This window comes from Streptomyces sp. NPDC016677, from assembly GCF_055562815.1.
Genome location: NZ_JBVHEO010000006.1, coordinates 114,631 through 171,016, shown reverse-complemented (window position 1 = coordinate 171,016; position 56,386 = coordinate 114,631). Strand labels below are relative to the sequence as shown.

50 protein-coding genes and 1 tRNA gene (2 of these 51 running past the window's edge) are annotated in these 56,386 nt (G+C 71.7%); 24 read left to right on the top strand and 27 right to left on the bottom strand.

The features are described from left to right. Positions 1-230, top strand: partial view of an SsgA family sporulation/cell division regulator gene (locus ACZ3IG_RS19100; RefSeq protein ID WP_467433381.1) — the 3' portion only. It extends 142 nt beyond the left edge of the window; the window shows 230 of its 372 coding nt (coding positions 143-372); the start codon falls outside the window, past its left edge; it ends in the stop codon at positions 228-230. Between the two features lie 4 nt (positions 231-234). Here the strand turns inward: ACZ3IG_RS19100 and ACZ3IG_RS19095 are convergent, their stop codons facing one another. The 3 genes from ACZ3IG_RS19095 to ACZ3IG_RS19085 form a co-directional block, all read right to left on the bottom strand. Further along, entirely contained in the window at positions 235-1,899 is a 1,665-nt protein-coding gene (locus ACZ3IG_RS19095; protein ID WP_467433380.1) for a penicillin-binding transpeptidase domain-containing protein, read from the bottom strand. Between the two features lie 77 nt (positions 1,900-1,976). Then, the gene (locus ACZ3IG_RS19090) at positions 1,977-3,590 is read right to left on the bottom strand and encodes a penicillin-binding transpeptidase domain-containing protein (RefSeq protein WP_467433378.1); all 1,614 of its coding nucleotides are present in this window, start codon (positions 3,588-3,590) and stop codon (positions 1,977-1,979) included. Positions 3,591-3,732: 142 nt separating this feature from the next. Further along, entirely contained in the window at positions 3,733-5,484 is a 1,752-nt protein-coding gene (locus tag ACZ3IG_RS19085; protein ID WP_467433376.1) for a dolichyl-phosphate-mannose--protein mannosyltransferase, read from the bottom strand. A gap of 61 nt (positions 5,485-5,545) precedes the next feature. Here ACZ3IG_RS19085 and rsmI point away from each other — a divergent pair, with 61 nt between their 5' ends. The 5 genes from rsmI to ACZ3IG_RS19060 all read left to right on the top strand — a co-directional run bounded on the left by rsmI (position 5,546) and on the right by ACZ3IG_RS19060 (position 9,776). Beyond that, the gene (rsmI, locus tag ACZ3IG_RS19080; RefSeq protein WP_467433375.1) at positions 5,546-6,415 is read left to right on the top strand and encodes a 16S rRNA (cytidine(1402)-2'-O)-methyltransferase; all 870 of its coding nucleotides are present in this window, start codon (positions 5,546-5,548) and stop codon (positions 6,413-6,415) included. Between the two features lie 236 nt (positions 6,416-6,651). After that, positions 6,652-7,038, top strand: coding sequence for a hypothetical protein (locus ACZ3IG_RS19075; protein WP_467433374.1), 387 nt, complete (start codon positions 6,652-6,654; stop codon positions 7,036-7,038). Positions 7,039-7,060: 22 nt separating this feature from the next. After that, the gene (locus ACZ3IG_RS19070) at positions 7,061-7,981 is read left to right on the top strand and encodes a TatD family hydrolase (RefSeq protein ID WP_467433372.1); all 921 of its coding nucleotides are present in this window, start codon (positions 7,061-7,063) and stop codon (positions 7,979-7,981) included. Between the two features lie 20 nt (positions 7,982-8,001). Continuing rightward, positions 8,002-8,865: a 16S rRNA (adenine(1518)-N(6)/adenine(1519)-N(6))-dimethyltransferase RsmA gene (rsmA, locus tag ACZ3IG_RS19065; RefSeq protein ID WP_467433371.1), complete on the top strand. Its 864-nt coding sequence runs from the start codon at positions 8,002-8,004 to the stop codon at positions 8,863-8,865. Positions 8,866-8,882: 17 nt separating this feature from the next. After that, entirely contained in the window at positions 8,883-9,776 is an 894-nt protein-coding gene (locus ACZ3IG_RS19060; protein WP_467433370.1) for a 4-(cytidine 5'-diphospho)-2-C-methyl-D-erythritol kinase, read from the top strand. A gap of 1 nt (position 9,777) precedes the next feature. Here the strand turns inward: ACZ3IG_RS19060 and ACZ3IG_RS19055 are convergent, their stop codons facing one another. Then, complete coding sequence (locus tag ACZ3IG_RS19055; protein ID WP_467433368.1) at positions 9,778-10,389, bottom strand: Uma2 family endonuclease; 612 nt, start codon at positions 10,387-10,389, stop codon at positions 9,778-9,780. Between the two features lie 143 nt (positions 10,390-10,532). On the opposite strand from ACZ3IG_RS19055, the gene ACZ3IG_RS19050 reads away from it, so the two are divergent. After that, on the top strand, positions 10,533-12,344 hold the full coding sequence (locus ACZ3IG_RS19050) for an ABC-F family ATP-binding cassette domain-containing protein (RefSeq protein WP_467433367.1): 1,812 nt from the start codon (positions 10,533-10,535) through the stop codon (positions 12,342-12,344). Positions 12,345-12,498: 154 nt separating this feature from the next. Then, complete coding sequence (locus tag ACZ3IG_RS19045; RefSeq protein WP_467433365.1) at positions 12,499-13,173, top strand: helix-turn-helix transcriptional regulator; 675 nt, start codon at positions 12,499-12,501, stop codon at positions 13,171-13,173. Positions 13,174-13,489: 316 nt separating this feature from the next. Here the strand turns inward: ACZ3IG_RS19045 and ACZ3IG_RS19040 are convergent, their stop codons facing one another. Beyond that, the gene (locus ACZ3IG_RS19040) at positions 13,490-13,792 is read right to left on the bottom strand and encodes a hypothetical protein (protein ID WP_467433364.1); all 303 of its coding nucleotides are present in this window, start codon (positions 13,790-13,792) and stop codon (positions 13,490-13,492) included. 21 nt (positions 13,793-13,813) lie between these two features. Continuing rightward, on the bottom strand, positions 13,814-15,493 hold the full coding sequence (locus tag ACZ3IG_RS19035; RefSeq protein ID WP_467433362.1) for a sodium:solute symporter family protein: 1,680 nt from the start codon (positions 15,491-15,493) through the stop codon (positions 13,814-13,816). A 181-nt stretch (positions 15,494-15,674) separates the two neighbouring features. On the opposite strand from ACZ3IG_RS19035, the gene galT reads away from it, so the two are divergent. From galT to galK, 3 genes are read left to right on the top strand one after another with little or no spacing between them, the layout of a single operon-like run. Continuing rightward, entirely contained in the window at positions 15,675-16,736 is a 1,062-nt protein-coding gene (gene galT, locus ACZ3IG_RS19030; protein ID WP_467433360.1) for a galactose-1-phosphate uridylyltransferase, read from the top strand. Next, positions 16,733-17,695 carry a UDP-glucose 4-epimerase GalE gene (gene galE / locus ACZ3IG_RS19025; protein ID WP_467433359.1) on the top strand — a complete coding sequence of 321 codons (963 nt, stop codon included), beginning with the start codon at positions 16,733-16,735 and terminating at the stop codon, positions 17,693-17,695. Before galT ends, galE begins: the two co-directional genes overlap by 4 nt. Positions 17,696-17,723: 28 nt before the next feature. After that, entirely contained in the window at positions 17,724-18,887 is a 1,164-nt protein-coding gene (gene galK, locus ACZ3IG_RS19020; RefSeq protein ID WP_467433358.1) for a galactokinase, read from the top strand. Between the two features lie 15 nt (positions 18,888-18,902). Here galK and ACZ3IG_RS19015 read toward each other — a convergent pair whose 3' ends face one another. Beyond that, entirely contained in the window at positions 18,903-19,358 is a 456-nt protein-coding gene (locus tag ACZ3IG_RS19015) for a GNAT family N-acetyltransferase (protein ID WP_467433356.1), read from the bottom strand. 354 nt (positions 19,359-19,712) lie between these two features. On the opposite strand from ACZ3IG_RS19015, the gene ACZ3IG_RS19010 reads away from it, so the two are divergent. Then, positions 19,713-20,486 carry a LuxR C-terminal-related transcriptional regulator gene (locus ACZ3IG_RS19010; RefSeq protein WP_467433355.1) on the top strand — a complete coding sequence of 258 codons (774 nt, stop codon included), beginning with the start codon at positions 19,713-19,715 and terminating at the stop codon, positions 20,484-20,486. Between the two features lie 15 nt (positions 20,487-20,501). On the opposite strand, the gene tamR is transcribed toward ACZ3IG_RS19010, so the two are convergent. Next, positions 20,502-20,999 (bottom strand): MarR family transcriptional regulator TamR, encoded by a 498-nt coding sequence (tamR, locus tag ACZ3IG_RS19005; RefSeq protein WP_467433353.1) that lies wholly within the window; start codon positions 20,997-20,999, stop codon positions 20,502-20,504. 163 nt (positions 21,000-21,162) lie between these two features. Between tamR and ACZ3IG_RS19000 the strand changes: the two genes are divergently transcribed. Further along, entirely contained in the window at positions 21,163-21,978 is an 816-nt protein-coding gene (locus ACZ3IG_RS19000) for a trans-aconitate 2-methyltransferase (protein WP_467433351.1), read from the top strand. 12 nt (positions 21,979-21,990) lie between these two features. On the opposite strand, the gene ACZ3IG_RS18995 is transcribed toward ACZ3IG_RS19000, so the two are convergent. From ACZ3IG_RS18995 to ACZ3IG_RS18985, 3 genes are all read right to left on the bottom strand, one after another. After that, on the bottom strand, positions 21,991-23,166 hold the full coding sequence (locus tag ACZ3IG_RS18995; protein WP_467433350.1) for a CaiB/BaiF CoA transferase family protein: 1,176 nt from the start codon (positions 23,164-23,166) through the stop codon (positions 21,991-21,993). 118 nt (positions 23,167-23,284) lie between these two features. Further along, a complete protein-coding gene (locus tag ACZ3IG_RS18990) occupies positions 23,285-23,962 on the bottom strand; it encodes a TetR family transcriptional regulator (protein ID WP_467433347.1) in 678 nt (225 codons plus the stop codon). After that, complete coding sequence (locus ACZ3IG_RS18985) at positions 23,959-24,993, bottom strand: acyl-CoA desaturase (RefSeq protein ID WP_467433346.1); 1,035 nt, start codon at positions 24,991-24,993, stop codon at positions 23,959-23,961. Before ACZ3IG_RS18985 ends, ACZ3IG_RS18990 begins: the two co-directional genes overlap by 4 nt. 292 nt (positions 24,994-25,285) lie before the next feature. On the opposite strand from ACZ3IG_RS18985, the gene ppc reads away from it, so the two are divergent. Then, positions 25,286-28,024: a phosphoenolpyruvate carboxylase gene (gene ppc, locus ACZ3IG_RS18980; protein ID WP_467433344.1), complete on the top strand. Its 2,739-nt coding sequence runs from the start codon at positions 25,286-25,288 to the stop codon at positions 28,022-28,024. 67 nt (positions 28,025-28,091) lie between these two features. Here ppc and ACZ3IG_RS18975 read toward each other — a convergent pair whose 3' ends face one another. The 7 genes from ACZ3IG_RS18975 to ACZ3IG_RS18945 all read right to left on the bottom strand — a co-directional run bounded on the left by ACZ3IG_RS18975 (position 28,092) and on the right by ACZ3IG_RS18945 (position 33,671). Beyond that, entirely contained in the window at positions 28,092-28,553 is a 462-nt protein-coding gene (locus tag ACZ3IG_RS18975; protein WP_467433342.1) for a hypothetical protein, read from the bottom strand. Positions 28,554-28,594: 41 nt separating this feature from the next. Then, the gene (pth, locus tag ACZ3IG_RS18970) at positions 28,595-29,197 is read right to left on the bottom strand and encodes an aminoacyl-tRNA hydrolase (RefSeq protein WP_467433340.1); all 603 of its coding nucleotides are present in this window, start codon (positions 29,195-29,197) and stop codon (positions 28,595-28,597) included. Positions 29,198-29,271: 74 nt separating this feature from the next. Next, complete coding sequence (locus ACZ3IG_RS18965; RefSeq protein WP_215171578.1) at positions 29,272-29,862, bottom strand: 50S ribosomal protein L25/general stress protein Ctc; 591 nt, start codon at positions 29,860-29,862, stop codon at positions 29,272-29,274. A 201-nt stretch (positions 29,863-30,063) separates the two neighbouring features. Beyond that, a complete protein-coding gene (locus tag ACZ3IG_RS18960) occupies positions 30,064-31,038 on the bottom strand; it encodes a ribose-phosphate diphosphokinase (protein ID WP_467433339.1) in 975 nt (324 codons plus the stop codon). A 111-nt stretch (positions 31,039-31,149) separates the two neighbouring features. Next, positions 31,150-32,598, bottom strand: coding sequence for a bifunctional UDP-N-acetylglucosamine diphosphorylase/glucosamine-1-phosphate N-acetyltransferase GlmU (gene glmU / locus ACZ3IG_RS18955; RefSeq protein WP_467433336.1), 1,449 nt, complete (start codon positions 32,596-32,598; stop codon positions 31,150-31,152). Positions 32,599-32,718: 120 nt separating this feature from the next. Beyond that, positions 32,719-32,789: transfer RNA gene (locus tag ACZ3IG_RS18950), tRNA-Gln, on the bottom strand. A 6-nt stretch (positions 32,790-32,795) separates the two neighbouring features. After that, positions 32,796-33,671, bottom strand: coding sequence for a hypothetical protein (locus ACZ3IG_RS18945; RefSeq protein ID WP_467433335.1), 876 nt, complete (start codon positions 33,669-33,671; stop codon positions 32,796-32,798). A 168-nt stretch (positions 33,672-33,839) separates the two neighbouring features. Between ACZ3IG_RS18945 and ACZ3IG_RS18940 the strand changes: the two genes are divergently transcribed. After that, positions 33,840-35,156, top strand: coding sequence for a sensor histidine kinase (locus tag ACZ3IG_RS18940; protein ID WP_467433333.1), 1,317 nt, complete (start codon positions 33,840-33,842; stop codon positions 35,154-35,156). A 69-nt stretch (positions 35,157-35,225) separates the two neighbouring features. Here ACZ3IG_RS18940 and ACZ3IG_RS18935 read toward each other — a convergent pair whose 3' ends face one another. Continuing rightward, the gene (locus tag ACZ3IG_RS18935; protein ID WP_467433331.1) at positions 35,226-35,726 is read right to left on the bottom strand and encodes an SUKH-3 domain-containing protein; all 501 of its coding nucleotides are present in this window, start codon (positions 35,724-35,726) and stop codon (positions 35,226-35,228) included. A 50-nt stretch (positions 35,727-35,776) separates the two neighbouring features. Then, the gene (locus ACZ3IG_RS18930) at positions 35,777-36,307 is read right to left on the bottom strand and encodes a YwqJ-related putative deaminase (RefSeq protein WP_467433329.1); all 531 of its coding nucleotides are present in this window, start codon (positions 36,305-36,307) and stop codon (positions 35,777-35,779) included. A 426-nt stretch (positions 36,308-36,733) separates the two neighbouring features. Here ACZ3IG_RS18930 and ACZ3IG_RS18925 point away from each other — a divergent pair, with 426 nt between their 5' ends. The 3 genes from ACZ3IG_RS18925 (at position 36,734) to ACZ3IG_RS18915 (ending at position 41,275) form a co-directional block, all read left to right on the top strand. Further along, positions 36,734-37,762 (top strand): SMI1/KNR4 family protein, encoded by a 1,029-nt coding sequence (locus tag ACZ3IG_RS18925; protein ID WP_467433327.1) that lies wholly within the window; start codon positions 36,734-36,736, stop codon positions 37,760-37,762. 7 nt (positions 37,763-37,769) lie between these two features. Then, the gene (locus ACZ3IG_RS18920) at positions 37,770-40,217 is read left to right on the top strand and encodes an SUKH-4 family immunity protein (protein ID WP_467433326.1); all 2,448 of its coding nucleotides are present in this window, start codon (positions 37,770-37,772) and stop codon (positions 40,215-40,217) included. Positions 40,218-40,384: 167 nt separating this feature from the next. Next, complete coding sequence (locus ACZ3IG_RS18915) at positions 40,385-41,275, top strand: cellulose-binding protein (RefSeq protein ID WP_467433324.1); 891 nt, start codon at positions 40,385-40,387, stop codon at positions 41,273-41,275. A 166-nt stretch (positions 41,276-41,441) separates the two neighbouring features. Here ACZ3IG_RS18915 and ACZ3IG_RS18910 read toward each other — a convergent pair whose 3' ends face one another. Next, positions 41,442-43,034, bottom strand: a complete 1,593-nt coding sequence (locus tag ACZ3IG_RS18910) for an MFS transporter (protein WP_467433322.1) — start codon at positions 43,032-43,034, stop codon at positions 41,442-41,444. A 482-nt stretch (positions 43,035-43,516) separates the two neighbouring features. On the opposite strand from ACZ3IG_RS18910, the gene ACZ3IG_RS18905 reads away from it, so the two are divergent. Next, entirely contained in the window at positions 43,517-44,305 is a 789-nt protein-coding gene (locus ACZ3IG_RS18905; RefSeq protein WP_467433321.1) for an ABC transporter ATP-binding protein, read from the top strand. Then, a complete protein-coding gene (locus tag ACZ3IG_RS18900; protein ID WP_467433319.1) occupies positions 44,302-46,872 on the top strand; it encodes an ABC transporter permease in 2,571 nt (856 codons plus the stop codon). Before ACZ3IG_RS18905 ends, ACZ3IG_RS18900 begins: the two co-directional genes overlap by 4 nt. 101 nt (positions 46,873-46,973) lie before the next feature. On the opposite strand, the gene ACZ3IG_RS18895 is transcribed toward ACZ3IG_RS18900, so the two are convergent. From ACZ3IG_RS18895 to ACZ3IG_RS18885, 3 genes are read right to left on the bottom strand one after another with little or no spacing between them, the layout of a single operon-like run. Continuing rightward, a complete protein-coding gene (locus tag ACZ3IG_RS18895) occupies positions 46,974-47,111 on the bottom strand; it encodes a hypothetical protein (RefSeq protein WP_467433316.1) in 138 nt (45 codons plus the stop codon). Further along, positions 47,108-47,281, bottom strand: coding sequence for a hypothetical protein (locus ACZ3IG_RS18890; protein WP_467433314.1), 174 nt, complete (start codon positions 47,279-47,281; stop codon positions 47,108-47,110). The genes ACZ3IG_RS18895 and ACZ3IG_RS18890 overlap by 4 nt, the downstream gene beginning before the upstream one ends. Continuing rightward, entirely contained in the window at positions 47,278-47,469 is a 192-nt protein-coding gene (locus ACZ3IG_RS18885; protein ID WP_467433312.1) for a hypothetical protein, read from the bottom strand. Before ACZ3IG_RS18885 ends, ACZ3IG_RS18890 begins: the two co-directional genes overlap by 4 nt. Positions 47,470-47,639: 170 nt before the next feature. Between ACZ3IG_RS18885 and ACZ3IG_RS18880 the strand changes: the two genes are divergently transcribed. Continuing rightward, positions 47,640-48,107: a hypothetical protein gene (locus tag ACZ3IG_RS18880; protein ID WP_467433310.1), complete on the top strand. Its 468-nt coding sequence runs from the start codon at positions 47,640-47,642 to the stop codon at positions 48,105-48,107. Between the two features lie 26 nt (positions 48,108-48,133). Beyond that, entirely contained in the window at positions 48,134-49,465 is a 1,332-nt protein-coding gene (locus ACZ3IG_RS18875; protein ID WP_467433309.1) for a hypothetical protein, read from the top strand. A gap of 71 nt (positions 49,466-49,536) precedes the next feature. Here ACZ3IG_RS18875 and ACZ3IG_RS18870 read toward each other — a convergent pair whose 3' ends face one another. Further along, positions 49,537-49,755, bottom strand: a complete 219-nt coding sequence (locus tag ACZ3IG_RS18870) for a hypothetical protein (protein WP_467433306.1) — start codon at positions 49,753-49,755, stop codon at positions 49,537-49,539. Positions 49,756-50,004: 249 nt separating this feature from the next. On the opposite strand from ACZ3IG_RS18870, the gene mfd reads away from it, so the two are divergent. Then, positions 50,005-53,562: a transcription-repair coupling factor gene (gene mfd / locus ACZ3IG_RS18865; protein ID WP_467433305.1), complete on the top strand. Its 3,558-nt coding sequence runs from the start codon at positions 50,005-50,007 to the stop codon at positions 53,560-53,562. A gap of 81 nt (positions 53,563-53,643) precedes the next feature. On the opposite strand, the gene ACZ3IG_RS18860 is transcribed toward mfd, so the two are convergent. Continuing rightward, the gene (locus ACZ3IG_RS18860; protein WP_467433304.1) at positions 53,644-53,841 is read right to left on the bottom strand and encodes an antitoxin; all 198 of its coding nucleotides are present in this window, start codon (positions 53,839-53,841) and stop codon (positions 53,644-53,646) included. Positions 53,842-53,995: 154 nt separating this feature from the next. Here ACZ3IG_RS18860 and ACZ3IG_RS18855 point away from each other — a divergent pair, with 154 nt between their 5' ends. Further along, positions 53,996-54,760, top strand: a complete 765-nt coding sequence (locus ACZ3IG_RS18855) for an HNH endonuclease family protein (RefSeq protein ID WP_467433302.1) — start codon at positions 53,996-53,998, stop codon at positions 54,758-54,760. Positions 54,761-54,863: 103 nt separating this feature from the next. Here the strand turns inward: ACZ3IG_RS18855 and ACZ3IG_RS18850 are convergent, their stop codons facing one another. Then, positions 54,864-56,386 carry the 3' portion of a tachylectin-related carbohydrate-binding protein gene (locus tag ACZ3IG_RS18850; RefSeq protein WP_467433299.1) on the bottom strand. Its footprint extends 481 nt past the window's final position, so the window shows 1,523 of its 2,004 coding nt (coding positions 482-2,004); its start codon lies off the right edge, out of view — the gene reads right to left on this strand; it ends in the stop codon at positions 54,864-54,866.

The window sequence follows — 56,386 nt, the reverse complement described above, 5'->3', positions numbered from 1 at the left end:
GCCCGCGCTGGTTCCGCTTCGCGCGCGAGCTGCTCGAACGGGGGCTGCGGGCGCCGGCCGGGACCGGAGAGGTGCGGGTGTGGCCGTGCGGGCGGGTGCGGGCCGTGGTCGAGTTCCACCCGGAGCGGGGCGGCTGCTCGGTGGTCCAGTTCGACACGGACGACCTGCTGCGCTTCCTCGCCAGGACGTACGCGGCGATCCCGGCGGTGGCGCAGCCCGTCCCGCGCTGAGCCGTCAGCCGCCCGCCTTGAGCAGCGCCGCCACGATCGGACCGGCCGTCTCGCCGCCGTGGCCGCCGGCCTGCACCACGCCCGCCGCGGCGAGGTCGTCCCGGTAGGCGGTGAACCAGCCGTTCGGCTTCTTCTGGCCGTCGACCTCCGCCGACCCGGTCTTCGCGCCGGCGTCCCCGCCGACCCCGGCCATCGCCTCCGCCGCCGTGCCGTAGTCGGCCGTGTAGGCCATCAGCTCGCGCAGCTGGGAGAGGGTGCCGGCGGACATCGTGCGGGAGGCCGTGGCCAGCTCGCGGTCGTCCACCGACGGGGCGACCAGGTACGGCTGGTGGAAGGTGCCGGACTTCACGGTCGCCGCCACGGACGCCATGTTCAGCGGGTTCATCCGCACCCCGCCCTGTCCGATGAGGGACGCCGCCTTCTGGGCGTCGCTCTGCACCGGGACCGAGCCGTCGAAGGTGGGCACCCCGATCGCCCAGTTGTTCATCCCCAGGCCGAAGACCTCCTGGGCCTGCTGGGTCAGGGCGTCGTCGGACAGCTTGCCGGCCTGGCTGATGAAGGCGGTGTTGCAGGAGCGGGCGAAGCTCGCCTTGAAGGTGCCGCCCTTGATGGAGAACTTGTCGTCGTTCTGGAACTTCCAGCCGCCGTACGTGAAGTACTTCGGGCAGGGGTGCGCCTTGTCGGCGGAGGCCAGGCCCTTCTCGATCAGCAGCGAGGAGGTGACGACCTTCATCGTGGAGCCGGGGGCCAGCGAGCCCTGGAAGGCGGTGTTGAAGCCGTGGCCGCTGTCGGCGACGGCGAGGATCTCGCCCGTCGAGACACGGGTGAGGACCACCGACGCCTTCTGCTCCGCGGCCACCTGCTCCTCGGCGAGGGCCTGCAACTCGGGGTCGAGGGTCGTCTCGACCGTGCCCGGCGTGCCCTCGCTCAGCTCCAGGAGGGTCTTGTCGGAGAGCTTCTTCGCCTTCGACTCCTTGCCGCGCACCACGCGCAGCTCGATCCCGGCACGGCCGCCGGCCTTCTCGCCGTACTTCTCGCGCAGCCCGTCCAGGACCGTGCCCAGCGACGGGTACTTCGCGGTGGTGATCTCGCCGCCGTCCCGGTCCACCGCCTTCACGGGCGGCGTCCCGGCCTCCCCGGTGACCAGCTTGTCGCCCTCGCCGAGGTCGGGGTGGACAACGGCGGGAGTGAAGCCGACCCGGGGTTCGCCGTCGCCGTCGCGGCGCACGACGGTCAGGGAGCTGTCGTACGCCAGTGCCTTGCGGACGTCCCCGTGCACCACCGTCGCCTTGACGGAGAACGGGACCTTGTCGCCGCTGCGGGTGCCCGGGGTGAGGGTGACGTCCTCGACGCGGGCGTCCTCGGCGTAGGAGGTGAGCAGCGCCTTCGCCGCGGCGGTGGCGTCGGTGGCGGCGGCCGCCTCGGCGACCTCGCCCCGCTGCCAGGCGGTGAGGAACCGCTCGGCCGCCGTGGTGACCTCGGTGGCCGACAGGGGGCCGCTCTTCACGTTCTTCCCGGCCGCCGTGGTGCGCGCGTCGTCCCCGGCGCCCGTGCCGGCGGACAGCGCCCAGGCGCCCACCCCGGCCCCGGCGACGACCGCGATCACCCCGCCGATCACGACGGGCCGCCTGCTGTTGCGTCGCTCGGCGACACGCCTTCTGTTGCCCACTGCTTTCCGTTTCCCTCGATGCCGTCACGCTTCCAACGACGGCACACGGTGTTCGGTCCCGCCCCGCGCGGGTGAGGTCAGCCGCCGGCCCGCAGGACGTCCGCGACGATCGGCCCGGCCGCGTCGCCGCCGTGGCCGCCCTCCTCCGTCATGGCCGCAGCGGCGATGTCGCCCCGGAAGCCGGTGAACCAGCTGTTGGACACGGTCTGCCCGTCGACCTCCGCCGACCCGGTCTTCGCGCCGATGTCGCCGTCGAGCCCGGACATCGCCTCCATCGCGGTGCCCTGCGTGGCGGTGAGCCGCATCATCTGCTTGAGCTGGGACGACGTCTCGGACGACAGGCCCTCGGCGGTGGCCGTCTCGCGGTCGTCCAGGTCGGGCGAGACCAGATAGGGCTGGCGGAACGTGCCGGTGATCGCGGTGGCCGTCACCGAGGCCATGTTGAGCGGGTTCATCTGGACCTGGCCCTGGCCGATGGCGTTGGCCGCCCGGTCCGGGCCGGTGGAGGCGGGCACGCTGCCGTCGAAGGAGACGATGCCGGTCTTCCAGTTGTCCTTGCCGAGGCCGAACCGCTCCTGGGCCTCCTCCATCAGCGAGGAGTCGGTGAGCGGCTTCTCGTCGATGAGCTTGATGAAGGCGGTGTTGCAGGAGCGCTGGAAGCTGTGGGCCAGCGTGGCCGACTCGTTGGGCTCCATGCCGGTGAGGTTCTTGAAGACCTGCCCCTGCCAGATCGCCTTGTCGGGGCAGGGCGCGGGGCCGTTCATCGAGGTCACGCCGTTGTCTATGAGCATCGCCGCGGTGATGATCTTCATCGTGGAGCCGGGCGCGACCCGGCCCTGGAAGGCCGCGTTGAAGCCGTCCGCGCGGTGGTTGGCGACCGCCAGCACCTCACCGGTGCTGGGCTTGACGGCCACCACCGACGACTCGTCGAACTCCTCCACCGCCTTCTCCGCCGCCGCCTGCACGCCCGCGCTCAGCGTCGTCTCCAGCTTGCCGGGCTCGCCCTCGGTGAGGGTCACCAGCGGCGTGTCGGCCACCTCCTGGGAGGCGTGCCGGACCATCAGCTCGATGCCGGGCTCGCCGCCCGCCTGGTCGCCGTACTTCTCCCGCAGCGTGTCCAGGACCGGGCCCAGCGAGGGGTACTTCTCCTTGGTCAGCACCTTGCCGTCCCGGTCGACGGCCTCGATCGGCGGGTTCGACGCCTCGGCGGTGACCAGCGTGTCGCCGTCGGCCGACAGCTCCGGATGGACGACGGACGGCTCCCAGTCGACCAGCGCCCGCCCGGTGGTCTTCCCGCGCACCACGCTCAACTGGCTCTTGTACGTCAGCGGCTCGGTCGCGCCCTCGTAGGACACCTCCGCCTTCACGGTGAACGGCACCTTGGTGCCGGTCGCCGTGCCCGGGGTGATCGTGACGCCGCCGATGTGGGCGTCCTCGGCGTACGCCGTCAGCAGCTTCAGGGCCGAGGCGTCGTCGTTGGTGTACGACGCCGCCTCCTGCGCCTTGCCGTCCTCCCAGGCCGCGAAGAACTTCTCCGTCGTCTCCGCGACCTCGTCACCGCTCGGCGGCCCGGTCTTCACCTCGTCCCCGCCGCCCAGCGCGGAGACCACGTTGTACGCGCCGTATCCGGCCCCTCCGACCATCACGGCGAACACTCCGCCGATGACGGCGGCCTTCATCCCCCTGCCCATCGGCAGTTCCCTCCCCATCGAGCTCCCGGACGCGTCGTTGAACGCGTTCAGAAAGTGGTCACACTGGAACTCTATGTGCCGCACGTGACTTGCGGTACGCCTGTTTCCGTTTGGTGGCCGAACGGAGACACGGCGGTCCCGGTCACACCCAGGTGTCCAGCCACATCCGCGCCCGCCAGTCCTCCATCGGGATCGCCGTACCGGTGTAGATGGGCCAGAAGTAGATGAAGTTCCACGCTACGAGGAGGAACAGGACACCGGCGGCCACCACGCCGCCCACCCGCCGGGCCTCGCCCGCCCCCGGCCGGCCGATCACCGCCCCCAGCAGCATCGCCACCGCCAGGCACAGGAACGGCAGGAAGACGACGGCGTAGAAGAGGAAGATCGTGCGCTCCTGGTACAGGAACCAGGGCAGGTACCCGGCCGCGACGCCGCAGGCGATGGCGCCCGCGCGCCAGTCCCGGCGGAAGGCCCAGCGCCACAGCACGTACAGGAGCGCGAAGCAGCCCAGCCACCACAGCACCGGCGTGCCCAGCGCCAGCACCTCGCGGGCGCACTTCTCGCCGGCGTCCGCCGGACAGCCGTCCGTGCCGGGCGAGGGCGACTCGTAGAAGTAGGAGACCGGGCGGCCCAGGACGATCCAGCTCCACGGGTTCGACTGGTACGTGTGCGGCGAGGTCAGGTGGGTGTGGAACTCGTAGACCTGCGACTCGTAGTGCCACAGGCTGCGCCACCAGTCCGGGAACAGCCACGACCAGTCACTGTTCTTCCCGTCGGTCGCCGCCCAGTCGCGGTAGTAGCCGCCCGTGCCGTCGCTCGGGGAGAGGATCCAGGCCGTCCAGGAGACCAGGTAGGTGGCGAGCGCGACCGGCACGGTGGCGAGGAACGCCAGGCCCAGGTCGTGCTTGAGCACCGCCGTGCGGGGGCGCACCGCGCCGGCCACCCGGCGGGCGCCCACGTCCCACAGGACCGCCATCACGCAGAACGCGACCAGGATGTACAGGCCGTTCCACTTGGTGGCGATGGCCAGGCCCAGCATCAGCCCCGCCGCCCAGCGCCACGGCCGCCACCCGATCCGGGTGGTCTCGGCGACGCGCGCGTCCGGGCGGACCCGGCCGTCGTCGTCCACCGGCAGCGCGGCGGCCAGTCTCGCCCGCGCCCGGTCCCGGTCGACCAGCAGGCAGCCGAAGGCGGCCAGCACGAAGAAGACCAGCACACTGTCGAGCAGCGCGGTCCGGCTCATCACGAAGGCCAGCCCGTCCAGCGCCAGCAGCGCGCCCGCCAGACAGCCGAGGAACGTGGAGCGGAACAGGCGGCGGCCGATCCGGCACAGCAGCAGGACCGAGAGCGTGCCGAGCAGCGCCGTCATGAACCGCCAGCCGAACGGATCGAACCCGAACAGCCACTCGCCGGCCCCGATGACGAACTTGCCGACCGGCGGATGGACGACGTACGACGCGTCCGTGGGGACCGTGACGTCCCCGCCCGAGTTCAGGACCAGGTCGTTGGCGTTCTTGTCCCAGTTGACCTCGAAGCCGCGGTTGATCAGCGCCCACGCGTCCTTGGCGTAGTACGTCTCGTCGAATATCACCGCCTTCGGGCTGCCCAGGTTCCAGAACCGCAGCACCCCCGCCACCAGCGTGACCAGCAGCGGACCGCCCCAGCCCGACCAGCGCACCAGCCGGTCGGCGGCCCTCTCGGACACGCCGAGGACGGCCCACAGCCGGGGGCCGGGCCGCGTGTACGGCGGCACCAGCCGCTCGCGGACGTCACCGCGGTCGGGGGCCGTGTAGCCGAAGCGGCGCAGCCGCCGCTGCCACGGCGGGCGCCTCTCGTGCGGCGCCTGGTCCTGGCCGGTGTCCGTGGAATCCATGGACGACGCTGTACTGGTCACCGCGCCATCGTAGGGAACCGGTCTGTGCGAGTCCCGTGCTTGCCCCTGCGAGGATGGAAACGTGACAGTCGCAACCGGAACCCTGGTCCTCGCCGGCACCCCCATCGGCGACCTCGCCGACGCCCCGCCCCGGCTCGCCGAGGAGCTGACGGCCGCCGATGTCGTCGCCGCGGAGGACACCCGGCGGCTGCGCCGGCTCACCCAGGGGCTCGGCGTGACGCCCAAGGGGCGCGTGGTGTCGTACTTCGAGGGCAACGAGGCGGCGCGCACGCCGGAGCTGGTCGAGGAGCTGATCGGCGGCGCGCGGGTGGTGCTGGTGACCGACGCCGGGATGCCGTCCGTCTCCGACCCCGGCTACCGGCTGGTCGCGGCGGCCGTCGAGCGGGACATCAAGGTCACCGCCGTGCCCGGGCCGTCCGCCGTGCTGACCGCGCTGGCGCTGTCCGGGCTGCCGGTGGACCGGTTCTGCTTCGAGGGGTTCCCGCCGCGCAGGACGGGCGAGCGGCTGACCCGGCTGCGGGAGGTCGCGGGCGAGCGCCGCACCCTCGTGTACTTCGAGTCCCCGCACCGCGTCGCCGACACCCTCGCCGCGATGGCCGAGGTCTTCGGCGGCGAGCGGCGCGCCGCCGTCTGCCGGGAGCTGACCAAGACGTACGAGGAGATCAAGCGCGGCCCGCTGGGCGAGCTGGCGGCGTGGGCGGCCGAGGGCGTGCGCGGCGAGATCACCGTCGTCGTCGAGGGCGCGCCGGAGACCGGGCCCGGGGAGATCGGCGCCGAGGAGCTGGTGCGCCGGGTGCGGGTGCGCGAGGAGGCGGGGGAGCGGCGCAAGGAGGCCATCGCGGCGGTGGCCGTCGAGGCGGGCGTACCGAAGCGGGACGTCTTCGACGCCGTGGTCGCGGCGAAGAACGCCGGGGCGGCCTCCGGGGCGTGAGGCGCCGGGGCGGCTTCGGGGGCGTGCGGTGGAGGCGCGCGGGGCGCGTGTCCCATGGGCCGGTAAACGGGTGGTCGGCAAGGCAAAGCCCCGTGCCGCCGCGGAGGGCCGTTCGGCAAAGGTCCGCCAAATCGCCGCCAACACTTGACATCCCTGGGGATTCCGGGCCGTTCCGGGCATCCACTGGAGGAGCGGGACGCGCCCACGCCCCACCTTCGCGGACCCAGGGAGCCGGTATGAGCGAGACCACGGTGCACGAGTCGTACTCCTTCGCCTGCATGCGCTGCGGCAGCGGCTGGGAGCAGTCCTACGAGATAGAGCACCACACGGACGCCCAGGGCCGGACGTCCGTGGTGTACCTGGCCGACGGGCGGATCGTGCCCTCCCCGCTCTCCCGGCCCACCTGCCACAACTGCGACGGGCACGTCGTACGGATCATGCGGCCGGGGCGGGTCGCCTCGGCGCGGAAGGCGGCGGCGCACGGGCCGTACGCCGCCGTGCCCCGGCAGGCCGGGCCGGCCGAGGCGCCGGTGGCGGGGGGCGTGGCCGAGCGGCGGCACTGGCACGTCGCCGACCTGCTGCACGCCCTGCACCTGCACCGCACGCATCGCGAGGCGGGCTGACCCGCGTTTGTAGGATCGGGGCATGCCTTCGCACGCCCCGGCCTCCGCCGACAAGAACGCGGCGCCCCCGCCGCCCGAGCCCCTGCGGGTGCCGGTCGCCGACTCGCACACCCACCTCGACATGCAGTCCGGCACGGTCGAGGAGGGCCTCGCCAAGGCCGCGTCCGTGGGCGTGACCACGGTCGTCCAGGTCGGCTGCGACCTCGCCGGCTCCCGCTGGGCGGCCGAGACGGCGGCGGCGTACGAGAACGTCCACGCCGCCGTCGCCCTGCACCCCAACGAAGCCCCGCGCATCGTCCACGGCGACCCTGGGGGCACCTCCCGGCCCCCTGGGGCCGGGGGAGGGTGGTCGCGGCAGGGGGCGCGGGTGCCCGGCGGGGACGCCGCCCTCGACGACGCGCTCGCGGAGATCGACCGGCTGGCCGCGCTGGCGCAGGTCAAGGCCGTCGGGGAGACGGGACTCGACTACTTCCGCACCGGCGAGGAGGGCAAGGAGGCGCAGGAGCGCTCCTTCCGCGCCCACATCGAGATCGCCAAGCGGCACGGCAAGGCGCTGGTCATCCACGACCGCGACGCCCACGCCGACGTCCTGCGCGTGCTCAAGGAGGAGGGCGCCCCGGAGCGGACCGTCTTCCACTGCTACTCCGGCGACGCCGAGATGGCCGAGGTCTGCGCCGCGGCCGGCTACTTCATGTCCTTCGCCGGCAACGTCACCTTCAAGAACGCCCAGAACCTGCGCGACGCCCTCGCGGTGGCCCCGCTGGACCTGGTCCTGGTGGAGACCGACGCGCCGTTCCTGACCCCGGCGCCCTACCGGGGCCGACCCAACGCGCCCTACCTGATCCCGGTCACCGTGCGCGCGATGGCCGCCGTACGCGGCATCGACGAGGACGCGCTGGCGACCGCGCTCGCGGCGAACACGGCACGGGCCTTCGGCTACTGATCCCCGGCTACTCTTGCGGGGTGAGCAGCCCCACCCCGCAAGACGCCCTCCTCGGCCCCGCCGACGTCCGTGAACTGGCGTCCGCCCTCGGCGTCCGCCCCACCAAGCAGCGCGGCCAGAACTTCGTCATCGACGCCAACACGGTCCGCCGTATCGTGCGCACCGCCGAGGTCCGCCCCGACGACGTGGTGGTCGAGGTGGGCCCGGGTCTCGGCTCGCTCACCCTGGCTCTGCTGGAGGTGGCCGACCGGGTCACCGCCGTGGAGATCGACGACGTACTGGCCGGGGCCCTGCCCGCCACGGTCGCGGCCCGGATGCCGGAGCGCGCCGACCGGTTCGCGCTGGTCCACTCCGACGCGATGCGGGTCACCGGACTGCCGGGCCCCGCCCCGACCGCGCTCGTCGCCAACCTGCCGTACAACGTGGCCGTGCCCGTCCTCCTGCACATGCTGGAGACCTTCCCGAGCGTGGAGCGCACCCTCGTCATGGTCCAGGCGGAGGTCGCCGACCGGCTGGCCGCCGGGCCGGGCTCCAAGGTGTACGGCGTGCCGTCCGTGAAGGCCAACTGGTACGCCGAGGTCAAGCGGGCCGGGTCCATCGGGCGGAACGTCTTCTGGCCGGCGCCCAACGTCGACAGCGGACTGGTGTCCCTGGTGCGGCGCGCGGAGCCGCCGGTCACCACCGCGTCGCGGGCCGAGGTGTTCGCCGTCGTCGACGCCGCCTTCGCCCAGCGCCGCAAGACCCTGCGGGCCGCCCTGTCCGGGTGGGCAGGCTCGGCGGCGGCGGCCGAGGCGGCACTGGTCGCCGCGGGTGTGTCGCCGCAGGCGCGTGGGGAGTCCCTGACCGTGGAAGAGTTCGCGCGGATCGCCGAACACAAGCAGTGACGGAAGGCAGCGAGCACGTGAGCGTAACCGTACGGGTCCCCGCCAAGGTCAACGTCCAGCTCGCGGTGGGCCCGGCCCGCCCCGACGGCTTCCACGACCTGGCCAACGTCTTCCTCGCCGTCGGCCTGTACGACGAGGTCACGGCGGCCCCCGCCGACACGCTGCGCGTCACGTGCGAGGGGCCGGGCGCGGACCAGGTGCCCCTGGACCGCACCAACCTCGCCGCCCGCGCGGCCCTCGCCCTCGCCGAGCGCCACGGCCGCGCCCCCGACGTGCACCTCCACATCGACAAGGACATCCCCGTCGCCGGCGGCATGGCGGGCGGCAGCGCGGACGGCGCGGCGGCACTGGTCGCCTGCGACGCGCTGTGGGGCACGGGCGCGTCCCGTGACGAGCTGCTGGACATCTGCGCCGAGCTGGGCAGCGACGTGCCGTTCAGCCTGGTCGGCGGGGCGGCGCTGGGCACCGGGCGGGGCGAGAAGCTGACCGAGCTGAAGGTGGGGGGCACCTTCCACTGGGTGTTCGCGATGGCGGAGCGGGGGCTGTCGACGCCGGCGGTGTTCCGGGAGTTCGACCGGCTGAGCGAGGGCGCGGACGTCCCCGACCCGGTGGCCTCGCAGGCGGTGCTCGACGCCCTCGCGAGCGGTGACCCCGGTGCGCTGGCGGTGGCCGTCTCCAACGACCTCCAGCCGGCCGCGCTGTCGCTGTTCCCGGAGCTGGCGGACACGCTGGCCGCGGGGCGCGCGGCGGGGGCGCTGGCGGCGATCGTCTCGGGCTCGGGCCCGACCACGGCGTTCCTCGCGGGGGACGCGGACGCGGCGACGGTCGTCGCCGGGGTGCTGCGGGCCTCCGGCACGTGTGGGGCGGTGCGGGTGGCGGAGGGGGCCGCAGCGGGGGCGACGGTGGTGTGACTCAGAGCTGGTCGACGGCGGTCAGATCGATGTCGATGGAGTAGGGCTTGTCGACCTTGACACGGTCGCGGTGCATGCCCATGTGGACGTACGCGTTGGTCATCGGGTCGAGTTCGTAGACGTGGATGACGGGCTTGCCCTCCGTGCCGCCCTGCTCCACCCGCCAGAAGTTCGGGATGCCTGCGGCCGCGTACTTGTGGGGCTTGGTCGTGCGGTCGCGGGACTCGGAGTCGGGGGAGACGACTTCGACGGCGAGCAGGACGTCCTCGGCCTGGTAGCTGGTCCGGGCCGGACCGGTGACCGCCTCTGCGCGGATGACGCTCACATCGGGTTCGGGGCCGTTGCGCTGGTCGAGGACGATGGTCATCTCCCGTCGGATCCTCAGTTCGGCCGGCGCTGTGCTGCGCAGTCCGGTCACCAGCAGGTCGATGACGATGCTGTGGAAATCCCGCTGCGGACTCACGAAAATCAGACTCCCGTCGATCAGCTCGGTGTGCGGCGGGAGATCCGGCAGCGTGGACAGGTCGTCCACGGTGTATCCGTCCTGCGGCGGCACCGGCCAGCGCTGGGTGCTGCGGTGCTCTACGGACTCGGCGGTCATGGTTCCTCCCATGGACGGGATCCTGCTGCCTGCCCTCCACGGTAGCCGGACGATCTGACATACGTCACTACGAAGAGTGACGACCCTTGTCCGTGTCACCCCGGCCTCCGGAGGGCCTACGCTTGAAAGCTGATCGTCCCCCAGGCAGGAGAGAAATGGCCGTCAACCTGGTCAATGTCGAGAACGTCAGCAAGGTGTACGGCACCCGTGCGCTGCTGGACGGGGTGTCCCTCGGTGTCTCCGAGGGGGACCGCATCGGCGTCGTGGGCCGCAACGGTGACGGCAAGACCACGCTGATCCGGATGCTCGCCAAGCTGGAGGAGGCCGACACCGGCCGGGTCACCCACTCCGGCGGGCTGCGGCTCGGGGTGCTGACCCAGCACGACTCCCTCGACCCCGCCGCCACGGTGCGGCACGAGGTCATCGGCGACCTCGCCGACCACGAGTGGGCGGGCAACGCCAAGATCCGGGACGTGCTGACGGGACTGTTCGGAGGGCTGGACCTGCCGGGGTTCCCGCAGGGACTGGACACCGTCATCGGGCCGCTGTCGGGCGGGGAGCGGCGGCGGATCGCGCTGGCCAAGCTGCTCATCGACGAGCAGGACCTGATCGTGCTGGACGAGCCCACCAACCACCTCGACGTCGAGGGCATCTCCTGGCTCGCCCGGCACCTGAGCGCGCGGCGCTCCGCGCTGGTCTGCGTCACCCACGACCGCTGGTTCCTCGACCAGGTCTGCACCCGCATGTGGGACGTGCAGCGCGGTGACGTCTACGAGTACGAGGGCGGCTACTCGGACTACGTCTTCGCCCGCGCGGAACGGGAGCGGATCGCCGCGACCGAGGAGGCCAAGCGGCAGAACCTGGTCCGCAAGGAGCTGGCGTGGCTGCGGCGCGGGGCGCCCGCGCGGACCTCGAAGCCGCGGTTCCGGGTGGAGGCGGCGAACGAGCTGATCGCGGACGTACCGCCGCCGCGGGACAGCAGCGAGCTGATGAAGTTCGCGTCGTCGCGGCTGGGGAAGACGGTCTTCGACCTGGAGGACGTGACGGTCCAGGCCGGGCCGAAGGTGCTGCTGAAGCACCTGACCTGGCAGCTCGGGCCGGGGGACCGGATCGGTCTGGTCGGCGTCAACGGCGCGGGCAAGACGTCGCTGCTGCGGGCGCTCGCGGAGGCCGCCACCAGTGAGGGCGAGCGGCAGCCGGCGGGCGGGCAGATCAAGGTCGGCCGGACGGTCAAGCTGGCCTACCTGTCGCAGGAGGTCGCCGAGCTGGACCCGGCCTGGCGGGTGCTGGAGGCCGTGCAGCAGGTGCGGGAGCGCGTCGACCTGGGCAAGGGGCGCGAGATGACCGCCGGGCAGCTGTGCGAGACGTTCGGTTTCGGCAAGGAGAAGCAGTGGACGCCGGTCGGGGACCTGTCGGGCGGTGAGCGGCGCCGGCTGCAGATCCTGCGGCTGCTGATGGACGAGCCGAACGTCCTGTTCCTGGACGAGCCCACGAACGACCTCGACATCGAGACGCTGACCCAGCTGGAGGATCTGCTCGACGGCTGGCCCGGGTCGATGATCGTCATCTCCCACGACCGGTTCTTCGTGGAGCGGACCACGGACCGGGTGTTCGCCCTGCTCGGCGACGGCGCGCTGCGGATGCTGCCGCGCGGCATCGACGAGTACCTGGAGCGGCGGCAGCGGATGGAGGAGGCCGCGGCGTCGGCGTCGGCGCCCGCGCCCGTGGTGGAGAAGGCCGCCGCCGAGCGGAGCGCGGCCGACCAGCGGGCCGCGAAGAAGGAACTGCAGAAGATCGAACGGCAGCTGGACAAGATCTCCGAGAAGGAGAGCAAGCTGCACGCGCGGATCGCCGAGAACGCCACGGACTTCGCGAAGGTCGCCGAGCTGGACGCCGAACTGCGGGAACTGTCCGGTCAGCGGGACGAGCTGGAGCTGCGCTGGCTGGAACTGGCGGAGGACGCCTGACTCGGTCGTATTGCGAGGGATTTCGGTGATCCGGGGCAGTTCTCGCCGGTAGGGGAGCGCGACGTCGAACAAGCGTGTAGCTTCCGGGGGCAGGTCGGGGGAGTGTGCCGCGGGACTGTGCCGCGGGACCGTGGGGCGGGACTGGGGGGTTGCAGTGGGAGTGCGGCTGATGGTGGTCGACGACCACCGATTGCTCGCCGAGGCGTTGGCCTCGGCGTTGAAGCTGCGGGGGCACCGGGTGCTGGCCGCGGCAGCTCCGGCCGCGGGGGCGGCGGAGCTGGTGATCAGCCGGGCGCCGGAGGTGTGCCTGATGGGGACGGCGACGCCGGCCGAACCGGGCATCTTCGATCCGGTGGTACGGATCAAGCGGGACCGGCCGCAGGTGGCGGTGCTGGTGCTGGGCCCGGTGCCGAGCCCGCGCGGGATCGCGGCGGCGTTCGCGTCGGGGGCGTCGGGGTACGTCCGGCACGACGAGCGGATAGAGGGCGTCGAGCGGGCGATCATGAAGGCCCGCGCGGGGGAGGCCGCGGTGGCGCCCGCGCTGTTGCAGGGCGCGTTCGCCGAGCTGCTCAATCCCGCCGCGCAGCCCGACGACGAGGGCCAGCGGCTGCTGCAGATGCTGACGCCCCGGGAGCTGGAGGTGCTGGTGCGGGTCGCCGACGGCGAGGACACGCGACTGATCGCGGCGGGGATGGGGATCGCGCCGTCCACCGCGCGGACCCATGTCCAGCGGGTGCTGATGAAGCTGGGGGTCGGGTCACGGCTGGAGGCGGCCGCGCTGGCGGCCCGGACGGGGCTGCTGGACCGGGCGGGGGCCTCCGGCGGTTGACCGGGTGCGGGTGCCTGCGGCGCCTGTGCGGGTTCGGTGGGGGTGCGCGCAGCGCCTTCGGTGCGGTGTGCGGGTCGGGGCCGGGGTGGGGGGTGTCCGTCCTCGGAACGGCGCGGAATCGGTCACTTACGGGGGTGCGGCGGGTTGACGCGCTGACCGCTGCGGGCGGACACCCCCACCCCGTCCCCTTCCCGCCGTGGGCGAGTGCGGGCGCGTACCCGCGTGACCGCGGGCAGTCGCGCACACGCCCCCACCTCAGCCGCGACGCCGGTCAGCCACGCGGGCACCGGCCCGCGTCAGCCACAGCACGGGGCACCTACTCCACGTCGTCGGCCGAAGGCACCGGCGGCGGAACCGTCGGCCGCAGCTTCAGCCACGCCAGGAAGAACAGGCCCAGGACCAGCATCCCGAGCCCGGTCCACAGGTTGATGTTCACGCCCTCCGCCTTGTCGATGTCGGCGTCGGACGCGGTGAGGCCGGCGATCGTGACGATGACGCCGTAGAGGGCGAAGAGGCCGCCGATGATGCGGCGGATGTCGAACAGCCGGGCGGCCGTCGCCGACTTGGTCTCCAGCTCGGAGACCTCCTCCTGGACGTTCTTCTCGTGGTACTCGGACATGCTCTCTCAATCCTTCCGCGATCAGAACGAGAACGGGATGTAGCAGGCGGCCGCCAGCACGACCGCGCCCCAGCCCAGCAGCGCCGGCTTGCGGTACCACGCGTCGTCGCCCTCGCCGGGCGCCTCGGACATGCCGGGGGAGCGCGTGCCGTAGACCAGGCCCTGGAGTTCGGCGGCCGGCTTCGGGGCCGTGAAGAGGGACACGGCGACCATGACCACCGCGCCGGCGACGAAGCCGACGATCGCGGAGACGAAGTTGGCCCCCTGGTCGGAGGGGATGTCGACGACGCCCTGCTTGTAGATCCAGAAGTAGTTGACCATCGCCGCGACCGTGCCCGCCAGCAGGCCCCAGAAGCCGGACTTGACCGACGCCCGCTTCCAGAACATGCCGATGATGAAGACGACGAACATCGGCACGTTGAAGAAGGAGAACAGCGTCTGGAGGTACGCCATGATGTTGGAGAAGGACTGGGCGAGGAAGGCCGTGCCGATCGAGGCCAGCACGCCGATGACCGTGATGACGCGGCCGAACTTCAGGTAGTACTCGTCCGATTCCCCCTTCTTCACGTACTTGGCCCAGATGTCGGTCGTGAACACCGTGTTGAAGGACGAGACGTTGGCCGCCATGCCGGCCATGAACGCCGCCAGCAGACCGGTGACCGCGATGCCGAGCACGCCGTTGGGCAGGAACTGCTCCATCAGGTACGGGATCGCGTCGTTGTACTGGAGGTCGGAGCCGGGCGTCCCGATCTTGGGGACCAGGGCGGCGGCGACCAGGCCGGGGATCATCACCAGGAAGACGATGAAGATCTTCGGGAACGCGGCGATGAGCGGGGTGCGCTTGGCGGCGGAGAGGTTCTTCGCGGACAGGGCGCGCTGCACCTCGGCGAAGTTGGTGGTCCAGTAGCCGAAGCCGAGGACGAAGCCGAGGCCGAGGACGATGGTCAGCCAGTTGGCGCCGAGCGGGTTGTCGCTGCCGATGCCCGTGCCGCCCCAGGACGTCATGAAGTCGCCGCCGTGCTGCGCGGAGAGGTTGTCGGTCAGGCCGTCCCAGCCGCCGACCTTCTTCAGGCCGAGGATGGTGATCGGGATCAGGGCCGCCAGGATCACGAAGAACTGGAGGACCTCGTTGTAGATCGCGGAGGAGAGGCCGCCCAGGGTGATGTAGGCGAGCACGAAGACGCCGGCCACGACGATGGAGACCCACAGGGGCCAGCCGAGGAGGGCCTCCACGACGATCGCGAGCGCGTAGAGGTTGACGCCCGCGATCAGGATCGCGGCGATCGCGAACAGGACCGAGCTGAGCAGGTGGGCCGACCGGTCGAAGCGCAGGAGCAGGAACTCCGGGACCGAGCGGACCTTGCTGCCGTAGTAGAACGGCATCATCACCAGGCCCAGGAAGACCATCGCCGGGATCGCGCCGATCCAGTACCAGTGGGTCGTGTAGACGCCGTACTGGGCGCTGTTGGCAGCCATGCCGAGGATCTCGGTGGCGCCCAGGTTGGCCGCGACGAAGGCGAGTCCGGTGACCCAGGCGGGCAGGGAACGACCGGACAGGAAGAAGTCGAGGCTGGTTTTGACCGAGCGGCGGGCGGCGAGGCCGATGCCCAGGACGACCACGAAGTAGAGGGCGAGGATCGTGTAGTCGAGCCAGTTGGTGGGGAGCCGTAGCTCCGCCGCCAGGTATGTGGGGGTTTGCATGCGTACTCGCTTCGTTGCGTGAACTGATCCGAGCGGAACCTAACCCTCCGCCTTCAGAAAATGAACACTTTCGATGGCGTTCTTTGATTGATTGTGATGATCGGCGGGGGTGGTGGGTTGTGAAGTGTTATGTTTGATTGTGTTGAGTGTGGGTGCGGGTAGTGGCGTGAGGAGTCCGGCAGTGAAGAAGACCTCGACCCGGCTGGCCGACGGTCGCGAGCTCATCTACTACGACTCGCGCGACGACGTCGTACGCGACGCGGTGGACCGCCGCCCGCTGGATCCGACCGTGACCTCGTCCGGGATCCGCCGCGACGTGCTGCTCGGCGACGCGGTCGCGATCGCGTCGCACCGCCAGGGGCGGACCTACCACCCCCCGGCCGACCAGTGCCCGCTGTGCCCGACGCGGGGCGAGCGGCTCAGCGAGATCCCCGACTCGTCGTACGACGTCGTGGTCTTCGAGAACCGTTTCCCCTCGCTGGCCGGTGACTCCGGGCGGTGCGAGGTGGTCTGCTTCACCTCCGACCACGACTCGTCCTTCGCCGACCTGGACGAGGAGCAGGCGCGGCTCGTGCTGGACGCCTGGACGGACCGCACCTCCGAGCTGTCCCATCTGCCCTCCGTCGAACAGGTCTTCTGCTTCGAGAACCGCGGCGCCGAGATCGGCGTGACGCTGGGTCACCCCCACGGGCAGATCTACGCCTACCCCTTCACCACCCCCCGCACCGCCCTGATGCTCCGCTCCCTCGCGGCCCACAAGGAGGCGACCGGCGGGGAGAACCTCTTCGACACCGTGGTGGAGGAGGAGCTGAGCGGGGAGAGGGTGGTGCTGGAGGGTGAGCACTGGGTCGCCTTCGTGCCCTACGCCGCGCACTGGCCCTACGAGGTGCACCTGTATCCGAAGCGGCGGGTGCCCGATCTGCTGGGGCTCGACGAGGCGGCGCGCACAGAGTTCCCCCAGGTGTATCTGGAACTGTTGCGGCGGTTCGACCGGATCTTCGGAGAGGGTGAGCCTCCGACGCCCTACATCGCGGCCTGGCACCAGGCGCCGTTCGGGCAGCTGGAGGAGTTCGAGGGTGTCAGCCGTGACGACTTCGCGCTGCACCTCGAGCTTTTCACCATTCGCCGTACGTCCGGCAAGCTGAAGTTCCTCGCGGGCTCCGAGTCCGGCATGAACGTCTTCATCAACGACGTGCCGCCGGAGCGCGCGGCCGAGCGACTGCGAGAGGTAGCGAGTTCATGAGCGGGAAGTACCTGGTCACAGGCGGCGCGGGGTATGTCGGCAGCGTCGTCGCCCAGCATCTGGTGGAGGCCGGGCACGAGGTCGTCGTCCTCGACAACCTCTCGACCGGCTTCCGGGAGGGCGTCCCGGCCGGGGCCGCGTTCGTGGAAGGGGACATCCGCGACGCCGGGAAGTGGCTGGACGGATCGTTCGACGGGGTGCTGCACTTCGCCGCCTTCTCACAGGTCGGCGAGTCGGTCGTCAAGCCCGAGAAGTACTGGGACAACAACGTCGGCGGGACCATGGCCCTGCTCGGCGCCATGCGCGAGGCGGGCGTACGGCGGCTCGTCTTCTCCTCCACGGCCGCCACCTACGGCGAGCCGGAGCGGGTGCCGATCGTCGAGACCGCGCCGACCGCACCCACCAACCCCTACGGCGCCTCCAAGCTCGCCGTCGACCACATGATCAGCGGGGAGGCCGCCGCCCACGGGCTGGGGGCCGTCTCGCTGCGGTACTTCAACGTCGCGGGGGCCTACGGGCGGTACGGCGAGCGGCACGACCCCGAGTCGCACCTGATCCCGCTGGTGCTCCAGGTCGCGCAGGGGCGGCGGGACGCCATCTCGGTGTTCGGGGACGACTACCCGACGCCGGACGGCACCTGCGTACGGGACTACATCCACGTCGCCGACCTGGCTCAGGCGCACCTGCTGGCGCTGGACGCGGCCACCGCCGGCGAGCACCTGATCTGCAACCTCGGCAACGGGAACGGCTTCTCGGTCCGCGAGGTCATCGAGACCGTGCGCCGGGTGACGGGGCATCCGATCCCCGAGGTCGTCGCACCGCGCCGCGGCGGCGACCCGGCGGTCCTGGTCGCCTCGGCCGCCGCCGCGCACGAGAAGCTGGGCTGGCGGCCGTCGCGCGCCGACCTCGCGGGGATCGTCGCGGACGCCTGGGAGTTCGCGCAGCAGCGCGCCAACTGAAACGCAGGAAAGGTCAGGGATTCAGGGGATGAGCGTCGACACGGCGGCCGAGGTCGCCGAGCGGTTCACGCGGCTGTACGGGAGCGAGCCGGAGGGGGTGTGGGCGGCCCCCGGGCGCGTCAACCTCATCGGTGAGCACACCGACTACAACGACGGCTTCGTGATGCCGTTCGCGCTGCCGCACACGGCGGTGGCGGCCGTCTCGTCGCGCACCGACGGCGTACTGCGGCTGCACTCGGCGGACGTCGAGGGCGGCGTCGTCGAGCTGAGGGTGGCCGACCTGGCGCCGGAGAGCGACCGGAACTGGACGGCGTACCCGTCGGGTGTGGTGTGGGCGCTGCGCGAGGCCGGGCACGAGATTACCGGCGCCGACGTCCATCTGGCGTCGACGGTCCCGGCGGGCGCGGGGCTGTCGTCCTCGGCGGCGCTGGAGGTCGTGGTCGCGCTGGCGCTGAACGACCTGTTCGGGCTCGGGCTGCGCGGCTGGCAGCTGGCCCGGCTGTGCCAGCGGGCGGAGAACGTGTACGTCGGGGCGCCGGTCGGCATCATGGACCAGACGGCGTCGGCCTGCTGCGAGGCCGGGCACGCGCTGTTCCTGGACACCCGGGACCTGTCCCAGCGGCAGATCCCGTTCGACCTGGCGGCCCGGGGGCTGCGGCTCCTCGTCGTCGACACGCAGGTCAAGCACTCCCACAGCGAGGGCGAGTACGGCAAGCGCCGGGCCGGCTGCGAGAAGGGCGCCGCGCTGCTGGGCGTCGACGCCCTGCGGGACGTCCCCTACGACGAGCTGGACGCGGCTCTGGAGCGGCTCGGGGACGAGGAGGAGGTGCGGCGGCTGGTGCGGCACGTGGTCACCGAGGACCAGCGGGTCGAGCGGGTCGTGGCCCTGCTGGAGGCGGGCGACCCGCGGGCCATCGGGCCGGTGCTGGTCGAGGGGCACGCCTCGCTGCGGGACGACTTCCGGATCTCCTGCCCGGAGCTGGACCTCGTCGTCGACACCGCCCTGGAGGCCGGTGCCCTCGGGGCGCGGATGACGGGCGGCGGGTTCGGCGGCTCGGCGATCGTGCTGGTGGAGGCCGCCGACGTGGAGGCCGTCGGCAAGGCGGTCCAGGCCGCGTTCGCGGCGGCCGGGTTCACCGCGCCGCGGACGTTCGAGGCGGTGCCGTCGGCGGGGGCGCGGCGGCTGGTGTAGCCCGCGCGGCCCGTTTCAGGCCAGCTGCTTGACCAAGGTGTACTCCGTGATCCCCGGCGGGTAGTCGGGGATCACGCACATCACGTCGTAGCCCCGGCGGCGGTAGAACTCCGGGGCCTGGAAGTCCCAGGTCTCCACCCGGGCCGCCCGGCAGGCCCGGTCGCGCGCCGCGGTCCGCTCCGCCTCGGCGAGCAGCCGGGAGCCCAGTCCGGCGCCCCGGTGGCGGCCGTCCACCCACAGGTACGTCACGTGCAGCCAGGTCGCCCAGGTGTGGCCGACCAGACCGCCGGCCACCCGATCGTGCCCGTCCATGATCCAGACATGCAGCGGGACTTCGCGATCGTGAGGGGTTCCGCGCAGCGCGCGCAGGACGGGCGAGGCCGCCGTGTTCGTCTCCTTCAGACGAGTGTGCAGGATGTCGCGTCGTGCTCTGTCGACTTCTGTCTCAAGACGAAACATGCGGCTCACCATAAACGTGCCGGACCGCCAGTTCTGCAAATAACCTTCCGCTCCCGCCCCTCGCCCGTACCCTGATGAACAGCACCGGTGGGGGCCGGTGCCGATCAGGGGGCGAGACAGTCGGGTACGGCGCCCGGGGCGGGGTAGCGATCTCAGTGCGGCGGCGGCCGCGCGGCGATGGCGGCCGCTCCCGGGCCGTGGTGCCGGACGCCGCGCCGACCGGCACAGCCGCGTCGGCGGCACAGCGGCGTCAACGGCACAGGCGGATACGGGCGCGGACGAGTTCCGGGCGCCGTACCCGCGCTGATGTCGTCCTTTGAGACTGGGAATCCCCCGCTCCGTGAGGAGCGCGGGGAAGGGGGTCACGTGGTTCGCATCCGAGTCCTGGTCGTCGACGACCATCGCATCTTCGCCGAGTCGCTCGCCGCGGCCCTGGCCGCCGAGCCGGACGTCGACGTGTCCGCGGCGGGCAGCGGCCCGGCCGCGATGCGCTGCCTGGAGCGGGCGGCGTCCGAGGGGCGCCGGTTCGACGTGCTGCTCGTCGACGCCGACCTCGGCGGCGGCAGGCCCGGGGCGCGCCCCGCCGTGCCCGTGCCCGACACCGACGAGGACCGTCTCGTCGACGGGATCTCCCTGGTCACGGGGGTGCGGTCGGCGCAGCCCGGCGTACGGACCGTCGTGCTCGCCGAGAAGGACGACCCGCGGCGCGCGGCGCTCGCCCTCCAGGCCGGGGCGTCCGGCTGGGTCGCGAAGGACTGTTCGCTGTCGCGGCTGCTCACCGTCATCCGGGGCGTGCTGCGCGACGAGACGCACCTGCCGCCCGCCCTGCTCACCGGCGTACTGCGCGAACTGACCGCCGCCCGCAAGCACCGCACCGAGAGCGAGCGGCTGGTGGAGTCGCTGACGCCGAGGGAACGGGAAGTACTGCGGTGCATGGTCGCCGGACTGGGCCGCAAGGCCGTCGCCGAACGGCTGTTCCTGTCCCCGCACACCGTGCGCACGCACATGCAGAACGTCCTCGGCAAACTCGGCGTGCACTCCACCCTGGCCGCCGTCGCGCTGGCCCGGCGGGCCGGCGTCGGCCCGGTCGACCTGGGGCCCGCCGGGCGGGTGGGGGCGGAGGAGACGCACAGCGCCTGAACCGCCGCCTCCGGTTCAGCCCGGGATGTTGTCGAACGGCGCGGTGAGCCGGCGCAGCAGCCCCGCCAGTTCCGCGCGCTGGGCGCCGGTCAGCTCCGCGAGGATGGCCCGCTCCTGGGCCAGCAGCCCGGCCAGGGCCTGGTCGGCGCGGTCCTGGCCCTCGTCCGTGAGCCGGACCAGCACACCACGCCGGTCGCTCGGGTCGGGCAGCCGCTCCACCAGGCCCTTCTTGGCCAGCCGGTCGATACGGTTGGTCATCGTGCCCGACGTGACCAGGGTCTGGGTCAGGAGCTGGCCGGGGGAGAGCTGGTAGGGGGTGCCCGCGCGGCGCAGCGCCGTGAGCACGTCGAACTCCCAGGGCTCCAGCTGGTGCTCGGAGAAGGCCAGACGGCGCGCGCGGTCCAGGTGCCGGGCCAGCCTGCTCACCCGGCTGAGCACCTCAAGCGGTTCCACGTCGAGGTCCGGGCGCTCCCGGCGCCACGCTGCGACCAGTCGATCGACCTCGTCCTCCATGACGATCAGTGTAGTGGTTGTGTCGATGTGAAGTCTCTTGATGTCGACTATCTTGACGTGGAGACAGATGCCGGTCGAGGCTGGGGACCCGTTCACCAAGACCGGTTCACCAAGACCGGTTCACCACGACCCGTCCACCGGCAGTCCTGTTCAGGGAGGCCCCATGCCCGCCACCGCCCCCACCTGGGACCCCGCCCAGTACCTGCGCCACGCCGGCCACCGCACCCGCCCCTTCACCGACCTCCTCGCCCGCGTCCCCGAGCCGCCCCGCACCCCCGCCCGCATCGCCGACCTCGGCTGCGGTCCCGGCAACGCCACCGTGCTGCTCACCGAGCGCTGGCCCACCGCCCGCGTCACCGGCTACGACAGCTCGCCCGACATGCTGGACCGGGCCCGCGAGCACGCCGGCCCCACCCCCGGCGGCGGACACCTCGGCTTCGCCCCCGCCGACGCCCGCACCTGGACCCCCACCGCACCGCACGACCTGATCATCAGCAACGCCACCCTCCAGTGGGTCCCCGGCCACCGCGAACGCTTCCCCGACTGGATCGCCGCCCTCGCCCCCGGCGGCACCCTCGCCTTCCAGGTCCCCGGCAACTTCGACGCCCCGAGCCACCGCCTGCTGCGCGAACTCGCCGCCTCCCCGCGCTGGCGCACCCGCCTCGACGGCATCCTGCGCCACGGCGACGCCGTCCACACCCCCGAGGAGTACCTCACCGCCCTCACCGCCCTCGGCTGCGCCGCCGACGTGTGGGAGACGACCTACGTCCACCTGCTGACCGGCGAGGACCCGGTGCTGGACTGGGTCCGCGGCACCGGGCTGCGCCCGGTGCTCGACGCCCTCGGCGACGACCCCGAGGCCCGGGACGCGTTCGTCGCCGAGTACCGCGCCGCCCTGCGCGCCGCCTATCCGCAGGGGGCGCGGGGCACGCCGTTCCCGTTCCGGCGGGTGTTCGCGGTGGCCCGGAAGCCGGCCTGACGCCAGCCCCGCTCACACCACCCCGTCCGCCACCAGCCCCTCGACCTCCCCCGCCGTCAGGCCCAGCTCCCCGAGGACGGCCCGGGTGTGCTCGCCCAGCGCCGGTACCGCCTCCATCCGGGGCGCACCGGCGGCCGGGCCGGGCGGTGCCAGGGCCGGGACCGGGCCGGCCGGGGTCGGCAGCGGGTGCCAGCGGCCCCGGGCCGCCAGCTGAGGGTGGTCCCACACCTCGGCCAGGGTGTTCACCCGCGCGCTGGCCACCGGCACGGCCGCCAGCAGCTCGACCGCCTCCGCGCCCGTCAGCTCGCCGAACCGGGCCGCGATCAGCCCGCCCAGCTCCTCCCGGCGCGCGTCCCGGTCCGCGTTGGTGGCGTAGCGCGGGTCGTCGGCCAGGTCCGGGCGGCCCAGGAAGCCCGTACAGAAACCGCGCCACTCGCGGTCGTTCTGGACCGCCATCAGCACGACCTTGCCGTCCCCCGCCGCGAACGGGCCGTACGGACAGATCGTCGGGTGCGCGGCCCCCGCCCGGGGCGGCGGCGGGGCGCCGTCGAAGGCGTAGTAGAGGGGGAAGCCCATCCAGTCGACGGTCGCCTCCAGCATCGACACGTCCAGGTGCGTGCCCTCCCCGGTCCGTACGCGCTCCAGCAGCGCCGCCAGGACCGAGCTGTAGGCGTGCATCCCGGCCGCGATGTCCGACACCGCGATCCCCGCCTTGGCCATGGCGTCCGGCGTACCGGTCACCGACAGCAGCCCCGACTCGCACTGCACCAGCAGGTCGTACGCCTTGCGGTCCGCGTAGGGCCCCGAGGAGCCGTACCCGGAGATGTCGCAGACGATCAGGCGGGGGTGGCGGGCCCGCAGCTTGGCCGCGCCGAGCCCGGCCCGCGCCGCGGCCCCCGGCGCCAGGTTCTGCAGGAAGACGTCCGCACCGGCGATCAAGCGCCGCAGCACGTCCAGGCCGCGCGGGTCCTTGAAGTCGAGGGTCACCGACTCCTTGTTGCGGTTGGCCCACACGAAGTGCGAACTGAGCCCGCGCACCCGGCCGTCGTAGGCACGGGCGAAGTCGCCCGACCCCGGCCGCTCCACCTTGATCACCCGCGCGCCGAGATCGGCGAGCTGACGGCTGGCGTAGGGAGCGGCGACCGCCTGTTCGAGGGCGACGACGGTGACTCCGCGCAGCGGCTGCATGGCTGTTCTCCCTCCGGTGCGTACGGCAGTGCCCCAGGGACGCGGGGAACCGCGCGACCGGCCGCGACGGACCCGCGACGGACCCGGCCGGCCGAGCCCTCAGAATCCCGCGGTGCCCTCAGCTCTTGCGGTGCCCGATCAGCCGCGGCTTCTGCTCCAGCCCGTCCAGCCCGTGCCACGCCAGATTCACCAGGTGCGCGGCGACCTCCGCCTTCTTCGGCTTGCGCACGTCCAGCCACCACTGCCCGGTCAGCGCGACCATCCCGACCAGCGCCTGCGCGTACAGCGGGGCCAGCTTCGAGTCAAAACCTCGGTTCTTGAACTCGCGGCCCAGGATGTCCTCCACCTGGGTGGCGATGTCCGAGATGAGGGAGGCGAAGGAACCCGTGGACTGGGGGATGGGGGAGTCACGGACCAGGATGCGGAAACCGTCCGTGTACTCCTCGATGTAGTCGAGGAGGGCGAACGCCGCCTGCTCGCACAGTTCCCGGGGATGCCCGGCGGTCAGGGACGACGTCACCATGTCGAGCAGCCGCCGCATCTCCCGGTCCACCACCACCGCGTAGAGCCCCTCCTTGCCACCGAAGTGCTCGTACACCACCGGCTTGGACACCCCCGCCTTCGCGGCGATCTCCTCCACCGACGTGGCCTCGAAGCCCTTGGCGGCGAAGAGGGTGCGGCCGATCTCCAGCAGCTGTTGGCGGCGCTCGGCGCCGGTCATCCGGGTGCGGCGCACGCGCCGCGGCTTCTCATTGCCTGGGGTGCTGCTGGAGTCGGTCGCCACGGCTTCCATCATGCCGCCTCGACCGTCTCCTTCCGGCGGCGGGAGCCGTCTTCGTCCGTGGTACGGCGCGAATCGATACGCGAGCGTGACGGCCAGCGCACGTCATAGGCCCAGCCGAGCAGCTCGAAGAGGCGGATGAACCGCGCCGAGGAGTCGATCTGCCCGCGCTCCACACCGTGCCGCGCGGAGGTCGGGTCGGCGTGGTGCAGGTTGTGCCAGGACTCGCCGCACGACAGGATCGCCAGCCACCACACGTTGCCCGAGCGGTCCCGCGACTTGAACGGGCGCTTGCCGACCGCGTGGCAGATCGAGTTGATCGACCAGGTGACGTGGTGCAGCAGCGCCACCCGGACGAGTGAACCCCAGAAGAACGCGGTGAACGCGCCCCACCAGGACATCGTCACCAGACCGCCGATCAGCGCCGGAAGCAGCAGCGAGGCCGCGGTCCACAGCACGAACTGGCGGGAGATCGCGCGCAGCGTGCCGTCCTTGATCAGATCCGGCGCGTACTTGTCCTGCGGGGTCTGCTCCTCGTCGAACATCCAGGCGATATGGGCCCACCACAGGCCCTTCATCAGGGCCGGCACCGTCTCCCCGTACCGCCACGGCGAATGCGGATCGCCCTCGGCGTCGGAGAACTTGTGGTGCTTGCGGTGATCGGCGACCCAGCGGACCAGCGGCCCCTCCACCGCCATCGACCCCGCGATCGCCAGCGCGATCTTCAACGGCCGCTTCGCCTTGAAGGACCCGTGGGTGAAGTGACGGTGGAAACCGATGGTGATGCCGTGGCACCCGAGGAAGTAGAAGAAGACGAGGAGACCGAGGTCCAGCCAGCTCACCCCCCACCCCCAGGCCAGCGGCACCGCCGCCACCAGCGCGAGGAACGGGACCGTGATGAAGAGCAGCAGGGTGATCTGCTCGATCGAACGCTTCTGCTCCCCGCCCAGCGTCGCGGAAGCGGCGGCGGAAGCGGCGGCGGAAGCGGCGGAAGAGTCGTCGGGCACCTTCGGAGAGTCCGGGATCGCATCGGAACTCATGGTCATGCGCGTCCCCTGGGGGGTCGAGGGTAGAGGTCAGGATGCCGGGCCGCGGAGACCGGCGGTCGTCCCTACGGTTCCGTAACCTACGGCAACGTAAGTATGGCAGCGCGTAACCGCTCAGCAAGAGCCCCAGAGCCTGCGCGTCCCGGTGGACACCTATCCTGGGAGTCGGTCGGACAGCGCGGTCCGCTCTGACTCTTTCCCGGACGTCCGGCCCCGTAAGCGGCACCCGCCGCGCGGGTCGCCGTCCGGGTTCCCTCCCAGACGAGCTTCAACACTGCAAGGAGCCGCACCTGTGAGCAGTGCCGACGACCAGACCACCACGGCGACCACCAGCAGCGAACTGCGCGCCGACATCCGCCGGCTGGGCGATCTCCTGGGCGAGACCCTCGTCCGCCAGGAGGGCCCCGAGCTGCTGGAGCTCGTCGAGAAGGTCCGCCGACTCACCCGAGAGGACGGCGAGGCCGCCGCGGAGCTGCTGCGCGGCACCGAACTGCAGACCGCGGCCAAGCTGGTCCGCGCCTTCTCCACCTACTTCCACCTCGCCAACGTCACCGAGCAGGTCCACCGCGGCCGCGAACTGCGCGCCAAGCGCGCCGCCGAGGGCGGCCTCCTCGCCCGTACGGCCGACCGGCTGAAGGACGCCGACCCCGACCACCTGCGGGAAACCGTCGCCAACCTCAACGTGCGCCCCGTCTTCACCGCGCACCCCACCGAGGCCGCCCGCCGGTCCGTCCTGAACAAGCTCCGCCGCATCGCCGCCCTCCTCGACACCCCCGTCATCGAGTCCGACCGGCGCCGCCTGGACACCCGCCTCGCCGAGAACATCGACCTGGTCTGGCAGACCGACGAGCTGCGCGTGGTCCGCCCCGAACCGGCCGACGAGGCCCGCAACGCCATCTACTACCTGGACGAGCTGCACGCCGGCGCCGTCGGCGACGTCCTGGAGGACCTGACGGCGGAGCTGGAGCGGGTCGGCGTGAAGCTCCCCGACGACACCCGCCCCCTCACCTTCGGCACCTGGATCGGCGGCGACCGCGACGGCAACCCCAACGTCACCCCCCAGGTCACCTGGGACGTCCTCATCCTCCAGCACGAACACGGCATCAACGACGCCCTGGAGATGATCGACGAGCTGCGCGGCTTCCTCTCCAACTCCATCCGCTACACGGGTGCGACGCAGGAGCTGCTGGACTCCCTCACCGCCGACCTCGACCGGCTCCCCGAGATCAGCCCCCGCTACAAGCGCCTCAACGCCGAGGAGCCCTACCGGCTCAAGGCCACCGCCATCCGGCAGAAGCTGGAGAACACCAAGACCCGGCTGGCCACCAACACCCCCCACAAGCCGGGCCACGACTACCTCGGCACCGCCGAACTCCTCGACGACCTGCGCCTGCTCCAGACCTCCCTGCGCGAACACCGCGGCGGCCTCTTCGCCGACGGCCGCCTCGCCCGCACCATCCGCACCCTGGCCGCCTTCGGCCTCCAGCTCGCCACCATGGACGTCCGCGAACACGCCGACGCCCACCACCACGCCCTCGGCCAGCTCTTCGACCGGCTCGGCGAGGAGTCCTGGCGCTACGCCGACATGCCCCGCGAGTACCGCACCAAGCTGCTCGCCAAGGAGCTGCGCAGCCGCAGGCCGCTCGCCCCCACCCCGGCCCCCGTCGACGCCGCCGGCGAGAAGACCCTCGGTGTCTTCCAGACCGTCAAGCGCGCCCTGGAGGTCTTCGGCCCCGAAGTCATCGAGTCCTACATCATCTCCATGTGCCAGGGCGCCGACGACGTCTTCGCCGCCGCCGTCCTCGCCCGCGAAGCCGGCCTCATCGACCTGCACGCCGGCTGGGCCAGGATCGGCATCGTCCCGCTCCTGGAGACCACGGACGAGCTGAAGGCCGCCGACACCATCCTGGAAGACCTGCTCTCCGACCCGTCCTACCGGCGCCTGGTCGCCCTGCGCGGCGACGTCCAGGAAGTCATGCTCGGCTACTCCGACTCGTCGAAGTTCGGCGGCATCACCACCTCGCAGTGGGAGATCCACCGCGCCCAGCGCCGCCTGCGCGACGTCGCCCACCGCTACGGCGTACGCCTGCGCCTCTTCCACGGCCGCGGCGGCACCGTCGGCCGCGGCGGCGGCCCCTCCCACGACGCCATCCTCGCCCAGCCCTGGGGCACCCTGGAGGGCGAGATCAAGGTGACGGAGCAGGGCGAGGTGATCTCCGACAAGTACCTCGTACCGTCCCTGGCCAGGGAGAACCTGGAGCTGACGGTCGCCGCCACCCTCCAGGCATCCGCCCTGCACACCGCCCCCCGCCAGTCCGACGAGGCCCTCGCCCGCTGGGACGCCGCCATGGACGTCGTCTCCGACGCCGCCCACACCGCCTACCGCAAGCTCGTCGAGGACCCGGACCTGCCGTCCTACTTCCTCGCCTCCACCCCCGTCGACCAGCTCGCCGACCTGCACCTGGGCTCCCGGCCCTCCCGCCGCCCCGGCTCGGGCGTCTCGCTCGACGGACTGCGCGCCATCCCCTGGGTGTTCGGCTGGACCCAGTCACGGCAGATCGTCCCCGGCTGGTTCGGCGTCGGCTCCGGGCTGAAGGCCCTGCGCGAAGCCGGCCTCGACACCGTCCTGGACGAGATGCACCAGCAGTGGCACTTCTTCCAGAACTTCATCTCCAACGTCGAGATGACCCTCGCCAAGACCGACCTCAGGATCGCCCAGCACTACGTCGACACCCTCGTCCCCGACGAGCTGAAGCACGTCTTCGACGTCATCAAGGCCGAACACGACCTCACCGTCGCCGAGGTCCTCAAGGTCACCGGCGAGACCGAACTCCTCGACGCCCAGCCCGTCCTCAAGCAGACCTTCAGCATCCGCGACGCCTACCTCGACCCGATCTCCTACCTCCAGGTCGCCCTGCTCAAGCGCCACCGCGACGCCGCCGCCGGCGGCACCGACCCCGACCCGCTGCTCGCCCGAGCCCTGCTGCTCACCGTCAACGGAGTCGCCGCCGGCCTGCGCAACACCGGCTGACCCCCGTACGCACGCACGCCCCCGCGCCGTACGCCCGGCGCGGGGGCGTCGTCGTACCGCGTCCGCGTCACACCGCCACGAACGCCGCCGTCAGCAACACCACGCCCGACGCCGCCAGCACCCACCCCGCCCGCGTCGCCCGCAGCCCGCCCGCCACCACCACCGACGCCAGCAGCAGGGCACCGCCCATCGGCACCCACGCGTACAGCACCCCGCCCGGCCCCGACCGCACCGCCACATCGTCCTCGGGCCGCAGCACGACCGCGTACGTCTCCCCCCGCGCCACGGCCGGCGAATCCTCCAGCACCACCCGGTCCCGGGCCGCCGACCCCACCGACACCGGCGTGTACGGACCCCCGCACACCCCGCCGGCGCACCGCGTCACCTCGACGGTGCCGCGCTCCCGGCCCTTGGTCAGCATCACGTACTGCGCGGTGCCCCACGACGCCCACACCCCGGCGACGAGGATCAGCACGGTGACCGTGCCCATCGCCGCGACCCGCCCGAAAGAGACCACCGCAGAAGGCATGGCCGCGATCCTTGGCCATGCCTGCACACGCGGTCAAGTTCTCAGGAGTTGTACGCCGACTGCGCCCGCTCCAGACCCTCCGACACCAGACACTCCACCGCGTCCGCCGCCCGGTCCACGAACCAGTCCAGCTCCTTGCGCTCCACCGACGAGAAGTCCTTCAGCACGAAGTCCGCCACCTGCATCCGCCCCGGCGGCCGCCCGATCCCGCACCGCACCCGGTGATAGTCCGGCCCCATCGCCTTCGTCATCGACTTCAGCCCGTTGTGCCCGTTGTCCCCGCCGCCCAGCTTCAGCCGCAGCACCCCGAAATCGATGTCCAGCTCGTCATGGACCGCCACCACCCGCTCGGCCGGCACCTTGTAGAAGTCCCGCAGCGCCGTCACCGGACCACCCGACAGGTTCATGTACGACATCGGCTTCACCAGCACCACCCGACGCGACCCCGGCCCCGGCGGCCCGACCCGGCCCTCCACCACCTGCGCCTGCGCCTTGCCGTGCCGCTTGAACCGCCCGCCCATCCGCTCCGCCAGCAGATCGGCCACCATGAAACCGACGTTGTGCCGGTTGCCCGCGTACTCCGGACCGGGATTGCCCAGCCCCGCGATCAGCCAGGGCGCACCCGAATCGGTCGTCACGTCCACGTCTCCTCGAATAAGCGCCGACCGCTGCCCCCGGGAAGGGACAGCGGCCGGCGGAACGACGACTACTGGATGGCTCAGGCCTCCGCGCCCTCGCCCTCGGCGCCCTCACCCTCGGACTCCTCGGCCTGCGCGGCCAGGACCTGCAGGACCACCGTGTCCCCGTCGACGCCCAGCTTGGTGCCGGCCGGCAGCGGGATGTCCTTCGCCAGGATCGACGCACCGGCCTCCAGGCCCTGCACCGACACGGTCACCGACTCGGGGATGTGCGTGGCCTCGGCCTCGACCGGCAGCGCGTTCAGCACGTGCTCCAGCAGGTTCCCGCCCGGCGCCAGCTCACCCTCGGTCTGCACGTAGATCTCGACGCTGACCGTCTCACCACGCTGCACCAGCTGCAGGTCGACGTGCTCCAGGAAACCCTTGATCGGGTCACGCTGCACCGACTTCGGGATCGCCAGCTCGTTCGTCTTGCCGTCGATGTCCAGCGCGATCAGCACGTTCGGCGTACGCAGCGCCAGCAGCAGCTCGTGACCCGGCAGCGTCAGGTGCAGCGGGTCCGAACCGTGCCCGTACAGAACACCCGGAACCTTGTCCTCACGACGGATACGGCGCGCGGCACCCTTGCCGAACTCGCTGCGCGTCTCGGCGGAGATCTTCACCTCGGACATGCTCACTCCTCGTAATAAGTACAGAACGGACGTGGTCACCCGGCCACGAACGGCCTGCTACGAAGAGCGCGTCGATAACGGACCGCCGCAACCCTGCACACACAGGTGCGGCCTCCCTCGCCGAGCAACTTCAGCAGTCTACTCGGCAAGGGAGGCCGCACCCAAAACGATCTACCGCACGCAGATCTACCGCACGCAGACCTACTGCTCGTCGAAGAGGCTCGTCACCGAACCGTCCTCGAACACCTCACGCACCGCACGCGCGATCGTCGTCGCGATCGACAGCACCGTGATCTTGTCCAGCTCCAGCTCACCCGGCGTCGGCAGCGTGTTCGTCAGCACGAACTCGCTCACCTTCGAGTTCTTCAGCCGGTCCGCCGCCGGACCCGACAGCACACCGTGCGTCGCCGTCACGATGACGTCCTCCGCACCGTGCGCGAACAGCGCGTCCGCCGCCGCGCAGATCGTGCCACCCGTGTCGATCATGTCGTCGACCAGGACACAGATCCGGCCCTTCACATCACCCACGACCTCGTGCACGGTGACCTGGTTCGCCACGTCCTTGTCACGCCGCTTGTGCACGATCGCCAGCGGCGCGCCCAGCCGGTCGCACCAACGGTCCGCGACCCGCACCCGGCCCGCGTCCGGAGACACCACCGTCAGCTTGTCCCGGTCCACCTTCGCACCCACGTAGTCCGCCAGCAGCGGCAGCGCGAAGAGGTGGTCCACCGGCCCGTCGAAGAAACCCTGGATCTGGTCCGTGTGCAGATCCACGGCCAGGATCCGGTCCGCCCCCGCCGTCTTCATCAGATCCGCGATCAGCCGCGCCGAGATCGGTTCACGGCCCCGGTGCTTCTTGTCCTGCCGCGCGTAACCGTAGAACGGCACGATGACGGTGATGGAGCGGGCCGACGCGCGCTTCAGCGCGTCGATCATGATCAACTGCTCCATGACCCACTTGTTGATCGGAGCCGTGTGGCTCTGGATCAGGAAGCAGTCCGCACCGCGGGCCGACTCCTGATAGCGCACATAGATCTCACCGTTGGCGAAATCGAAGGCCTTCGTCGGGACGACCCCGACACCCAGTTCGTGGGCGACCTCCTCGGCAAGCTCGGGGTGGGCGCGGCCGGAGAAGAACATCATCTTCTTCTCGCCGGTCGTCTTGATCCCGGTCACAGCACTGTCTCCTCAGAGGTCTCGCAGCCGGAGCAGAGCGGACGTCCCGGCTGGTAAGGGTGCGGGTGTGCACTTATCACGGTACGACGACTTCGACGCACCGGTTTCCGGTCACTCTCCGGCGCCCGGCTCCCGGGACGCCTCCTCGGCCGCCCGCGCCGCCGCACTCCCCGGCCGCTTACGAGCCACCCAACCCTCGATATTCCGCTGCTGGCCCCGGGCCACGGCCAGCGAACCGGGCGGCACATCCTTGGTGATCACGGACCCGGCGGCGGTGTAGGCACCGTCCCCGACCGTGACAGGAGCCACAAACATGTTGTCCGACCCCGTACGGCAGTGAGAGCCCACCGTGGTGTGGTGTTTGTCCTGTCCGTCATAGTTCACGAACACACTCGCCGCACCGATGTTCGTGTACTCACCGATCGTCGCGTCCCCGACATACGACAGGTGCGGCACCTTCGTACCCTCACCGATCGACGCGTTCTTCGTCTCGACGTACGTACCGATCTTGCCCTTCACTCCCAGCCGCGTCCCCGGACGCAGATACGCGAACGGCCCGACCGTCGCCTGAGCGCCCACCTCCGCGCCCTGCGCCACCGTGTTGTCCACCCGCGCACCGGCCCCCACCCGGGTGTCCGTCAGCCGCGAGTTCGGCCCGACCTCGGCGCCCTCGCCGAGATGCGTGGCGCCGTGCAGCTGCGTGTTCGGATGCACGGTCGCGTCCCGCTCGAAGGTCACGGTCACGTCCAGCCACGTCGACGCGGGGTCCACGACCGTCACCCCGGCCAGCATCGCCGCCGTCAGCAGCCGGTCGTTCAGGATCCGCCGCGCCTCCGCCAGCTGCACCCGGTTGTTGATCCCGGCGATCTCCCGGTGATCGGCCGCGACACACGCCCCGACCCGGTGACCGGCCTGCCGCAGGATTCCCAGCACGTCCGTCAGGTACTCCTCACCCTGACTGTTGTCCGTCCGCACCTTGCCGAGCGCGTCCGTGAGCAACTGCCCGTCGAACGCGAACACCCCCGAGTTGATCTCCCGGATCGCCCGCTGCGCGTCGTCGGCGTCCTTGTGCTCCACGATCGCGGTGACGGCCCCGGTGCTCTCGTCCCGCACGATCCGCCCGTACCCCGTCGCGTCCGGCACCTCGGCCGTCAGCACGGTCACGGCGTTGCCGTCGGCGGTGTGGGTGGCGGCGAGCGAGGCGAGCGTGCCGGCGGTGAGCAGCGGGGTGTCCCCGCACACGACCACGACCGTCCCCTCCACGGTGCCGCCCAGCTCCTCCAGCCCCATCCGCACGGCGTGCCCGGTGCCGTTCTGCTGCTCCTGGACGGCGGTACGGACGGCGGGGGCGACCTCGGTGAGGTGCGCGGTGACCTGTTCGCGGGCGTGCCCGACGACGACGACCAGGTTCTCGGGGTCCAGTTCGCCGGCGGCGGCGAGCACGTGGCCCACGAGGGAGCGGCCGCAGATGTCGTGCAGGACCTTCGGGGTGGCCGACTTCATACGGGTGCCCTCACCCGCTGCGAGAACGACGACGGCTGCCGGGCGGTTGGCGCTCACGGGATGCCCTTCGGCTGTGGGTGGGGGTGGACATCCGCAGGATACCGGGGGGATTTGTGGGGGACATGGGTGCGGGCCCTGACGGGGTTGTCACCGGTCAGGACCCGAACTGAGTATGTGCTCCCGGGGGAGGACTCGAACCCCCATGATCAGAACCAAAATCTGACGTCTTGCCCTTAGACGACCCGGGATTACCGCTATGTCCGATTCTCTTGATCGGCGTTGCGTGCAGACAACACTATGCCGCACCACCAGCCCTCGATGCGACGGTACAACTCGGCTCCGTCCCTCACGTCGACTCGAAGACATCCGTAGTAGCCGGCGCCCGTGTTCCTCCGGTTGGTGCGGGGGTTGTGCTTCTTCGTGGTCGTCTTCAGGAGCTGGCTCGGCTGGACGCCGACATGGTCCGCCCAGAACTGCTCGGCGGCGGACGCGTCCGCCGTCTCGTGAATGTGCACCGCGAAGCGGAGGCGTTCGGGTGGGACGTCCAGCAGTCTCAGCCAGGCCAGGAACACGGTGATCATGTCGGGGTCGCTGTTGACGAACGTGATGCGCTCGCGTCGACTCCAGGGCTTGCTCTTGGACCCCTCGGCCCAATAGAGCCCGACGCCCACCGTGAACAGCTCACGGTCGGTCAGGTCGCCGACCTCGGCCGCGGCCGACTGTCGTGTCCGTCGACGCTCCTCCTCGCGCAACTGCAGCTTGGCCTCCCACCCGCGCTTGGCGATCGCCGACGCCTCTTCACTCGATCGCCGTCGCCGCGCGGGCCTCGGCAGATCTCGTACCCACAGCGAGATCGAACTCTTGCTGCACCCCAGCTCCACCTGGATCTGGTCGTACGTCCAGCCCTGGAGCCGGAGTTCGCGGGCGCGGTCGCGAAGGTCGTCCTTCGCGTTGGGGCGCTTCGTCCACTCCGGAGGAGGCTCGCCCTCCAGGAGGCGGTTGAGGATGTCGTTGTTGTCGACGTGGAGCCGGTCGCGGATCTGGCGGCGGCTGAGGCCCGCGCGGCGCAGTGCCAGTGCCTGTTCGCGGAGGCCCTCGAAGTCGGCGTACTTGTTCGGTGAACGGGTCATGGGGACACCGTCCGGGCGGAATGGGAGGCTCCGGGGGTGAACGGTGATCGGTTCATACGTTCGAGGGATATCGCGTCGTATCGCTACCGTACTGTCACCCTCCGTGGTGTATCCCAATCCATCGAAACTCCCCGGAAATGCGCTGCCGCGCGCCCGTAGGCTGGAGGCATGACCACGACGGGGGACATGCAGGTGACGGCCCGCGGTGGGCCTTGGTGGTGGGAGCGGCGGCGCGGCGCGGTGCTCGATGTGGGCCTCGCGGTGGTGTCGGCTCTGGAGTGCGCGGCGGAGGGGGTTCCGTTCGCGTGGGACGCGGGGATCCCGGTCGCGGCGGGGGTGCTGTTCGGTCTGCTGGCCGGCTCGGTGCTGCTGGTGCGGCGCAAGTGGCCGATCGCGGTGGTGCTGGTGGCGATCGCCGTCACGCCGGCGCAGATGGGCTTTCTGATGGGGATCGTCGGTCTGTACACGCTGGCGGCGTGTGAGCTGCCGCGCCGGATCATCGGGTCGCTGGCGGGGATGTCGCTGCTGGGGACGTTGATCGTGACGTTCGTGCGGGTGCGGCAGGACATGGCGCGGGGGGATCTGGGGATCGGCGACTGGTTCGTGCCGTTCGCCGCCGTCACGACGTCGCTCGGGCTGACGGCGCCTCCGGTGCTGCTGGGGCTGTACGCGGGGGCGCGGCGGCGGCTGATGGAGAGCTTGCGGGAGCGGGCGGACGATCTGGAGCGGGAGCTCCAGTTGCTCGCGGAGCGGGCGGAGGAGCGGGCCGAGTGGGCGCGGGGCGAGGAGCGGACGCGGATCGCGCGGGAGATGCATGACGTGGTCGCGCACCGGGTGAGTCTGATGGTGGTGCACGCCGCCGCGCTGCAGGCGGTGGCGCGGAAGGATCCGGAGAAGGCGGTGAAGAACGCCGCGCTGGTGGGGGACATGGGGCGGCAGGCGCTGACCGAGTTGCGGGAGATGCTCGGGGTGCTGCGCAGTGGGGGTCAGGCGCCGCGGGAGCGGGCGTCGGTGCCGTTGGCGGCGGTGGGGGCGGCGGCCGCGGCGGCGGCTTCGCGGGCGGCCGAGGCGGAGGGGGAGGGGCCGTCGTTGGCGGAGCTGGACGAGTTGGTGGGGCAGTCGGCGGCGGCCGGGATGGTGGTGGACCTGTCGGTGCAGGGGGAGGTGCGGTCGTACGCGCCGGTGGTGGAGCAGACGGCGTTCCGGGTGGTGCAGGAGGCGTTGACGAACGTGCACAAGCACGCGTCGGGTGCGAAGACGTACGTGCGCCTGGCGCATCGGGCGTCGGAGATCGCGATGCAGGTGGAGAACGATCCGCCGCCGGAGCCGGCGTCGGCGTCTTCGGCGGGGCTGCCGTCGGGGGGCAATGGTCTGGTGGGGATGAAGGAGCGGGTCGCGGCGCTGGGCGGGGTGTTCGTGTCGGGGCCGACGGATGCGGGGGGTTTCCGGGTGTCGGCGGTGATTCCCGCGGTGGTTTCCGCGTAGCGGGTGATTCCTGCTGTGGTTTCCGCGCAGCGGTGGTGTTTCGCGTGGTGGTTTCCGCGGAGCGGCGGGTCAGACGGTGCTGAGGCGGGCTGGTTCGGTGCCGGTGACGAGGGCGCCGAGGGCGTGGTCGATGTCGGGGCCGAGGTACCAGTCGCCGGTGTGGTCGAGGGCGTAGACGCGGCCGTGGGTGTCGATGGCGAGGAGGGCCCGGGTGTCGGTCTCGGTGCCGAGGGGGCAGACCTCGGTGTCGAGGGCGCGGCCGAGGTCGCCGAGGGTGCGGGCGAGGTGGAGGCCGTGCAGGGGGTCGAGGTGGAGGGTGGCGGGGGCGATCTGCCGGCCGGGTCCGGTGGGGGTGAGGGTGAGGCCGCCGAATTCGGCCCAGGCTTCGACGGCGGCGGGGAAGACGGTGTGGCGGTGGCCGGCGGGTGAGGTGTGGCCGCGGAGGGTGTCGGCCCAGTATTCGGCTTGTTTGATGTCCCAGCGTCCGGGTTGCCAGCCGGCGTCGCGCAGGGCGGCGTCGACGGGGACGGGGAATCGGGTGGTGCCGGTCTTGGTGCGGTCGGGGTGCATCGGCCTTCGTTCGTCGTCCGTACGGGGGTTGCGGGTGGTCGCGGGTGGGGTCAGCCGGTGGCCGGCGTGGGATCGACGACGCGGACGCCGAAGTGGGCGCTGAGGGCGGTGCAGGTGCGGCAGGGCGGGGCGAAGGTGCCGTGCAGGGGGTCGCCGTCCTCGCGGATGTGGCGGGTGGTGAGTTTGGCGTGTTTGAGGGCCTTGCGGGCTTCGCCGTTGGTCATGGGTCTGCGGGCGGCGCGTTTGCTGCGGGCGGCGTCGGCGGTGGTGAGGTGCCGGGAGATGAGGATGGTCTCGGCGCAGCGGCCGGTGAAGCGGTCGCGTTGTGAGCTGGTGAGGGTGTCGAGGAAGTCCTGTACGAGGGGGTGCAGGGCGGGGGGTGTGTCGCCGCGGGCGGCGGTGCCGGTGAGGGTGGTGCCGCGGACGGAGAGGGCGGCGGCGACGGTGGGGAGGATGCCGTCGCGGCGGTGGCGCAGGGTGGGTGCGTGGGGGGTTTCGGCGCTGCTCCAGCCGATGCGGGGGTCGCCGGTGCGGGGGTCGTCGGACCTGCCGGTCCGGTGTCCCGTCTGTGTCGCGCTCATGAACGTCATCCCCTCCTGAACCTCCCCCGGAGGTCACAGACTGCCAAATGGCGTGGCTGGTGGGGAAGCTGGGGCGCGGCGACACGCCCGGTTATGGGCGGTCTGTTACCGGTACGTGACGGATGGTCACGGAAGCGGAGGGGTGGGTCGCCGGTACCGGTGACTGGTGCCGGTGACCGGTGTCGTTGTACCGCATAGGCTGTCGTCACCGCGTGTGGTGCGGTGATCCTGGCAGTTCCGGACGTGCTTTCGGGCCGGCTGCGTGCGACTCCGTACAACTCCATACAACTTCATACGACTTCATACAACCTCATACGACTTCACGCAGTGCCATACAGCTCCACACAGTTTCAAGTCAGCTCCAGACAGTCAGACACAGCGTCCGTACGGACGGCTGACGGACATACGCCGCAGGGGGCAACCGCCATGACGACAGGTCGGCTCGGGCTGGGGGTTCCTCCCGGCCGCCAGGTTGAGGGACGGGCCGTGCCGCCGAACGCGGCCTACGCCGGGCAGGTCGTGCATTTCCCTGATCCGGTGCGGGCGGCGCGTCACCCGAGAGGGGTACGGGTGGACGGGAGCGGTTACCCGGATTTCTCGCCGTACGCGCGGGCGGCGGCGGAGGTCGCGGAGCCGCCGGGCGGTTTCGGTGTCGACGAGTTGCGGCTGACGGACTACGTGTCGGCGAACGCGGCGTTGTCCGCGTCCGGGCACGAACTGTGGGACACGGTGCCGGCGGTGGCGACGCCGCACGGCTGGACGTGGCACCACGTGGTGGGGTCGCGGCGGCTGGAGCTGGTGCCGGTCGAGGTGAAGGCGTTGCTGCGGCATCACGGCGGGATCGCGACGGCGGCGGTGGACCAGGGCAAGCGGGGGACACGGCCGTTGGAGGAGACGCGTCCGGCGCACTTCGGTCTGCCGAAGTCGGGGGTGGCGGTGTCGGAGCAGCAGGTGCTGGCGGTGGAGGAGGACCTCGGGTACCGGTTGCCGGGCGCGTACCGGTCGTTCCTGAAGGCGGCGGGGGGCTGCGCGCCGGTGGGGACGGCGCTGGACGCGGAGTTGGGACTGCTGGTGGACCAGCCGTTCTTCACGGTGCGTGAGGAGGCGGCGGTCAATGACCTGGTCTATGTCAACAAGTGTCTGCGGGACCACCTGACCAAGGACTACCTGGGCGTCGCGTTCGTGCAGGGCGGGTTGCTGGCGGTGAAGGTGAAGGGCGAGCGGACCGGTTCGGTGTGGTTCTGCGCGTACGACGACGCGCGGGACGTCGATCCGGGGTGGTCGCCGGCCGAGCGGGCGGAGCGGTTGCTGTTGCCGTGCGGTGAGGACTTCGACGCGTTTCTGTCGCGGCTGGCGGGGTCGCCGCCGGAGTTGGAGACGGTGGCGGATCTGATGGTGGACGGCGGGTTCGCGCGGGCGGTGCCGGTGTCGTCCGCGGCGGCTGCGGGAGAGTGAGCTGGCGATGGTGACGTTCGCGCAGGCGCAGGAGCGCGCCGAGGAATGGATCAACGGGGACGTTCCGGCGTACCAGCACCGTGAGGTGCGGGTGCGGGAGTTCGGGCTCGGGTTCGTGGTGTGGGGCGAGGACCGGGAGGGCGGGCCGCGTTCGGACGGTGGCGCGCAGCGGTTGGTGATCGCCCGGGACAGCGGGGACGCGACGCTGTGGCCGGGGCTGCCGGTGGGTGAGGTGATCCGCCGGTACGAGGAGGAGTACGGCCGCTCGGAGGTGGTCGCGGGGCCGGTGCCGGCGGCGCGGGCGGATCTGAACCAGACGTCGTTCCTGCTGAGTCCGCCGGAGTGGTTGCAGGAGGCGGCGGACAAGCTGGGGATTCCGGACCGGCGGCGTGGGGGCGGGGCGGAGGCGGGTGCGGCGGGTCCGCCTGGCTCCTCTGTTGCTTCGGAGTCGGGAGGTTCGGGGGGTTCGGCTGTTCCTGGGGCTTCTGGGGCTTCCGCAGCTCCTGCGGCACCTGGGGCTCCGGGGGTCTCGCCCGCGAGTGGGGCGGCGTGGCCGGTCGCGGGTGGGGGTGCGGACGGGGCCGACGGTGCCGACCTGACCGACGGGAGTCTGGGTGGCGAGGTGGCCGGAGGGCCGGCCGTGCCGCCCGGGGCCACGCCGTGGGCCGGGACCGACACCAACGGGGACGGGGGCGAGGACCGTTCCGTTCCGCTGCCCGAGACCGTGTTCGCCCCGCAGTTGAGCGACGACGACACCGCCGCCGACGCCGTCGACACCGACGGTGCCGAGCCGGCCGGGGCGATCGTGGACGCCGGCACGGCGCGGCTGACGCGGGGCGGCGGGCTGCCACGGACGAAGGAGACGGGTACGGGGGCAGGTACGGCTACGGATACGGATACGGCTACGGCTACGGGGGAGGTGGCCGGGCCGGGTAATACGCCGTCACCTTCTTCGGTGCCGGGGGCGCCGGCCCAGTCCTCCGGTGTGCCGCAGCCGCCCGCCGCGCCGCCGGTGCCGGGCGCTCCGCCCCAGTCCACCGGCGTGCCGCAGGCTCCCGGCACGCCTGGCGTCACGCAGCCTCCTCCTTCCGTGCCGTCCGGCGTTCCGGGAGCCCCCGCGGCACCGGGCGTACCGCCCGCTTCCGCCGTCCCTGCCCCGCCCGCCGCCCCCGGCGTACCCGGTCCCGCAGGGGCGCAGGCCGGTGTTCACCACGCCCCCACCGTGCTGGCCACGCCCCCTTACGGCCCCGGCGTACCCGCGCCGCCGCCCGTCCCCGGCATGCCGCCGGGCGCGCCGCCGGTGATGCCGCAGGGCGCCGTACCGCCCCCTGCTCCACCGCAGCCGCAGGCGCACCCCCAGCCGCACCCGCAGGGAGCCGTCCCCCCGCCCGGGCAGCCCCAGCCGCAGACCCAGGCCCCGCCGGTGCCCCAGGCCCCCGTGCCGCCGCCGGCGTACGGGTATCCGCCGCGGCCCGCCGGGCAGCCGACCGTCGGTCCCGGTTACCAGGCGGTGCTGCGCTACCGGGCGCAGGACGGTTCCGAGCAGCAGCTGATCCGGCGGTCCGCGCCGGGCACCCCGCACCCGGAGTGGCAGATCTACCACGAGCTGCGGGCCATGAACGTGCCGCCGGACCAGGTGCTGGAGCTGCACACGGAGCTGGAGTCCTGTGAGCTGCCGGGCGCTTACTGCGCGCGGATGATCCGGGAGCAGTGGCCGCAGGCGCGGATCACGTCGATCGCGCCGTACGGCACGGATCACGCGAGCCGGCAGCAGGGCATGGCCCAATTGCTGAGTCACCAGGGCGAGTTGCATCAGGTCGCGGACGGTCCGGCGCGTCCGGCGCCGGTGCGCGCGCCGTTGCCGGCGGTGCCGCCGGCCCCGCCGTTGCCGCCGGAGGGCATCGGGCAGGAGATGGCGGCGGCGTTCGGGCCGGGGGTGTTCCGGTTCGAGCAGGCGGCGGTGGACCGGCAGGGGGTGCCGCCGGTGGTGGCGCACACGCTGGTGGTGGCCGGGCTGCCGGTGGACATGGGGCCGTTCTTCTGGGCGCAGGCGCAGCCGGGCCGTCCGGTGCCGACGCTGGCGGAGCTGGCGGTGGAGCGGGGGGTGCAGCCGGCTTCGGACGCCGGGTCGTACCTGGTCGTGGGCAGTGACTTCGGCAAGGCGATCTGTGTGCAGTACGGGACGGCGAACATTGTGGCGGTGCCGGTGGAGGCCGGGCCGGGCGGTGCGCCGGTGCCGCCGCAGTTCGTGAACACGGGGCTGCCGGAGTTCGCGCGCTGCTTGGCGCTGCTGGGGCGGATGTGGCGGCTGAGGTACGGGTTGAACCAGGAGCAGGCGGGCCGCTGGACCGTCGATTTCCAGGCGCAGTTGGCCGCGTTGGACGCGGTGGCGCTCGGTTCGCCGGAGAGCTGGTGGTCGGTGCTGCTGGAGGAGATGTGGGACGGGTTGCTGTGATTGCCCCTCATTGCTCGCCATCACTCCCCAGCGCTCCTCATCGCTCCTCATGGCTCTTGATGCTCTTGCTTGCTCCACGGAGTGTCACATTATGAATACTTACGTCTAATCCCTAAAGTCCCTTTCGTCCGTTTGGTAAGTGTTGTCGGGCGAACAGGGGTCCCCGCATGAGCAGCGCGAGCGCATCGGTGCCGGCTCACGGTTTCGTGACCGTACGAGGACGCGGCTACCGGCCCGAGCAGGTCGACGCGTGTGCCGCGGCCCTCTCCCAGGAGCGTGACGCCGCCTGGGAGCGGGCCGCCCGGCTCACCGTGCTGGCCCGGAAGATGGAGGAGGAGCTGTCCGGGCTGCGCGCGACGGTGGCCGGGCTGGCTCCGCAGACCTACGAGGCGCTCGGCGAGAGCGCCCACGCCTTGTTCCGGCGCGCGCGGGAGGAGGCGGACGCCCTGCGCGAGCGGGCGCGGGCGGACGGCGAACGCCTGGTGGAGGAGGCGCGGGCGTACGCGGCGGGCGTGGCGGAGTCCGTGCGGGCGCACGCCGACGCCGTACGCGCCGAGGCCGACGCATGGGCCGGGCAGCGGCTGCTCGCGGCGCGGGCCGAGGCCGACGAGGCGCGGATCGGCGCCCGGCGCGAGGTGAAGGCGGGGCGCGGCGAGGCACTGGGCGTACTGCGCGAGGCGCGGCGGCGCTGCGCCGGGGTCCTCGCCGAGCAGGCCGGGGAGCACGAGGCGCGGTGGGCGGCGGCCGAGCGGGAGGACGCCGGGCGCGCCGCAGCGGTGGACGCGCACCACGCGGAGTTGCTGGCGCGCGCCGAACGGCTGCTGGCCGACGCCGGACGGGACCTGGCCGACGCCGAGGAGACGGCGCGGCGGCTGCCGGAGGAGGCACGGGCCCGGGCGGCCGAGGTGCTGGCCGGGGCCCGGGCGTACGAGGCCCGGGTCGCCCGGGAGACCGAGCGGGTGCTGCGCGAGCACGGGGAGCGGTGGGACGACGTCCAGGCGCAGACGGACCGGGTCCGCAACCGCCTGAGCGCGCTGACCGCGCGGGCCACGCGCTGACCGGCGCGGAGTGTCTCGGGAACCGCCGCGCGCCGTGCCCCCCCCCGAACTGAGCGGTCGGTATGTGGAAAACCTCGGGGGGCGTCTCCGTACCGCTCTCGACTTCACCGAGACGGGCCGGCCAGTCCGGTCGGTCCCGCCAGAACGGTCGGTCCGGTCGGTTCCGTCAGTCCTTCAGGACCGGGAACTTCCGTGGAGCCAGCGTCAGCAGTATCAGGAACGCCAGGGCCGCCGCCCCGGCCGCGCCGAGGTAGACGGCGTGCACGGCGTCGGCGATGGCGTGCCGTACGGCCTCGTCCGCCACGCCCGCGCCCGCGCCCGTACCGGCGTCCGTACCCGTACCCGTACCGGTTTCCGCTCCCGCTCCTGCCCCCGTGCCTCCGTCCAGCGCCCGCGTGACCGAGTCGAGGTCGCTCGCGCCGCCGAGCCGCGCGGCCAGCACCCCGTTGGCGATCGCGCCGAAGACGGCCGCGCCGACGGTCTGCCCGGTCTGGCGGCAGAACAAGATGGACGCGGTCGCGGTGCCCCGCTCCGACCAGCCCACCGTCGACTGCACGCCCACGATCAGCGGCAGCTGGAACAGGCCGAGCGCGGCGCCGAGCAGCAGCATCAGCAGCGTCGGCTGCCAGGCCGCGCCGGGATACGGCAGGAACGGGAACGCGAACAGGATGAGCGAGGCGGTTCCGATGCCGAGCAGGGCGGTGTCGCGGAAGCCGATCCTGCGGTACACGTGCTGGCTGAGCGCCGCCGACACCGGCCAGCTCAGCGTCCACACCGACAGCACGAACCCGGCGGCCACCGGTGCCAGTCCCAGCACCGACTGCGCGTACGTCGGCAGGAACACCGTGGGCGCCACCATCAGCAGGCCGAGCGCGCCGAGCGCCAGGTTGACGGCGGCGATCGTACGGCGCCGCCACACCCAGCCGGGCATGATCGGGTCGGCCGCCCGGCGCTCGATCACGACGACGGCCGCCAGCAGGACCAGTCCCGTCCCGAACAGGGCGAGCGACGGCGCGGACAGCCACGGCCAGGCCACCCCGCCCTGCACCAGCGCGGTGAGCAGGACGCCGCCGCACGCGAACACCGTGAGCGCTCCCGCCCAGTCGACACGCGCGCGCGTGCCGCCGTTCTTCCGCTCGGGCTCGTGCAGGTGGCGGACGATGAGCCACAGGGCGACCGCGCCGACCGGCAGGTTGACGAGGAAGATCCACCGCCAGTCGGCGTACGCGGCGAGGACCCCGCCCAGGCCGGGCCCGGCGACCGCGGAGACCGCCCACACCGTGGAGAGGCGCGCTTGTATCTTCGGGCGGTCCTTGAGCGGGTACAGGTCGGCGGCGAGGGTCTGCACGGTGCCCTGGAGCGCGCCGCCGCCCAGGCCCTGTACGACGCGGAAGGCGATCAGGGCGGCCATGTTCCAGGCGAGCGCGCACAGCAGCGAGCCCAGCAGGAACAGGGCGGCGCCCGCGACCAGGACGGGTTTGCGGCCGAAGGTGTCGGAGAGCTTGCCGTACACGGGGAGGGTGACGGTGACGGCCAGCAGGTAGCCGGAGAAGAGCCAGGAGAAGACGGAGAAGCCGCCGAGGTCGCCGACGATCTGCGGGACGGCGGTGGAGACGATCGTGGCGTCCAGGGCCGCCAGCGCCATCGCCAGCATGAGCGCGGCGACGACCGCGCCCCGCCGTCCGCCGCCGCCGGCCCGAGCGGTGTCCCGTACCGCGTCCTTGGTGCCGTCCGCCGTGCCGTCCGCCGTGCCGTCCACTGTGCAGCCCTCCTCAACTGGGGATATCAGCTTCGCACTTGAGGTGGACGCGACGGGAGGGCGCGGGCCGGGAGGCCGGGAGCGTGAGGCCGGGTGCGGGTCGGGCGCAGGCCGGGTGCGGGTCGGGTGCAGGTCGGGTGGTCCCGAGGGTGGAGACCGACCCTGAGACGTTCTCCACCGGACGGTGGACTGCCCCTAGGGGTACCTCCGTACTACGGCTCGGGGAGGGTTCGTACCGACGGAGGACGAGAGGGGCCCGGCTCCGTCCTTAACCTTGCTTTACGCCGCTGGGGGGCGGTGAACCGGACCTGCGGGGGTGGGGTTTTCCTCAGGAGAAGACTGCGCTGAACACCATCGCGGGCGGGTGCCGCGGGCGGCGAGACTTCTTCGCGGGGCGGGCACGTCGGCCGCCCGGCCTTCACACACGTTGCGTACGCCGGGGTACCGGCGGCTCATTTGATGACCGACATAGGAGACTTGCCATGACATCGGCCGTGACCATTCCCAGGCACGGGAGTACTGGAGGACGTACGGCCGTCGCCGCGCGGGCGCGGCAGGTCGTGAAGGCGTACGGGTCGGGGGAGACCCGCGTCGTCGCCCTGGACCAGGTCGACGTGGACATCGCGCGGGGGGAGTTCACCGCGATCATGGGGCCCTCGGGCTCCGGAAAGTCGACGCTGATGCACTGCCTCGCCGGGCTCGACACGGTGACGTCCGGGCAGATCCACCTGGACGAGACCGAGATCACCGGGCTGAAGGACAAGAAGCTCACGCAGCTGCGCCGGGACCGGATCGGTTTCATCTTCCAGGCGTTCAACCTGCTGCCGACGCTGAACGCGCTGGAGAACATCACGCTGCCGATGGACATAGCCGGCCGCAAGCCCGACAAGGCGTGGCTGGGCCAGGTCGTGGACACCGTGGGGCTGGCCGGGCGGCTCAAGCACCGGCCGACCCAGCTCTCCGGCGGCCAGCAGCAGCGGGTGGCGGTGGCGCGGGCGCTCGCCGCCCGGCCGGAGATCATCTTCGGTGACGAGCCGACCGGCAACCTGGACTCCCGCGCGGGCGCGGAGGTACTGGGCTTCCTGCGCAAGTCGGTGGACGAGCTGGGCCAGACCATCGTGATGGTCACCCACGACCCGGTGGCCGCGAGCTACGCGGACCGGGTGCTGTACCTGGCGGACGGCCGCATCGTCGACGAGATGCGCGCCCCCACGGCAGAAGCCGTCCTGGACCGTATGAAGGACTTCGACGCCCGGGGGCGTACCTCATGACCGTCCTGAAGACCTCGATGCGCAACTTCTTCGCGCACAAGGGCCGGATGGCGCTGTCGGCGGTGGCGGTGCTGCTGTCGGTGGCCTTCGTCTGCGGCACGCTGGTGTTCACCGACACGATGAACACGACGTTCGACAAGCTCTTCGCGGTCACCTCCTCGGACGTGACGGTCGCCCCGAAGGACGCCGAGGCCGAGGACACGCCGCAGAGCGGGGTGCCGGTCTCGCTGCCGGCGTCCGAGCTGGAGAAGGTCCGCTCGGTGGAGGGTGTGAAGGCGGTCGAGGGCGCGGTCGCCTCGATGAACGTGACGGTCGTCGACGACGCCGACGACAACGTGGGAGCCACCAGCGGCGCCCCGACCATCGCCGGCAACTGGACCAGGAACGACCTGCGGTCGATGGAGATCACCGAGGGGCACGCGCCGCGCGGCCCCACCGAGACGATGGTCGACTCCGACACCGCCGACAAGCACGGCCTGAAGATCGGTGACGAGCTGCGCACCATCGCGCAGACCGGTGACTTCACGGCGCGGATCGTCGGTATCGCCTCCTTCACCGTCACCAACCCCGGCGCCGCGGTCATCTACTTCGACACCGCCACCGCCCAGCGTCAACTGCTCGGCGGCGCGGACCGGTTCAGCCAGCTCAACGTGACGGCGGCGGCCGGTGTCTCCGACGAGACCCTCAAGCGGGACGTCTCCCGGGCCCTGGACGGCGGCGGCAGCTACAAGATCCAGACGGCGAAGGAAGCGTCCGACGAAGCCCGCTCGGACGTCGGCGAGTTCATGGACGTCATCAAGTACGCCATGCTCGGCTTCGCCGGGATCGCGTTCCTGGTCGGCATCTTCCTGATCATCAACACCTTCTCGATGCTGGTCGCCCAGCGCACCCGCGAGATCGGCCTGCTGCGGGCCATCGGCTCCTCCCGCCGCCAGGTCAACCGTTCGGTGCTGATCGAGGCGCTGTTCCTCGGTGTCGTCGGGTCGGTCCTCGGTGTCGCGGCGGGGGTCGGCATCGCGGTCGGCCTGATGCAGCTGATGTCGGCGGCGGGCATGAACCTGTCCACGGACGACCTGACCGTGAAGGCGGCCACCCCGGTCGTCGGCCTGGTCCTCGGTGTCGTGGTCACCGTCCTCGCCGCCTATCTGCCGGCCCGCCGCGCCGGCAAGGTCTCCCCGATGGCCGCGCTGCGCGACGCCGGAACTCCGGCCGACGGCAGGGCGGGCGTGCTGCGCGCCGTGATCGGCCTCGTCCTCACGGGCGCGGGCGGTGCGGCCCTGTACCTGGCCGGTACGGCGGACAAGGCGAGCGACGGCGCGCTGATGCTCGGCGCGGGCGTGGTCCTGTCGCTGATCGGCTTCGTCGTCATCGGCCCACTGCTGGCCGGTGTGGTCGTCCGTGTGATCAGCGCGGTGCTGCTGCGGGCCTTCGGACCGGTGGGCCGCATGGCCGAGCGCAACGCCCTGCGCAACCCGCGCCGCACCGGCGCGACCGGCGCGGCCCTGATGATCGGCCTGGCCCTGGTGGCCTGTCTGTCGGTGGTCGGCTCCTCGATGGTCGCCTCGGCCACCAGCGAGCTGGACAAGTCGGTCGGCGCGGACTTCATCGTCCAGGGCAATCAGCGGATCGTCCCGCAGGCCGAGCGGGCGATGCTGGACACGCCGGGCCTGGACCACGTCACCCGCTACAAGATGCTCGACGCCACGCTGACCTCGCCCGACGGCAAGAAGGACGACAGCGGCGTCACGGCCGCCGACGCCACCTACGCCGAGGACCTGCGCCGCCCGACCACGGCCGGCGACCTGTCGGACGCGTACGGCGCGGACGCGATGTCGGTCGGCTCGGACTACGCGAAGAAGCACGGCGTCGGCATCGGCGACACGATCTCCGTCGCCTTCGAGGGCGGCAGGACCGCGAAGCTGAAGGTCGCCGCCATCACCGACGACGACACGTCGATCGACCAGGGCGCCCGGTACCTCAGCATCGACACGATGCGGAAGTACCTCCCGGCCTCCGCGATCCCCCCGAACACGATCATGTTCGCCAAGGCGGCTGACGGCCGGACGGACGAGGCGTACGCGGCGCTGAAGAAGTCCCTCGACCCCTACCCGCAGTACCAGGTCCGCGACCAGACCGACTACAAGCAGGAACTGAAGGACCAGATAGGCCAGTTGCTGAACATGGTCTACGGCCTCCTCGCCCTGGCGATCATCGTTGCGGTCCTCGGCGTGGTGAACACGCTGGCCCTCTCGGTCGTCGAACGCACCCGTGAGATAGGCCTGCTGCGCGCCATCGGCCTCTCCCGCCGCCAGCTGCGCCGCATGATCCGCCTGGAGTCCGTGGTCATCGCCCTCTTCGGCGCCCTGCTCGGCCTCGGCCTGGGCATGGGCTGGGGCACCACCGCCCAGCAACTCCTCGCCCTGGAGGGCCTGAACGTCCTGGACATCCCCTGGCCGACCATCACCGGCGTCTTCGTCGCCTCCGCCTTCGTGGGCCTGTTCGCCGCCCTGATCCCGGCGTTCCGCGCGGGCCGCATGAACGTCCTGAACGCGATCGCGACGGAGTAGCCACCGGGCAACCACCGAAGAACCACCGAAGAACCACCGTGCACGGGGGACACGGGGGACGGCGCCGGGGAGCCACGGGGGACTCCCCGGCGCCGTACGCGTCAGCGACAGCGCGGACAGGCACAGGGCGGAAACCGGCCGAAGAGTTCCGGCAGTGAGTCCGGGGTGACGGTCCGCTTCTCCCGCACCTGGGTCCGCGCGCCGGTCCGCGGGTCGATCCGGTAGACCTCGATGGTCATGACCACTTGGCGCCTCCGCCGACCCGGGCGAGCCGGTACGCGCCCCACAGCTCCCGCCCCGTGTCACACCCCTCGGCAACGGTGGCGACCCGCCCGCACACCTCACACCCACGGGCGTGCTCGAACCATTGGCGGTAGGCGCGCTGCCAGTCGGTTTCGGGGGCGTTCACCGGCCGATTCCCGCGGCGTACAGCGATGACCGGTCGGCGGGCGGCAGGACCCAAGCCGGGCCGTAGGGCACCGGCATCGGCACCTCCCCGACCGGGGCGTCAGCCACACTCACCGGCCCGTCCTGGGCGGACGGCTGGTGCAGGGCGCTCCTCAGCCACCGCCGAGCCGCGTGGATAAGGTCTGTCATGTCGTCGCTCCTTCGAAGCGTCGGCCACGCCCCCGGGCCGTTCGCGCGGTCGCGGGGTTCTTGTGACGGGACGTGTTCGGCCGGCGGACCTGGCCTCAGGGCCGGGGCGTCGGCGTTCGCACACACGGTTTCAAACGCCCGTCTCCTGGTGGGATATGACAACCTGTGACATGGAGTCGATCTTGACTGAGCGTTCGGTGACTATCACCGGCACCCGCAGCACGGGGCATCGTGGTCCCACTGAGTACGCCGCTCTGTTCGGTGAGTACCTCAAGCCCTTCGCGGACGGCGCCCACTTCCACGTCGGTGGTGCGAAGGGCATCGACTCCCTTGCCCTACTCTGGCTCGCCAGCAACACCACGGCAGGTCTGACCGTGGTCGTCCCCGGCACGGTGGAGCAGCAGCCGGAGGGGGCACGGCAGGCCATCGTCCGGGTGCGTGACCGCCTCACAGACATCGTTCAGCTCCGAGCCCCGGAGCTGAACACGGCCGCGTACCACGCGCGCAACCGGTGGATGGTCGACCACAGCACGATGACGATCGGATTCCCCGGGGCCGGGCAGGCGCAGTCGGGGACATGGCAGACGTTGACGTATACACGCGATATGGGGAAACCCCATCTGATCGTGCCCGTGTAGGCAGCCGTTTGCTGCACGATGAGGACATGACGGACAAGGCTGCGGGGGCAGCCGCACTGAAAGCACTGCGCAAGCGGCGCGGTCTGTCCTTGGCCGGCCTCGCCCGTGCGCTGATCTCGGGCGCGGCTGAACTCGGTCAGCCTTCGCTGCCGGGCGTCGCCGCTGTCCAGCGCTCGGTCGCCCGCTGGGAGTCAGCGAAACCAAGTCTTCCGGACGAGCGGTACCAACTACTCCTCGCGCACGTCTACGCCCGTTCCCCTGCCGGTGAGACCGCACTCGGCACCGGCTCCGACTTCGCCTACTACCTGGACGCCCTCGGCCTGCTGGGGGAGAGCGAGGGGCGCGTCTCAGAACTGCGCACCACCATGCTTCGCGCGGCCACCGACGGTGGCGGGATGTTCGCACTCCTCGCCCCCGGTGTTCACACCGGTCTCGCCGCTGCCCTGGCCGACCCGGCGCGGACCGACGAGGACACTCTGATGGGACTCGCCTCGATCATCGAGGACGTCAACGCGGAGGTCGGCTCGCTCCCGATGGTCCGCCTCCAACTGCTCCTCGCCCCCGCTGTCGAAGCCACCCGGCGCCTTCTTGCCGGCCCGGTCCCGGAGCCGCTCGTCGCACGACTGCGGGTGATCGCGGTCGCGGGGGCGATGCTGGCCGGCAGATTGGCTTTCGAGACCAGGGACGACTCCGCGGCGCGTGCACTGTATACCGAGGGCACTCGGCAGGCCGGTCTGCTGGAGCAACCGTGGACGCAAGCCGGGGTCCACATGAGTCACGCGCTCGTTGCCCTGTACTCGGCCCCGGGGCTCGACAGCGCCACGCGCCTGGCGGACCGAGCGGTACGGTCGGCGCGCACCGGGGAGAGCACGCTGATCCGGTCTCGCGCACACGCGTTGCAGGCCGAACTCGCCGCCCGGGCCGGACACGACCGGCAGACAGCCGCCGCCTTGGAGCTCGCCTGGTACGACATGGACGCCGATCACGCCGGAGATCCGGCGCCCACGGCATTCTCGGCAGCGCATCTGCGCGGCTTCGAGGGGGTCTGCGACCTGTATGTCGGCGACCCGGCGGCGGCGCACGACCGGTTCGCCCGGGCGGCCGGTGCGCTGGCTACTCCCCGGGAGCGGGTACAACGCGCGATCATCACCGCCGACCAGGCGCTGGCCCGGGTCCGGCTCGGCGAACCGCGGGCGGCGGCCGAACTCCTCCACGACTGCGTGGCCGCGGCCGCCGGCACCGGCGGGCGGGTACCGGCACTGCGGTTGCGGCAGGTACGGCAGGAGCTCAGGCCCTGGCGGCGTGAGCACTGGGCCGCCGACCTGGACGATCACCTGCTGGACATGCTCGGGCCGTAGCGGAGACAGCATTGCGGCTGGTCGCTGTGCTGAAGTGCCGGCGGCAGGCCCTCACCGGTGATCCCCCGCCGTCATCGCCTGTCGTGGTACCTGTCCCCCAAGGGCAGCGTGTCGTGCTGGGAGATCGCGTCGTAGGAGCGCCGGGCCCGGTCGGCCGCTCGGCGGTGTGCCTGTTCGATGCGCAGCCCCTCGGCGTTCCGCGTCGGCCCGCTCCCGCGCCGGGAGATCTTCCAGACCAGCCCCGCCACCACGACCATGAGGAGCCCGAAGAACACTCCCAGCGTCACCATCACACACCCCCGTCGCCCCGAGCGGGCCGGGCGGGCCGGTGCCCGCGCCGTGCCGCCGACGGTAGCCGTTGTGTGATCGGCAGGGAAGAAGACATCGTCCGGGGACCGCACCGGCGCTGTCCACAGGCTCCGGCGTCCACCGCCGCGGCGACGTACGCTGGACACCCCCGGCCCGCACCGCGTGTCGGGCCCGTCGTGTTGCACACCCGGGACATCCCACGTACTCCCACGGACGGAAAGCGCCCCTCCATGAGCCTGCACGGTCTGCTCGACGCCCTCGTCAAGGACACCGCCCTCGCGGAAGCGATCGCGGCGGCCGGCGACGGCAACCGCATGCATGTCGACCTGGTCGGCCCGCCCGCCGCCCGGCCCTTCTCGGTGGCCGCGCTGGCCCGTGAGACGGGCAGACCGGTGCTCGCCGTCACGGCGACCGGGCGGGAGGCGGAGGACCTGGTCGCGGCCCTGCGCTCGCTGCTGCCGCCCGAGGGCGTGGTCGAGTACCCGTCCTGGGAGACGCTGCCGCACGAGCGGCTCAGCCCGCGCAGCGACACCGTGGGGCGGCGGCTGGCGGTGCTGCGGCGGCTGGTCCACCCCCGGGCCGACGACCCCGAGACGGGGCCCGTCTCGGTCGTCGTCGCGCCCGTGCGGTCTGTGCTTCAGCCGCAGGTCAAGGGACTGGGGGACCTGGAGCCGGTGGCGCTGAGGAGCGGGCAGAGCGCTGACCTCGAAGAGGTCGTGCAGGCCCTCGCGGCCGCCGCGTACGCCCGGGTGGAGCTGGTGGAGAAGCGGGGCGAGTTCGCCGTGCGCGGCGGCATCCTCGACGTGTTCCCGCCGACCGAGGAACACCCCCTGCGGATCGAGTTCTGGGGCGACGACGTCGAGGAGATCCGCTACTTCAAGGTCGCCGACCAGCGCTCCCTGGAGGTGGCCGAACACGGACTGTGGGCCCCGCCCTGCCGGGAACTGCTGCTGACGGACGAGGTGCGGGAGCGGGCCGCCGCCCTCGCCGAGGACCACCCCGAGCTGGGGGAGCTGCTCGGCAAGATCGCCGAGGGGATCGCGGTGGAGGGCATGGAGTCCCTCGCGCCGGTCCTCGTGGACGACATGGAGCTGCTGCTCGACGTACTGCCGCAGGGGCCCGGCGGCGCCATGACCGTCGTGTGCGACCCCGAGCGGGTGCGGACGCGGGCCGCCGACCTGGTGGCGACCAGCCAGGAGTTCCTCCAGGCGTCCTGGGCGGCGACCGCCGGCGGCGGTGAGGCGCCGATCGACGTCGGCGCCGCCTCCCTGTGGTCCCTCGCGGACGTCCGGGAGCGGGCCCGTGAGCTGGGGATGATGTGGTGGTCGGTGTCGCCGTTCGCCGCCGACGAGGAACTGGACGCCGGCACCCTCAAGCTCGGCATGCACGCCCCCGAGACCTACCGCGGCGACACCGCCAGGGCGCTGGCCGACACCAAGGGCTGGCTCGCCGACGGCTGGCGGGTGGCGTACGTGACCGAGGGGCACGGCACCGCCGCCCGCACGGTGGAGGTGCTGGGCGGCGAGGGGATCGCGGCCCGCCTCGACGTACCCGGTGCCAAGTCGGCCGGGCTCGGTGAGCTGAGTCCGTCCGTCGTGCACGTGGCCTGCGGGTCGATCGACCACGGGTTCGTGGAACCGGGGCTCAAGCTCGCCGTGCTCACCGAGACCGACCTCTCCGGGCAGAAGGCCGCCGGGCGCGAGGGCGCGCGGATGCCGGCCCGGCGCCGCAAGACCATCGACCCGCTCACCCTGGAGGCGGGCGACTACATCGTCCACGAGCAGCACGGCGTGGGCCGGTACATCGAGATGGTGCAGCGCACCGTGCAGGGGGCGACCAGGGAGTACCTGGTGGTGGAGTACGCGCCCGCCAAGCGCGGCCAGCCCGGCGACCGCCTCTACATCCCCACCGACCAGCTGGAGCAGATCACCAAGTACGTCGGCGGCGAGGCGCCCACCCTGCACCGGCTCGGCGGCGCCGACTGGACCAAGACCAAGGCGCGGGCGAAGAAGGCGGTCAAGGAGATCGCCGCCGACCTCATCAAGCTGTACAGCGCCCGGATGGCGGCCCCCGGGCACGCCTTCGGGGCCGACACGCCGTGGCAGCGGGAGCTGGAGGACGCCTTCCCCTACGCGGAGACCCCCGACCAGCTCACCACCATCGCCGAGGTCAAGGAGGACATGGAGAAGACGGTCCCGATGGACCGCCTGATCTGCGGTGACGTGGGGTACGGCAAGACGGAGATCGCGGTCCGCGCCGCCTTCAAGGCCGTCCAGGACGGCAAGCAGGTCGCCGTGCTCGTCCCCACCACCCTGCTGGTGCAGCAGCACTTCGGGACGTTCAGCGAGCGGTACGCGCAGTTCCCGGTGAAGGTGCGGGCGCTGTCGCGGTTCCAGACCGACACCGAGGCGAAGGCGACCCTGGAGGGGCTGCGGGACGGCTCGGTCGACGTCGTCATCGGCACCCACCGGCTGTTCTCCTCCGAGACCAAGTTCAAGGACCTCGGGCTGGTCATCGTCGACGAGGAGCAGCGCTTCGGCGTCGAGCACAAGGAGCAGCTGAAGAAGCTCCGGGCCAACGTGGACGTGCTGACGATGTCCGCCACGCCCATCCCCCGCACCCTGGAGATGGCGGTCACCGGCATCCGCGAGATGTCGACGATCACCACCCCGCCGGAGGAACGGCACCCGGTGCTGACCTTCGTCGGCCCCTACGAGCAGAAACAGATCGGCGCCGCCATCCGCCGCGAGCTGCTGCGCGAGGGCCAGGTCTTCTACATCCACAACCGCGTCGAGTCCATCGACCGGGCGGCGGCGCGGCTGCGCGAGATCGTGCCCGAGGCGCGGATCGCCACCGCCCACGGCCAGATGTCCGAGCAGGCCCTGGAACAGGTCGTGGTCGACTTCTGGGAGAAGCGGTTCGACGTGCTCGTGTCGACCACGATCGTCGAGTCCGGCATCGACATCTCCAACGCCAACACGCTCATCGTCGAGCGCGGCGACAACTTCGGGCTCAGCCAGCTCCACCAGCTGCGCGGCCGGGTGGGCCGGGGCCGGGAGCGCGGATACGCGTACTTCCTCTACCCGCCGGAGAAGCCCCTGACCGAGACGGCCCACGAGCGGCTCGCCACCATCGCCCAGCACACCGAGATGGGCGCGGGCATGTACGTGGCGATGAAGGACCTGGAGATCCGCGGCGCGGGCAACCTGCTCGGCGGCGAGCAGTCCGGGCACATCGCGGGCGTCGGCTTCGACCTGTACGTGCGGATGGTCGGCGAGGCGGTGGCCGACTACCGGGCCGCCCTGGAGGGCGGGGCGGAGGAGGAGCCGCCGCTGGAGGTCAAGATCGAGCTGCCGGTCGACGCGCACGTCCCGCACGACTACGCCCCCGGCGAGCGGCTGCGCCTCCAGGCGTACCGCTCCATCGCCTCCGCCAACAGCGAGGAGGACATCAAGGCCGTACGGGAGGAACTGGTCGACCGGTACGGCAAACTCCCCGAGCCCGTGGAGAACCTGCTGCTGGTGGCGGGGCTGCGGATGCTCGCGCGGGCGTGCGCCGTCGGCGAGATCGTGCTCCAGGGCAACAACATCCGGTTCGCGCCGGTCGAGCTGCGGGAGTCGCAGGAGCTGCGGCTCAAGCGCCTGTACCCGGGAACGGTCATCAAGGCGACCGCCCACCAGGTGCTCGTACCGCGTCCGAAGACCGCCAAGGTCGGCGGGAAACCGCTGGTCGGGCGGGAGCTGCTGGGCTGGGTCGGGGAGTTCCTGACGTCCGTGCTGGGGTCGTAGCACCCCGGATGCGCGGCCCGTGCGAAGGCCGTCCGCGGTGCCCGGTGTGGCACCGCGGACGGCCTCCCACCCCTCAGGGCGTCAGTGCTGGTCCGGTCGGTCGCCGCCCCGCCTGCCCATGCCGAGCCGGCCCTCGGCCTGCCGCTGAGCGGCGTCGACCTGCTTCTCGTACTTGCCGCCGGTCCGTTTGTTGACCTGCTTCTCGGCGGCGTCGGACATCTTCCGTGACCTGTCCTTGTCCTTGCCGGCCATGCTCTTGACCTTGTCGAGGAAGCCCATGCAGGAACTCCTTCCGAGACGAGACTCTTTTCCGACCGTACGCCCCATATGACGCGTACGCCCATTAAGGCCCTATATGGTCTGGACCTCTCGATCGCTACGGTGGTACGGCGAGGAACAGCAAGGGGAGGCGCGTGTGACGCGGCACAGCAGGATGCGAAACGGATGGGCCGCGTGCGCGGCACTGACTCTGGCCCTGGTCACCGGGTGCGACAGTCTGGAGGACGGCGGGAGCGCGTCGTCGGGGAGCGGCGGGAGCGGCGCGGAAGCGGAACCCGCCGCCGGGCACGCCGTGAGCCCGCTGAGCAACCCGGACGGGACCAAGCCCGGCCTCGCCGTGGTCACCGGCGACGCCGACCGGACCTCCGCCCGGGAACTCATCGAGCGACTGGACACCAAGGGCCGCGGCCCGAAGACCGGCTACGACCGGGACGAGTTCGGCTACGCCTGGATGGACACCGCCGACGGGGTCCCGCTGGCCCGCAACGGCTGCGACACCCGCAACGACATTCTCCAGCGCGACGGCCAGGAGCTGGAGTTCAAGTCCGGCTCCGACTGCGTGGTCGTCTCCATGACGCTGGACGACCCGTACACCGCCAAGACCATCGAGTGGCGCAAGCAGGACGCCGCCGAGGTGCAGATCGACCACGTCGTCCCGCTCTCCTACAGCTGGCAGATGGGCTCCTCGCGCTGGGAGGAGAAGAAGCGGCGGCAACTGGCCAACGACCCCCTCAATCTCATGCCGGTCGACGGCCCCGCCAACTCGGCCAAGGGGGACTCCGGGCCGGCGTCCTGGCTGCCGCCGAACAAGAAGGTCCGGTGCGCGTACGCCGTCCGGTTCGCCCAGGTCGCCGTCAAGTACGAGCTGGCGGTGACCACGCCGGACCGGGACGCGCTGCTCAGGCAGTGCGGGGCCTGACCCCGCGCGGCGTCCCGCGGACGCCGGACCGGGACCGGCCCGCTGGCGGCGCCGGTCCCGGTCGTGGTGTCGGTCGTGCTGTCGGTAGTGGTGTCAGGCGTGGTTACGGGGCGGGGGGTGCGGGGAGTTCGTTCTTCTCGAAGACGGGGGCGGGCTTGGCCTTGCTGTCGCTGCTGCCGCTGCTCTCGCTGCGGAAGGCGGTGACGGCGCTGGAGGCCCGGTAGACGCGGGTCTGGTTGCTGCTGGTGCGGTAGGAGAAGGCCCAGGTGGGGCCGGAGGTGTTGGTGTAGGTGAAGGCGGTGGGGTCGGTGGCCGCCGCTTCGAAGGTCTCCTGGTTCCAGGCACGCCAGGTGCCGGAGCCCTGGGCCTGTTCGCCGGTGTTGTAGACGAAGCCGTCGTCGGCGCGCGCCATGATCTCGGTGATGCCGGTGAGCGGGCTGATGACGACGGACGGGGAACCGGCGAAGGTCTTGTCCCCGACCTGGCTGAAGGCGGCCGGGAAGGCGGCGCCCTCGGCGGTCTGGGTGAGGTGGACGATGTGGCCGGCGGTGTCGCGGGCGAAGACGCCGAGGCGGTAGCCGGGGTAGACGATGACGGACGGGGTGCCGGTGATGGCCTGGTCGCCCAGGGTGGTCCAGGTGCCGACGCCGCCGTTGCTGAAGGTCGCGGTGCGCAGGGTGCCGTTCGCGTCGGTGCCGAAGAGCTGGATGCCGTTGCGGACGGTGACGGCGGTGAGCGGACCGGAGAAGCCCTCGCCGCTCAGCGGCATCCAGCCCATGAAGTCCACGTTGGCCCGCTGCTGGACGCGGTACCAGGGCTTGCCGTCGGCGTCCACGGCGAACTGCGCGAGCACTCCGTCCGCCGTCTTCCCGGTCGTCGGGTGCTCCGCCATCGCGCCGGCGAGGTTGATCCAGTCGCCCCAGTCCGGGCTGCTCGCGGCGTGCCGCCGCCACCAGATGTCGCTGCTGACGTTCTGCGCGGTCAGCGCCGTGCGGCCGTCCGGCTGTTCGGAGAGCGTCGGCTGCCCGGAGAACGCCTCGTTGCCCGAGACCGTCGTCCACTGCACGGAGTTGAAGTCCGACGGGTCGGTCTGCCGGCCGTGGACCAGACGCCCGATGTTGTCGGTGTAGGCGTACTCGACCTCCCCGCTGGACGCCTGGAGCACGCTGGTCGGGGTGGCGGACTCGACGCTGACCGAGGGCTTCGCCGGAGTGTGGTTCGCGGCCAGGCGGCAGGCGTCCGGCGCACCGGTCACGCTGGTGTAGCCGGCCCACCAGCTGCCGCTGCCGAGGAGCACGTTGTAGGGATCGAAGTTGCCCGCGTCCTCCCGGTAGCGGTACTGACGTACCTCTCCGTTGGGCTTGACGCGGAGGATGGTGTCGCCTCCGAAGGAGGTGAGGTCCTCGGTGTCGCGCCAGTCCGCCCAGCTGACCGTGCGGTGCTGCTCGATCCACCGCTGGCTGGTGAAGTCGTAGCGTGAGCGCGTCAGGTCGCCGGTGGCCGAGTCGACTCCGTAGACCACGCCCAGCTCGGTGGCGACGATGAAGCTGTAACGGCCCCAGCCCGAGGCGATCTTCTTGTTGCTGTCCGCGCTCCACGTGTTGGTGGAGCTGGTGTAGCGGGCGT

Bases quoted from the DNA above. Each gene is read 5' to 3' on its own strand.
- ACZ3IG_RS19075 (WP_467433374.1), top strand. From the start codon at position 6,652: ATGAGCGAGACCACGGTGCACGAGTCGTACTCCTTCGCCTGCATGCGC.
- mfd (WP_467433305.1), top strand. From the start codon at position 50,005: ATGAGCCTGCACGGTCTGCTCGACGCCCTCGTCAAGGACACCGCCCTC.
- ACZ3IG_RS18880 (WP_467433310.1), top strand. From the start codon at position 47,640: ATGGAGTCGATCTTGACTGAGCGTTCGGTGACTATCACCGGCACCCGC.
- ACZ3IG_RS18860 (WP_467433304.1), bottom strand. From the start codon at position 53,841: ATGGGCTTCCTCGACAAGGTCAAGAGCATGGCCGGCAAGGACAAGGAC.
- galE (WP_467433359.1), top strand. From the start codon at position 16,733: ATGAGCGGGAAGTACCTGGTCACAGGCGGCGCGGGGTATGTCGGCAGC.
- ACZ3IG_RS18870 (WP_467433306.1), bottom strand. From the start codon at position 49,755: ATGGTGACGCTGGGAGTGTTCTTCGGGCTCCTCATGGTCGTGGTGGCG.
- ACZ3IG_RS18940 (WP_467433333.1), top strand. From the start codon at position 33,840: ATGACCACGACGGGGGACATGCAGGTGACGGCCCGCGGTGGGCCTTGG.
- ACZ3IG_RS18885 (WP_467433312.1), bottom strand. From the start codon at position 47,469: ATGACAGACCTTATCCACGCGGCTCGGCGGTGGCTGAGGAGCGCCCTG.
- ACZ3IG_RS18935 (WP_467433331.1), bottom strand. From the start codon at position 35,726: ATGCACCCCGACCGCACCAAGACCGGCACCACCCGATTCCCCGTCCCC.
- ACZ3IG_RS19015 (WP_467433356.1), bottom strand. From the start codon at position 19,358: ATGGTGAGCCGCATGTTTCGTCTTGAGACAGAAGTCGACAGAGCACGA.
- ACZ3IG_RS18855 (WP_467433302.1), top strand. From the start codon at position 53,996: ATGCGAAACGGATGGGCCGCGTGCGCGGCACTGACTCTGGCCCTGGTC.
- ACZ3IG_RS18915 (WP_467433324.1), top strand. From the start codon at position 40,385: ATGAGCAGCGCGAGCGCATCGGTGCCGGCTCACGGTTTCGTGACCGTA.
- ACZ3IG_RS18945 (WP_467433335.1), bottom strand. From the start codon at position 33,671: ATGACCCGTTCACCGAACAAGTACGCCGACTTCGAGGGCCTCCGCGAA.
- ACZ3IG_RS19035 (WP_467433362.1), bottom strand. From the start codon at position 15,493: ATGCAAACCCCCACATACCTGGCGGCGGAGCTACGGCTCCCCACCAAC.
- ACZ3IG_RS19000 (WP_467433351.1), top strand. From the start codon at position 21,163: ATGCCCGCCACCGCCCCCACCTGGGACCCCGCCCAGTACCTGCGCCAC.
- ACZ3IG_RS18920 (WP_467433326.1), top strand. From the start codon at position 37,770: ATGGTGACGTTCGCGCAGGCGCAGGAGCGCGCCGAGGAATGGATCAAC.
- ACZ3IG_RS18965 (WP_215171578.1), bottom strand. From the start codon at position 29,862: ATGTCCGAGGTGAAGATCTCCGCCGAGACGCGCAGCGAGTTCGGCAAG.
- galK (WP_467433358.1), top strand. From the start codon at position 17,724: ATGAGCGTCGACACGGCGGCCGAGGTCGCCGAGCGGTTCACGCGGCTG.
- ACZ3IG_RS19050 (WP_467433367.1), top strand. From the start codon at position 10,533: ATGGCCGTCAACCTGGTCAATGTCGAGAACGTCAGCAAGGTGTACGGC.
- ACZ3IG_RS18990 (WP_467433347.1), bottom strand. From the start codon at position 23,962: ATGATGGAAGCCGTGGCGACCGACTCCAGCAGCACCCCAGGCAATGAG.
- tamR (WP_467433353.1), bottom strand. From the start codon at position 20,999: ATGGAGGACGAGGTCGATCGACTGGTCGCAGCGTGGCGCCGGGAGCGC.
- ACZ3IG_RS18985 (WP_467433346.1), bottom strand. From the start codon at position 24,993: ATGACCATGAGTTCCGATGCGATCCCGGACTCTCCGAAGGTGCCCGAC.
- ACZ3IG_RS19055 (WP_467433368.1), bottom strand. From the start codon at position 10,389: ATGGGAGGAACCATGACCGCCGAGTCCGTAGAGCACCGCAGCACCCAG.
- ACZ3IG_RS19040 (WP_467433364.1), bottom strand. From the start codon at position 13,792: ATGTCCGAGTACCACGAGAAGAACGTCCAGGAGGAGGTCTCCGAGCTG.
- ACZ3IG_RS18925 (WP_467433327.1), top strand. From the start codon at position 36,734: ATGACGACAGGTCGGCTCGGGCTGGGGGTTCCTCCCGGCCGCCAGGTT.
- ACZ3IG_RS18930 (WP_467433329.1), bottom strand. From the start codon at position 36,307: ATGAGCGCGACACAGACGGGACACCGGACCGGCAGGTCCGACGACCCC.
- ACZ3IG_RS18905 (WP_467433321.1), top strand. From the start codon at position 43,517: ATGACATCGGCCGTGACCATTCCCAGGCACGGGAGTACTGGAGGACGT.
- ACZ3IG_RS19090 (WP_467433378.1), bottom strand. From the start codon at position 3,590: ATGGGCAGGGGGATGAAGGCCGCCGTCATCGGCGGAGTGTTCGCCGTG.
- ACZ3IG_RS19070 (WP_467433372.1), top strand. From the start codon at position 7,061: ATGCCTTCGCACGCCCCGGCCTCCGCCGACAAGAACGCGGCGCCCCCG.
- ACZ3IG_RS18975 (WP_467433342.1), bottom strand. From the start codon at position 28,553: ATGCCTTCTGCGGTGGTCTCTTTCGGGCGGGTCGCGGCGATGGGCACG.
- ACZ3IG_RS18995 (WP_467433350.1), bottom strand. From the start codon at position 23,166: ATGCAGCCGCTGCGCGGAGTCACCGTCGTCGCCCTCGAACAGGCGGTC.
- ACZ3IG_RS18875 (WP_467433309.1), top strand. From the start codon at position 48,134: ATGACGGACAAGGCTGCGGGGGCAGCCGCACTGAAAGCACTGCGCAAG.
- ACZ3IG_RS18900 (WP_467433319.1), top strand. From the start codon at position 44,302: ATGACCGTCCTGAAGACCTCGATGCGCAACTTCTTCGCGCACAAGGGC.
- ACZ3IG_RS18895 (WP_467433316.1), bottom strand. From the start codon at position 47,111: ATGACCATCGAGGTCTACCGGATCGACCCGCGGACCGGCGCGCGGACC.